The 55,616-nt window shown below is 60.9% G+C and carries 55 protein-coding genes and 1 riboswitch (1 of these 56 running past the window's edge); of the genes, 32 read left to right on the top strand and 23 right to left on the bottom strand.

What is annotated here, in order from left to right:
* The 5 genes from aqpZ to BOP96_RS09765 all read right to left on the bottom strand — a co-directional run.
* A protein-coding gene (aqpZ, locus tag BOP96_RS09785; protein WP_019820470.1) for an aquaporin Z crosses the window boundary here: on the bottom strand, positions 1–502 show its 5' portion. The gene continues 200 nt to the left of window position 1, outside the view; the window shows 502 of its 702 coding nt (coding positions 1–502); its start codon is at positions 500–502; the stop codon falls past the left edge of the window.
* Between the two features lie 175 nt (positions 503–677).
* Positions 678–2,510 carry an ABC transporter ATP-binding protein gene (locus tag BOP96_RS09780; RefSeq protein WP_073452561.1) on the bottom strand — a complete coding sequence of 611 codons (1,833 nt, stop codon included), beginning with the start codon at positions 2,508–2,510 and terminating at the stop codon, positions 678–680.
* Positions 2,511–2,592: 82 nt separating this feature from the next.
* On the bottom strand, positions 2,593–3,156 hold the full coding sequence (locus tag BOP96_RS09775) for a peptidylprolyl isomerase A (RefSeq protein ID WP_014719428.1): 564 nt from the start codon (positions 3,154–3,156) through the stop codon (positions 2,593–2,595).
* A gap of 3 nt (positions 3,157–3,159) precedes the next feature.
* Positions 3,160–3,963, bottom strand: coding sequence for an alpha/beta fold hydrolase (locus BOP96_RS09770; RefSeq protein ID WP_073452559.1), 804 nt, complete (start codon positions 3,961–3,963; stop codon positions 3,160–3,162).
* Between the two features lie 14 nt (positions 3,964–3,977).
* Positions 3,978–4,901 carry a LysR family transcriptional regulator gene (locus tag BOP96_RS09765; protein WP_014719426.1) on the bottom strand — a complete coding sequence of 308 codons (924 nt, stop codon included), beginning with the start codon at positions 4,899–4,901 and terminating at the stop codon, positions 3,978–3,980.
* A 49-nt stretch (positions 4,902–4,950) separates the two neighbouring features.
* Here BOP96_RS09765 and BOP96_RS09760 point away from each other — a divergent pair, with 49 nt between their 5' ends.
* The 3 genes from BOP96_RS09760 to BOP96_RS09750 all read left to right on the top strand — a co-directional run bounded on the left by BOP96_RS09760 (position 4,951) and on the right by BOP96_RS09750 (position 7,088).
* Positions 4,951–5,265: a 3-phosphoglycerate kinase gene (locus tag BOP96_RS09760; RefSeq protein ID WP_014719425.1), complete on the top strand. Its 315-nt coding sequence runs from the start codon at positions 4,951–4,953 to the stop codon at positions 5,263–5,265.
* A 151-nt stretch (positions 5,266–5,416) separates the two neighbouring features.
* Positions 5,417–6,016 (top strand): FMN-dependent NADH-azoreductase, encoded by a 600-nt coding sequence (locus tag BOP96_RS09755; RefSeq protein WP_073452557.1) that lies wholly within the window; start codon positions 5,417–5,419, stop codon positions 6,014–6,016.
* 202 nt (positions 6,017–6,218) lie between these two features.
* Positions 6,219–7,088: a carboxylate/amino acid/amine transporter gene (locus BOP96_RS09750; RefSeq protein WP_014719423.1), complete on the top strand. Its 870-nt coding sequence runs from the start codon at positions 6,219–6,221 to the stop codon at positions 7,086–7,088.
* Here the strand turns inward: BOP96_RS09750 and BOP96_RS09745 are convergent.
* On the bottom strand, positions 7,045–8,073 hold the full coding sequence (locus tag BOP96_RS09745; protein WP_060767369.1) for an NADP-dependent oxidoreductase: 1,029 nt from the start codon (positions 8,071–8,073) through the stop codon (positions 7,045–7,047). The genes BOP96_RS09750 and BOP96_RS09745 overlap by 44 nt on opposite strands.
* A gap of 62 nt (positions 8,074–8,135) precedes the next feature.
* A complete protein-coding gene (locus tag BOP96_RS09740; RefSeq protein WP_014719421.1) occupies positions 8,136–8,924 on the bottom strand; it encodes an SDR family NAD(P)-dependent oxidoreductase in 789 nt (262 codons plus the stop codon).
* Between the two features lie 125 nt (positions 8,925–9,049).
* Here BOP96_RS09740 and BOP96_RS09735 point away from each other — a divergent pair, with 125 nt between their 5' ends.
* Positions 9,050–9,616 (top strand): TetR/AcrR family transcriptional regulator, encoded by a 567-nt coding sequence (locus BOP96_RS09735; RefSeq protein ID WP_014719420.1) that lies wholly within the window; start codon positions 9,050–9,052, stop codon positions 9,614–9,616.
* Positions 9,617–9,632: 16 nt separating this feature from the next.
* Here the strand turns inward: BOP96_RS09735 and BOP96_RS09730 are convergent, their stop codons facing one another.
* A complete protein-coding gene (locus BOP96_RS09730) occupies positions 9,633–10,925 on the bottom strand; it encodes a mechanosensitive ion channel family protein (protein WP_073452555.1) in 1,293 nt (430 codons plus the stop codon).
* A gap of 191 nt (positions 10,926–11,116) precedes the next feature.
* Here BOP96_RS09730 and BOP96_RS09725 point away from each other — a divergent pair, with 191 nt between their 5' ends.
* Positions 11,117–12,463, top strand: a complete 1,347-nt coding sequence (locus BOP96_RS09725; RefSeq protein WP_014719418.1) for a DEAD/DEAH box helicase — start codon at positions 11,117–11,119, stop codon at positions 12,461–12,463.
* A gap of 64 nt (positions 12,464–12,527) precedes the next feature.
* Here the strand turns inward: BOP96_RS09725 and BOP96_RS09720 are convergent, their stop codons facing one another.
* Positions 12,528–12,797 (bottom strand): hypothetical protein, encoded by a 270-nt coding sequence (locus BOP96_RS09720; protein ID WP_014719417.1) that lies wholly within the window; start codon positions 12,795–12,797, stop codon positions 12,528–12,530.
* A gap of 153 nt (positions 12,798–12,950) precedes the next feature.
* Between BOP96_RS09720 and BOP96_RS09715 the strand changes: the two genes are divergently transcribed.
* From BOP96_RS09715 to copD, 5 genes are all read left to right on the top strand, one after another.
* Positions 12,951–13,340: a hypothetical protein gene (locus BOP96_RS09715; RefSeq protein WP_014719416.1), complete on the top strand. Its 390-nt coding sequence runs from the start codon at positions 12,951–12,953 to the stop codon at positions 13,338–13,340.
* Positions 13,341–13,467: 127 nt separating this feature from the next.
* Positions 13,468–15,183 (top strand): copper resistance system multicopper oxidase, encoded by a 1,716-nt coding sequence (locus BOP96_RS09710; protein ID WP_014719415.1) that lies wholly within the window; start codon positions 13,468–13,470, stop codon positions 15,181–15,183.
* Positions 15,184–15,193: 10 nt separating this feature from the next.
* Positions 15,194–16,021, top strand: a complete 828-nt coding sequence (locus BOP96_RS09705; protein ID WP_014719414.1) for a copper resistance protein B — start codon at positions 15,194–15,196, stop codon at positions 16,019–16,021.
* Positions 16,022–16,070: 49 nt separating this feature from the next.
* A complete protein-coding gene (gene copC, locus BOP96_RS09700; protein ID WP_003193103.1) occupies positions 16,071–16,457 on the top strand; it encodes a copper homeostasis periplasmic binding protein CopC in 387 nt (128 codons plus the stop codon).
* Positions 16,454–17,335, top strand: coding sequence for a copper homeostasis membrane protein CopD (copD, locus tag BOP96_RS09695; protein WP_003193101.1), 882 nt, complete (start codon positions 16,454–16,456; stop codon positions 17,333–17,335). Before copC ends, copD begins: the two co-directional genes overlap by 4 nt.
* Here the strand turns inward: copD and BOP96_RS09690 are convergent.
* The 3 genes from BOP96_RS09690 to BOP96_RS09680 form a co-directional block, all read right to left on the bottom strand.
* The gene (locus BOP96_RS09690; protein WP_020302672.1) at positions 17,332–18,198 is read right to left on the bottom strand and encodes a DUF6279 family lipoprotein; all 867 of its coding nucleotides are present in this window, start codon (positions 18,196–18,198) and stop codon (positions 17,332–17,334) included. The two genes, copD and BOP96_RS09690, sit on opposite strands and share 4 nt — an antisense overlap.
* Positions 18,199–18,264: 66 nt before the next feature.
* A complete protein-coding gene (locus BOP96_RS09685) occupies positions 18,265–18,987 on the bottom strand; it encodes a TorF family putative porin (protein ID WP_019820453.1) in 723 nt (240 codons plus the stop codon).
* A 212-nt stretch (positions 18,988–19,199) separates the two neighbouring features.
* Positions 19,200–19,379, bottom strand: a complete 180-nt coding sequence (locus tag BOP96_RS09680) for a hypothetical protein (RefSeq protein ID WP_003193095.1) — start codon at positions 19,377–19,379, stop codon at positions 19,200–19,202.
* 323 nt (positions 19,380–19,702) lie between these two features.
* On the opposite strand from BOP96_RS09680, the gene BOP96_RS09675 reads away from it, so the two are divergent.
* The gene (locus tag BOP96_RS09675; RefSeq protein ID WP_019820451.1) at positions 19,703–20,539 is read left to right on the top strand and encodes a CvfB family protein; all 837 of its coding nucleotides are present in this window, start codon (positions 19,703–19,705) and stop codon (positions 20,537–20,539) included.
* Positions 20,540–20,698: 159 nt separating this feature from the next.
* Positions 20,699–21,097, top strand: coding sequence for a DUF2177 family protein (locus BOP96_RS09670; protein WP_020302673.1), 399 nt, complete (start codon positions 20,699–20,701; stop codon positions 21,095–21,097).
* On the opposite strand, the gene BOP96_RS09665 is transcribed toward BOP96_RS09670, so the two are convergent.
* Positions 21,041–22,219 (bottom strand): MFS transporter, encoded by a 1,179-nt coding sequence (locus BOP96_RS09665; RefSeq protein ID WP_020302674.1) that lies wholly within the window; start codon positions 22,217–22,219, stop codon positions 21,041–21,043. The two genes, BOP96_RS09670 and BOP96_RS09665, sit on opposite strands and share 57 nt — an antisense overlap.
* Positions 22,220–22,323: 104 nt before the next feature.
* On the opposite strand from BOP96_RS09665, the gene ptrR reads away from it, so the two are divergent.
* Complete coding sequence (gene ptrR, locus BOP96_RS09660) at positions 22,324–23,217, top strand: putrescine utilization regulator PtrR (protein ID WP_032903115.1); 894 nt, start codon at positions 22,324–22,326, stop codon at positions 23,215–23,217.
* Positions 23,218–23,359: 142 nt separating this feature from the next.
* Complete coding sequence (locus tag BOP96_RS30440; protein WP_003193089.1) at positions 23,360–23,482, top strand: PA1414 family protein; 123 nt, start codon at positions 23,360–23,362, stop codon at positions 23,480–23,482.
* A gap of 177 nt (positions 23,483–23,659) precedes the next feature.
* Here BOP96_RS30440 and BOP96_RS09655 read toward each other — a convergent pair whose 3' ends face one another.
* Both BOP96_RS09655 and speB read right to left on the bottom strand, forming a co-directional pair.
* Positions 23,660–25,042, bottom strand: a complete 1,383-nt coding sequence (locus tag BOP96_RS09655; RefSeq protein ID WP_014719408.1) for a sodium:solute symporter — start codon at positions 25,040–25,042, stop codon at positions 23,660–23,662.
* Positions 25,043–25,204: 162 nt separating this feature from the next.
* Entirely contained in the window at positions 25,205–26,155 is a 951-nt protein-coding gene (gene speB / locus BOP96_RS09650) for an agmatinase (protein ID WP_014719407.1), read from the bottom strand.
* Between the two features lie 186 nt (positions 26,156–26,341).
* On the opposite strand from speB, the gene BOP96_RS09645 reads away from it, so the two are divergent.
* From BOP96_RS09645 to BOP96_RS09615, 7 genes are all read left to right on the top strand, one after another.
* Positions 26,342–27,235: a LysR family transcriptional regulator gene (locus BOP96_RS09645; protein WP_014719406.1), complete on the top strand. Its 894-nt coding sequence runs from the start codon at positions 26,342–26,344 to the stop codon at positions 27,233–27,235.
* A 7-nt stretch (positions 27,236–27,242) separates the two neighbouring features.
* Complete coding sequence (locus BOP96_RS09640; protein WP_014719405.1) at positions 27,243–27,842, top strand: tRNA-uridine aminocarboxypropyltransferase; 600 nt, start codon at positions 27,243–27,245, stop codon at positions 27,840–27,842.
* A gap of 105 nt (positions 27,843–27,947) precedes the next feature.
* Entirely contained in the window at positions 27,948–28,850 is a 903-nt protein-coding gene (gene cysM / locus BOP96_RS09635; protein WP_003193080.1) for a cysteine synthase CysM, read from the top strand.
* Entirely contained in the window at positions 28,850–30,202 is a 1,353-nt protein-coding gene (gene rlmD / locus BOP96_RS09630) for a 23S rRNA (uracil(1939)-C(5))-methyltransferase RlmD (RefSeq protein WP_019820441.1), read from the top strand. Before cysM ends, rlmD begins: the two co-directional genes overlap by 1 nt.
* A 120-nt stretch (positions 30,203–30,322) precedes the next feature.
* Positions 30,323–32,566, top strand: coding sequence for a GTP diphosphokinase (gene relA / locus BOP96_RS09625; protein ID WP_005790193.1), 2,244 nt, complete (start codon positions 30,323–30,325; stop codon positions 32,564–32,566).
* 154 nt (positions 32,567–32,720) lie between these two features.
* A complete protein-coding gene (gene mazG, locus BOP96_RS09620) occupies positions 32,721–33,554 on the top strand; it encodes a nucleoside triphosphate pyrophosphohydrolase (RefSeq protein ID WP_038451085.1) in 834 nt (277 codons plus the stop codon).
* Positions 33,555–33,579: 25 nt separating this feature from the next.
* Positions 33,580–34,125 (top strand): DUF2058 domain-containing protein, encoded by a 546-nt coding sequence (locus BOP96_RS09615; protein ID WP_014719402.1) that lies wholly within the window; start codon positions 33,580–33,582, stop codon positions 34,123–34,125.
* A 66-nt stretch (positions 34,126–34,191) separates the two neighbouring features.
* Here the strand turns inward: BOP96_RS09615 and BOP96_RS09610 are convergent, their stop codons facing one another.
* The 7 genes from BOP96_RS09610 to purM all read right to left on the bottom strand — a co-directional run bounded on the left by BOP96_RS09610 (position 34,192) and on the right by purM (position 42,620).
* Positions 34,192–36,312 (bottom strand): TonB-dependent receptor, encoded by a 2,121-nt coding sequence (locus BOP96_RS09610; protein ID WP_073452552.1) that lies wholly within the window; start codon positions 36,310–36,312, stop codon positions 34,192–34,194.
* Positions 36,309–37,535: an MFS transporter gene (locus BOP96_RS09605; RefSeq protein ID WP_019820433.1), complete on the bottom strand. Its 1,227-nt coding sequence runs from the start codon at positions 37,533–37,535 to the stop codon at positions 36,309–36,311. Before BOP96_RS09605 ends, BOP96_RS09610 begins: the two co-directional genes overlap by 4 nt.
* Complete coding sequence (locus BOP96_RS09600; RefSeq protein ID WP_073452549.1) at positions 37,525–39,450, bottom strand: IucA/IucC family protein; 1,926 nt, start codon at positions 39,448–39,450, stop codon at positions 37,525–37,527. The genes BOP96_RS09605 and BOP96_RS09600 overlap by 11 nt, the downstream gene beginning before the upstream one ends.
* Before the next feature lie 186 nt (positions 39,451–39,636).
* Positions 39,637–39,825, bottom strand: a complete 189-nt coding sequence (locus BOP96_RS09595) for a hypothetical protein (RefSeq protein ID WP_003193064.1) — start codon at positions 39,823–39,825, stop codon at positions 39,637–39,639.
* Positions 39,826–40,189: 364 nt separating this feature from the next.
* On the bottom strand, positions 40,190–40,903 hold the full coding sequence (locus tag BOP96_RS09590) for a DUF3108 domain-containing protein (protein WP_014719399.1): 714 nt from the start codon (positions 40,901–40,903) through the stop codon (positions 40,190–40,192).
* Between the two features lie 8 nt (positions 40,904–40,911).
* Complete coding sequence (gene purN, locus BOP96_RS09585) at positions 40,912–41,562, bottom strand: phosphoribosylglycinamide formyltransferase (protein ID WP_003193061.1); 651 nt, start codon at positions 41,560–41,562, stop codon at positions 40,912–40,914.
* Complete coding sequence (gene purM, locus BOP96_RS09580; RefSeq protein ID WP_014719398.1) at positions 41,562–42,620, bottom strand: phosphoribosylformylglycinamidine cyclo-ligase; 1,059 nt, start codon at positions 42,618–42,620, stop codon at positions 41,562–41,564. The genes purN and purM overlap by 1 nt, the downstream gene beginning before the upstream one ends.
* 341 nt (positions 42,621–42,961) lie before the next feature.
* Here purM and BOP96_RS09575 point away from each other — a divergent pair, with 341 nt between their 5' ends.
* The 5 genes from BOP96_RS09575 (at position 42,962) to BOP96_RS09555 (ending at position 47,564) form a co-directional block, all read left to right on the top strand.
* Positions 42,962–44,002 carry a DUF2066 domain-containing protein gene (locus BOP96_RS09575; protein ID WP_014719397.1) on the top strand — a complete coding sequence of 347 codons (1,041 nt, stop codon included), beginning with the start codon at positions 42,962–42,964 and terminating at the stop codon, positions 44,000–44,002.
* Between the two features lie 55 nt (positions 44,003–44,057).
* A complete protein-coding gene (locus BOP96_RS09570; RefSeq protein WP_014719396.1) occupies positions 44,058–45,131 on the top strand; it encodes an AI-2E family transporter in 1,074 nt (357 codons plus the stop codon).
* Positions 45,132–45,336: 205 nt separating this feature from the next.
* Positions 45,337–46,041 (top strand): DnaA regulatory inactivator Hda, encoded by a 705-nt coding sequence (gene hda / locus BOP96_RS09565; RefSeq protein WP_014719395.1) that lies wholly within the window; start codon positions 45,337–45,339, stop codon positions 46,039–46,041.
* Positions 46,042–46,250: 209 nt separating this feature from the next.
* Positions 46,251–46,880 (top strand): C40 family peptidase, encoded by a 630-nt coding sequence (locus tag BOP96_RS09560; RefSeq protein WP_003193051.1) that lies wholly within the window; start codon positions 46,251–46,253, stop codon positions 46,878–46,880.
* A gap of 144 nt (positions 46,881–47,024) precedes the next feature.
* Complete coding sequence (locus BOP96_RS09555; RefSeq protein WP_003193049.1) at positions 47,025–47,564, top strand: C40 family peptidase; 540 nt, start codon at positions 47,025–47,027, stop codon at positions 47,562–47,564.
* A 123-nt stretch (positions 47,565–47,687) separates the two neighbouring features.
* Here the strand turns inward: BOP96_RS09555 and BOP96_RS09550 are convergent, their stop codons facing one another.
* Positions 47,688–49,001: a PQQ-dependent sugar dehydrogenase gene (locus tag BOP96_RS09550; RefSeq protein ID WP_073452547.1), complete on the bottom strand. Its 1,314-nt coding sequence runs from the start codon at positions 48,999–49,001 to the stop codon at positions 47,688–47,690.
* A gap of 99 nt (positions 49,002–49,100) precedes the next feature.
* Positions 49,101–49,347, top strand: a riboswitch (cobalamin riboswitch).
* A 79-nt stretch (positions 49,348–49,426) separates the two neighbouring features.
* Between BOP96_RS09550 and cobO the strand changes: the two genes are divergently transcribed.
* The 6 genes from cobO to BOP96_RS09520 are packed head-to-tail and all read left to right on the top strand — an operon-like array spanning position 49,427 to position 55,408.
* Positions 49,427–50,038 (top strand): cob(I)yrinic acid a,c-diamide adenosyltransferase, encoded by a 612-nt coding sequence (gene cobO, locus BOP96_RS09545; RefSeq protein ID WP_005790169.1) that lies wholly within the window; start codon positions 49,427–49,429, stop codon positions 50,036–50,038.
* On the top strand, positions 50,035–51,426 hold the full coding sequence (locus tag BOP96_RS09540; RefSeq protein ID WP_060767400.1) for a cobyrinate a,c-diamide synthase: 1,392 nt from the start codon (positions 50,035–50,037) through the stop codon (positions 51,424–51,426). Before cobO ends, BOP96_RS09540 begins: the two co-directional genes overlap by 4 nt.
* Positions 51,423–52,073, top strand: a complete 651-nt coding sequence (bluB, locus tag BOP96_RS09535; protein ID WP_014719391.1) for a 5,6-dimethylbenzimidazole synthase — start codon at positions 51,423–51,425, stop codon at positions 52,071–52,073. The genes BOP96_RS09540 and bluB overlap by 4 nt, the downstream gene beginning before the upstream one ends.
* Positions 52,070–52,978 (top strand): adenosylcobinamide-phosphate synthase CbiB, encoded by a 909-nt coding sequence (cbiB, locus tag BOP96_RS09530; RefSeq protein WP_014719390.1) that lies wholly within the window; start codon positions 52,070–52,072, stop codon positions 52,976–52,978. Before bluB ends, cbiB begins: the two co-directional genes overlap by 4 nt.
* Positions 52,971–53,960 (top strand): threonine-phosphate decarboxylase CobD, encoded by a 990-nt coding sequence (gene cobD / locus BOP96_RS09525; protein ID WP_032903127.1) that lies wholly within the window; start codon positions 52,971–52,973, stop codon positions 53,958–53,960. The genes cbiB and cobD overlap by 8 nt, the downstream gene beginning before the upstream one ends.
* Positions 53,957–55,408, top strand: a complete 1,452-nt coding sequence (locus tag BOP96_RS09520; protein WP_072433686.1) for a cobyric acid synthase — start codon at positions 53,957–53,959, stop codon at positions 55,406–55,408. Before cobD ends, BOP96_RS09520 begins: the two co-directional genes overlap by 4 nt.
* Positions 55,409–55,616 lie beyond the last annotated feature (208 nt).

Here is a 55,616-nt window from a genome sequence, read left to right as displayed (position 1 = left end):
CAATGGCGATGGGCGCGAAGCCTGCCGGGGCTCGACGGTCGGTGGCGCCAAGGATGATCAGCACGAACATCGCCGTCATCACCAGCTCACAGACAAAGCCTGCCGCCATTGAATAACCTCCGGGTGAATGCTCGCCATAACCATTGCTTGCCAGCCCGGACGCTAGCTCGAACCCAGGCTTGCCGCTGGCGATGAAGTACAGCAGTGCGGCGGCGATGGCGCCACCGATCACTTGCGACACGATGTAGGCCGGCAACTCCCTGGCCGGGAATCTGCCGCCCACCACCAACCCCACCGAGACGGCCGGGTTAAGGTGGCAGCCGCTGATATGCCCGATGGCAAATGCCATGGTCAGCACCGTGAGCCCAAAAGCCAGGGACACACCGAGCAGGCCGATGCCGACGTTGGGGAACGCTGCGGCCAACACCGCACTCCCGCAGCCACCCAACACCAGCCAAAACGTACCCAGTCCTTCCGTTACGGAACGTTTGAACAGTGACATGAACACTTCCTTAGATTGCTCTATCTGATTAACGGTCTGTGTGGCTTCCCTGCCGCCTTAAATCAGGGCCCTCCTGGGGCCTGATTGCAGTACAGCAGGATTGTGTCGCAAGACCAGCCAGATAGAGAAAGCTGTCAGAATTGTTCGGAATTGAGCGGGGCTTTACCCAGCGAAATCAGTCTATGCCGACAAAACCCCCGGTCTGATGCTGCCATAACCGCGAATAAAGCCCGCCGTATGCCAGCAACTCGGAATGGCTGCCGCTCTCGGCGATCTGGCCTTTTTCCAGCACCACCAGGCGGTCCATTCGTACGATGGTCGACAACCGGTGCGCAATCGCAATCACCGTCTTGCCCTGCATCAGGGTTTCCAGGCTCTCCTGGATCGCCGCTTCCACTTCCGAGTCCAGCGCAGAGGTGGCTTCGTCCATGATCAGGATCGGCGCGTCCTTGAGCAGCACGCGTGCGATAGCGATACGCTGGCGTTGCCCGCCGGAGAGTTTCACGCCGCGCTCACCCACATGGGCATCCAGCCCGGTGCGGCCCTCGGAATCCGACAGCAGTGGGATGAACTCATCGGCGCGGGCCTTGTGCACCGCCGCCAAGAGTTCCTCGTCAGTCGCGTCGGGCTTGCCATACAGCAGGTTGTCGCGGATCGAGCGGTGCAGCAACGAGGTGTCTTGGGTGATCATGCCGATTTGTGCGCGCAGGCTTTCCTGGGCGACCTCGGCGATGTCCTGGCCGTCGATGAGAATGCGTCCGCCCTGCAGGTCGTACAGGCGCAGCAGCAGGTTGACCAGCGTCGACTTGCCCGCGCCGGACGGGCCGATCAAGCCGATCTTTTCCCCGGCCTTGATCTCAAGGTTGAGGCCGCCAATGATTCCGCTCTTCTTGCCGTAGTGGAAGTCCACCTGCTCGAAGCGCACCTGGCCGTGGGGCACCGTCAGGCGCGGAGCGTTTTCACGATCGACCACGGCCAGTGGCTGGGCGATGGTCTTCAGGCCGTCCTGCACGATACCGATGTTTTCGAAGATGCCGTTGACCACCCACATGATCCAGCCGGACATGTTGACGATGCGGATCACTAGGCCTGTGGCCAGGGCAATCGCGCCCACGGAAATCAGCGACTGTGTCCACAGCCACAGGGCCAGGCCGGTGGTGGTGACGATCAGCAGGCCGTTCAGAATACAGATTACGGTGTCCATGCCGGTGAGCACCCGGGCGGCCAGTTGGGTTTTTTCGGTCTGCTCGATGATCGCTTGCTTGGCGTATTCCTGTTCATTCCGGGTATGGGCGAACAGCTTCAAGGTGGTGATATTGGTATAGCCGTCAACAATTCGGCCCATCAACTTGGAGCGCGCCTCCGAGGAGACCACCGAGCGTTCTTTCACCCGAGGCACGAAGTAACGCAAGGCCAGGCTGTAGCAAACGATCCAGGTAATCAGCGGAATCATCAGCCGCCAGTCGGCCTCGGCAAACAACACCAGGGCACTGATGGCGTAGATCGACACGTGCCAGATAGCTTCTGCGGTCGCCACCGCCGAGTCACGCAAGGAGTTGCCGGTTTGCATGATCCGCTGGGCGATGCGCCCGGCAAAGTCGTTCTGGAAGAAATTCAGGCTCTGCTTGAGCACGTAGCTGTGGTTCTGCCAGCGAATCAGGCTGGTCATGCCGGGGTTGATGGTCTGGTGCACCAGCAAGTCATGCAGGCCGTTGAAGAGCGGGCGCAACAACAGGGCCACCACGGCCATCCAGATCAGCTCGGCGCTGTGGATCTGGAAGAAATTCGCCGGTGGCGTGCCCTGGGCCAGGTCGATGATGCGGCTCAGGTAGCTGAACAACGCGACTTCGATCAGGGCGCCGACCAGTCCCACCACCAGCAGCGCGGCGAAGCACGGCCACACCTGGCGCAGGTAATAGAGATAGAACGGCAGGACTTTTTCGGGAGGGGCCGCGCTGGGGGCGTCGCGGAAAATATCGATCAGCTGTTCAAAACGACGATAGAGCATTAGGTTTGACGCCCGCCGGGCGGGCTCTCCTTTCAAAGGTGCACGGTGCCATGCGGGCACCGTGCAAAGCTGCCTGCGGACCTCAGTCGATGCGCTTGGCCGACTTGATGATCACAGGATCGATAGGCACGTTCTGCATGCCTTGCTTGGTGGTGGTCTGGGAGTTGACGATGATGTCGACCACGTCCATGCCCTTGACCACTTTGGCGAACACGGCATAACCGGCATCGCGGCCCGGGTCGAGGAAGGCATTGTCAGCCACGTTGATGAAGAATTGGCTGGTGGCCGAGTTCGGGTCATTGGTGCGAGCCATGGACAAGGTGCCACGCACGTTATGCAGGCCATTGCTGGCTTCGTTCTTGATCGGTGCTTCGGTCGGCTTTTGTGACATTTGCTGGGTGAACCCGCCGCCCTGGACCATGAAGCCCGGGATCACGCGGTGAAAGATCGTATTGGTGTAGAAGCCCTTGTCGACATAGGCCAGGAAGTTCTTGGTGCTGATCGGCGCCTTGACCGGGTCCAGTTCGATTTCAATCTGGCCGTTGGTGGTGTCGAGCAAAACATGTGGCGCCTTGGCCGGCTCAGCTGCCATCAGGTTGGCAGCAAACAAGGCGGAACCGGCAAAGAAGGCGATTTTTTTCAGCATGGGTCAGTGATCCTGGGTAGTGGTTTCGACGGTCTTTAGAAAGTCGAGCAAGGTCGCGTTAAAGACCTCGGGTTGATCCAAGGGCGTGGCATGGCGGGAATCTTCGATGACCACCAGCCGCGCATCGGGCAGCAGTTTTACATAGATTTCTTTCTGCGCCACGGGGGTGTAGTCATGGTCGGCGCTGATGACCAGGGTTGGACAGGCAATTCTCGACAGTTGTTCCTGCACGCCCCAGCCCACAATGGCGTCGAAGCTGGCGAGATAAGCACGTTTGTCGTTTCTTGCCCAGCGCTCGGCCATCTTGCGGCGCAGGTCGGCCTGCTCAGGTTTGGGGAACAGCCGATCGCCCAGGGCCTTGCCGATGGTGCCCAGGCTGAGCACACGGGCCAGGGTCCAGCGTTTGGCCCACTGCCAATAGTCATCGGCACTGCGCACCTTGACCTCAGGCGTGCTGTTGACGATGCACAGGCTCTTGACCCGCCGGGGTTCATCCACCGCCAGTTGGAAGGCGATCATGCCGCCCATGGATAAACCCACCACGTGGGCCGCTGGCAGGTCGAGGTGTTCGATCAGGGCGACCAGGTCGAAGGTAAACCCTTTGATGCTGTAGCGCTCCCGGGGTTTGTCCGAGCGACCATGGCCGCGCACGTCAACCACGATCAGGCGGTAGTGCCGGGCGAGTACCGGTACTTGCAGTTCCCAATCCTGGCTGCTGGAGCCCAGGCCGTGAATCAGGATCAGGGGGTTGCCATGGCCGTATTCCTCGTAATGCAGGCTGCAGCCTTCATGGTCGAACCAGGCCATGGATGAACTCCGTTTCAGGCTTGTTGAGGAGCGGCGAAGGGCGCGTCCAGGGGAGCGGTGTCAAAGGTGCGCAGCAATTCCACGAGAATCTGCGTGGCGGGCCCCAAGGGTTTGTCTTTGTTGGAGTACAGGTAAAACGTCGGGTTGCGACTGCCACCTTTTTCCAGGGGAAGCTGCTTGAGCACGCCCTCCTTGAGTTCGCGCTCGATCATGTGCCGGGGCAGCCAGGCAAAGCCCAGGCCGCTGGCGACGAAGGTGGCCGCGGTAGCGAGGCTGCCGACGGTCCAGCGCTGTTCGGCGCCGAGCCAGCCGACGTCGCGCGGTTGTTGGCGGCCGGAGTCACGGATCACCACCTGCATCTGGCTCTCCAGGTCGTGGAAACTCAGCTCACGGTTGAGGCGATGCAGCGAGTGATCGGGGTGGGCCACGGCGACGAACTCCACATCGCTCATTTCCGTGCCCAGGTAGCCCGGGATGATAAAACCGCAAATGGCCAGGTCCGCCATGCCGTCGAGCAGCAACTCTTCGACGCCGGACAGTACTTCTTCGCGCAGGCGCACCCGGCAGCCACGGCTTTGCGGCATAAAGGCGGTTAATGCGCGAACGAGACGTGCGCTGGGGTAGGCGGCGTCCACCACCAAGCGCACTTCGGCTTCCCAGCCCTGTTCCATATGATGAGCGAGGTCTTCCAGCTGGCTGGCGTTTTTCACCAGTTGGCGGGATCGGCGCAGCAGCACCTCACCGGCCTCGGTCAGCACCGCCTTGCGCCCGTCGATACGCAGCAAGGGGACGCCGAGTTGGTCCTGCATGCGCGCCACGGTGTAGCTCACTGAAGATTGCGAACGATGCAGCGCTTCGGCGGCTTGGGCAAAGCCGCCATGGTCGACCACGGCTTGCAAGGTGCGCCATTGATCGAGGGTAACGCGGGGCGCTTTCAAGATGAGCTCCTCTTGTCCTAAGCTGGCGGTCCTTATTGGAGACTGCCGAATGAGAAAATTGTGTTGTGTGTTGCTGGCGCTGCTGCCGATGAGCGCGTTTGCCTATCCTATCGACGTGACGAAAAAGATCGATGGCGTGAGCATTGATTACACCGCCTCCGATGTGGACGGCGACATCAGTTCGATCCAGCTGAACAACTACGGCGCCCAGGACGCGGTGTGCAAGGTCACCTTTACCAACGGCCCGGAATCGCCACGCCGTCGTACCGTGACCGTGCCTGCTGGCAAAAGCACTAACACCACGGTCAAGTTCAACCGCGCCATCATCAAGATGCGTATTGCCCTGGACTGCGCGCCAAAATAAAGCAACAGCGGAGCGTGCTCACAGGAATACTCCGCTTATAAACAAATTTCTAGATGGGTTGTAGCAGTTTTTTGCGCTTTTTTATCGAATAGGCCCTGGTTAACCTTCTCTCCATCGACTTACAGCAATTACCGATGGAGCCTACGAAGCCATGTCCAATGTCCTGATCATCGAAAGCAGTGCGCGCCAGCAGGATTCCATTTCCCGCCAGCTCACCCAACAGTTCATCAGCCAATGGCAAGTCGCCCATCCGGCAGACCGCATCACCGTGCGCGACGTAGCGCTCAATCCGGTACCCCATCTGGATGCCAACCTGCTGGGCGGCTGGATGAAACCGGCGGAGCAGCGTAACGACGACGAACAGGTGTCCCTGGACCGCTCCAACGAGTTAACTGACGAACTGCTGGCCGCCGACGTGTTGGTGCTGGCCGCGCCGATGTACAACTTCGCCATTCCGAGCACCCTTAAAGCCTGGCTGGATCACGTGTTGCGGGCGGGTGTGACCTTTAAATACACCGCCACCGGGCCCCAGGGTCTGTTGACCGGCAAGCGCGCTATCGTGCTCACCGCACGCGGTGGTATCCACACTGGCGCCACCTCGGATCACCAGGAACCGTACCTGCGCCAGGTCATGGCATTTATCGGCATTCATGACGTTACCTTCATTCACGCCGAAGGCGTCAACCTGGGCGGCGACTTCCAGGAGAAGGGCGTCAATCATGCCAAGGCGCAACTGGCCCAGGTCGCCTGAGGCGTTAATCGTCAGATAATCCCGTGCTGCTTATATAGCGCCACGCAAACCCTTCAAGTACGCGTATCGAACCTCCCTTTGCACTTTTGCTCCTGAGTGCTCCCGCCCGACTGCCGCTTTAGCGAGGTCGGGTTTTTTTTGCGCCGAGTTTCTTCAAAAACCAAAAAGCTTTAATGTCGCGCCCATTCGAAACGAGGCGCGCATGGGCTATCTACTGGTTGTCACCCTGATTCAGGCATTTTCCTTCAGCTTGATTGGCGAATACCTCGCCGGTCACGTCGACAGTTACTTTGCGGTGCTGGTGCGCGTGGTGCTGGCCGGGCTGATCTTTATTCCGCTGACGCGCTGGCGCTCGGTGGAGCCCGCGTTCATGCGCGGCATGTTGGTGATCGGTGCATTGCAGTTCGGCGTGACCTACGTATGTCTGTACCTGAGCTTTCGCGTGCTGACGGTGCCGGAAGTGCTGCTGTTCACCATCCTCACGCCGCTGCATGTGACCCTGATCGAGGACGCGCTTAATCGCCGCTTCAATCCCTGGGCGCTGGTGGCGGCCCTGGTGGCGGTGGGCGGTGCGGCGGTGATTCGTTTCGATCAGATCACCCCGCATTTCCTGATGGGGTTCTTGCTGCTGCAATTGGCCAATTTCACCTACGCCGCCGGGCAAGTCATGTACAAGCACCTGGTGGCGCGTTATCCCAGTGACCAGCCGCACTTCCGGCGTTTCGGTTATTTCTACCTGGGCGCCTTGATGGTGGTGTTGCCGGCGTTCCTGCTGTTCGCCAAGGCTGACTTCCTGCCGCAAGCGCCGCTGCAATGGGGCGTGCTGGTGTTCCTCGGAGTGGTCAGTACCGCGCTGGGCATGTACTGGTGGAACAAGGGCGCCTGCCTGGTCAATGGCGGCACCCTGGCGGTGATGAACAACCTGCATGTGCCGGTGGGGTTGCTGCTGAACCTGCTGATCTGGAACCAGCACGAACCGCTGGGTCGTTTGGCCCTGGGCGGTCTGGTGATTCTGGGGGCGGTGTGGATCAGCCGGCTGGGTGTGCGTCGGGCGGTGCCGTCTCCATCGTGATCACCACTTTGCCTTTGGCACGGCCTTGTTCGACGTAGTCCAGGGCCGCGGCTGTGGATTCGAAAGGGAAGGTTCGGTCGATGACCGGCCGGATAATCCCCGACTCGACCAGCGTGGTGATTTCATCCAGTTGCGCGCCACTGGCCCGCATGAAGACAAAGTCATAGCTCACGCCTTGCTTGCGCGCTTTCCTGCGGATACTGCTGCTCAACACACCCATGACCAGGCCCAATAACCAGGGCAGGTTCTGGGCGCGGGCGAAGGCGGGCGTCGGTGGGCCGGAGATGGAGATGAGCTGACCGCCGGGCTTGAGAATCTTCAGTGACTTGGCCAGCGCATCCGGGCCGAGGCTGTTCAGCACCACATCGTAATCCCGCAGCACGGTCTCGAAGGCTTGCTGTTTGTAGTCGACCACCACATCTGCGCCCAACGCTTTGACCCACTCCACATTGGCGGTGCTGGTGGTGGTCGCGACAAAAGCGCCCAAATGCTTGGCCAACTGGATGGCGATACTGCCCACCCCGCCTGAGCCCGCATGAATGAACACTTTCTGGCCTTTCTTCAGCTTCGCGGTTTCCACCAGCACCTGCCACGCCGTGAGCGCGACCAGGGGCAGGGCCGCGGCTTGCTCCATGGTGATGTTGTCGGGTTTGCGCGCCAGTGCGTCTTCGTGCACGGCAATCCGCTCGGCGAAGGTGCCGATACGTTGCTGGGGCGGGCGAGCGTAGACTTCGTCCCCCGGCTTGAAGCGTCGTACCGCCGCGCCGACGCTGAGCACCACGCCGGCCAGGTCATTGCCCAGTGTCAACGGCAACGCATAGGGCAGGATCAGTTTGAATTCGCCCTTGGCGATCTTTGCATCCAGCACATTGACGCTGCTGGCCCGCACCTGAACCAGCACGTCATGCTCACCCACAACAGGCGCGGGGGCCTCGGTGAGGCGGCCGGGCTGTTTGCCGTACCGTTCGATGGAAAATGCCTTCATGGTTCAACGCTCGTTGCTTCGGTGAGAAGGGGCAGGCGCGCAGCACGCCTGCTACCGGTTGTTCAGGCGTTGGCCAGGTAACGCTCGGCAACCTGGGACTGCTTGATCTGTGCCAGCAAGCCTTGCCGCGCAGCCTGCAACGCGTCCCAACGGGCGCCGTCCTGCAACGGCGGAATGGTCACCGGCTCGCGGCGATCAAAACCCACCAACGCCGCGTCCACCAGATCGCCCACTTCCATCACGTCCGTGAGGGTGTTGATGTCAATGCCCGCCCGCTCCCAGATCTCGGTACGCGTGGCGGCGGGCAGCACGGCTTGCACGTACACGCCTTTGGGCGCCAGCTCCAGGCTCATGCCCTGAGACAGGAACAGCACGAACGCCTTGGTCGCGCCGTATACCGTCATGCCGAATTCCGGGGCCAGGCCCACTACCGAGCCAATGTTGATGATAGCGCCGTTGCCCGCTGCCGCCAGGCGCGGGGCGATGGCACTGGCCAGGCGCACCAGTGCAGTGGTGTTGAGGGCGACCAACTGCGCGACGCTGTCGGTGGACTGTTCGATAAAACCGCCAGACTGCGCGGCGCCGGCATTGTTGACCAGGGTGCCAATGTTGGCGTCCTCGCGCAGGCGCGCTTCAACTGCTGCCAGGTCAGCGGTCTGGGTCAGGTCGGCGGGGAGGATATCAATGCTGACGGCATGCTGTTCGCGCAGTCGGGCAGCGAGCGCTTCCAGGCGCGTGATGTCACGGGCGACCAGTACGAGGTCGTGGCCGCGTGCGGCAAAGCGTTCGGCGTAGGCGGCGCCAATGCCGGTCGAAGCGCCAGTGATCAGAACGGTGTTGGAAGTACTCATGGTGTGATGCTCTGTGAGTGCGAGGAGGTTTTATGATGTCGATCATAATCAAAGCTGTCAACGGTTTTGATTATGATCGACATCATAGTAATATGCCTATCTCGCACGCTGTCAGGACCACAGACATGAAGATCACCAAGGCGCAGTCACAGAGCAATCGGGCCCATATCGTCGCGACAGCTTCCGAGTTGTTTCGCGAGCGGGGTTTCGATGGGGTGGGCGTGGCCGAGTTGATGGCTGCGGCCGGTTTTACCCAAGGCGGCTTTTACAAGCACTTCGGTTCCAAGGCGGACTTGATGGCGGAAGCAGCCGCTAACAGCCTGGCGCAGTCACTGGCCGACAGCGCGGAGAGGGAGGTGGAGCAGTTTTTCGAGGTTTACCTGTCCAGGCAGCACCGCGACCATCGCGGCGGCGGATGCACATTGGCGGCGTTGTGTGCCGATGCCGCCCGTCAGTCGGACACGCTGAAGGCGACCTTTGCCGAGGGTTTGGAAAATACCCTGCAGGCCCTGGAGGCAAAGTACAACGCGGCTCATGACGGGCCAAAAGAAGACGTGCGGGCGAAAATGCTCGACAGCATGGCCCATGCCATCGGCGCAATCATGTTGTCGCGGGCGTGCCCGGATGATTCCGCCCTGGCCGATGAAGTGCTTGAGGTGTGCCGCAAGGAGATTACGGCATCACTGCCGTAATCCCGCGTGCATCACCTCATGCCGTTTCGGCCACGTGTACCTGAGTGGCCCCGGCCAATGCAGGCAGCACGCCGGCCCGCAGGTCGTTGCCGCTCGGCTGTTGATACAGGCTCAGCCCGAACTCCGGCAACACTGCCAATAGATAATCGAAGATATCGCCCTGGATCCGCTCGTAATCGCCCCACGCCGTGGTGCGGGTAAAGCAGTAGATCTCCAGCGGCACGCCCTGGGCGGTGGTTTGCATCTGGCGCACCATGCAGGTCATGTTCGGCTGGATGTCCGGGTGGCTTTGCAGGTACGCCAGGGCGTAGGCGCGGAAGGTGCCGAGGTTGGTCATGCGCCGACGGTTGGCCGACAGTTGCGCGCTGTGGCCCTGGGCCTCGTTCCAGGCCTTGAGTTCGGCCTGTTTGCGGCTGATGTAGCCGCTGAGCAAGTGCACCTGGGTCATGCGCACTTCTTCCTCATCGTTCAGGAAGCGTACGCCGCTGGCGTCGATGTACAGGCTGCGCTTGATACGGCGCCCACCGGAGGCCTGCATGCCACGCCAGTTCTTGAACGACTCGGACATCAGGCGCCAGGTGGGGATGGAGACGATGGTCTTGTCGAAGTTCTGCACCTTCACCGTGTGCAGCGTGATATCCACCACATCGCCATCGGCCCCGACCTGGGGCATTTCGATCCAGTCACCGACGCGCAGCATGTCGTTGCTGGTCAATTGCACACTGGCGACGAACGACAGCAGGGTGTCCTTGTACACCAACAGAATCACCGCCGACATCGCACCCAGGCCTGAGAGCAGCAACAGTGGCGAGCGGTCGATCAGGGTGGCGACGATGATGATCGCGCCGAACACGAACAGCACCATTTTCGCCAATTGCACATAGCCCTTGATCGAGCGGGTGCGTGCGTGTTCGGTGCGTGCGTAGATATCCAGCAGCGCGTTGAGCAGGGCACTCATGGCCAAAACCATGAACAGAATGCTGATCGCCAGGGCGACGTTGCCGATGAACAGGATGGCGGTCTTGCTCAGGTCCGGCACCAGGTACAGACCGAACTGGACCACCAGCGACGGCGTCATTTGCGCCAGGCGATGGAAGACTTTGTTATGCCGCAGGTCGTTCAGCCAGTGCAGGGCCGGCTGCCGGCCGAGCAATTTGACCGCGTGCAGGATGAGGTAACGGGCGACCCGTCCCACCACCAATGCCACCACCAGCAACACCAGCAAGCCGAGGCTGGAATGCAGGACCGGGTGTTCATCTAGGGCGCCCCAAAGGTCTTGGACGTTGAGCCAGAGCTGTTTGATATCCATGCGTGAACCGATTCTTCTGTAAGACAACACGGGGCGATTAGAGCATTTAAGTGCAACAAAGTTGACGCTCTGGACAAAATCGCTGACAAAAAAGCAGCTGATTAGCCCCGTTCGCGTAAAGAAACTCGGTTTGGGCGCCCGAAACCGGTAACCTATGCAGCTGATATTTGTATTTCTTCGAGGTAGCACCCGTGTTTTCCCAATTCGCCCTGCACGAACGCCTGCTTAAAGCCGTGGCCGAGCTTAAATTTGTCGAGCCTACGCCTGTGCAAGCAGCGGCCATCCCGCTCGCGCTGCAAGGGCGTGACCTGCGGGTGACGGCGCAAACCGGCAGCGGCAAGACCGCCGCTTTCGTCCTGCCGGTACTTAACCGCCTGATCGGCCCGGCCAAGGTGCGCGTCAGCATCAAGACCCTGATCCTGCTGCCGACCCGCGAGCTGGCCCAGCAAACCCTGAAGGAAGTCGAACGCTTTTCGCAGTTCACCTTCATCAAGTCCGGCATCATCACCGGTGGCGAAGACTTCAAGGTCCAGGCCGCGATGCTGCGCAAGGTGCCGGACATCCTGATCGGCACCCCAGGGCGCATGATCGAGCAACTCAACGCTGGCAACCTTGATCTCAAGGAAGTCGAAGTGCTGGTGCTCGACGAAGCCGACCGCATGCTCGACATGGGCTTTGCCGATGATGTGCAACGTCTGGTCGGCGAGTGCGTCAACCGCCAGCAGACCATGCTGTTCTCCGCCACCACCGGTGGTTCGACCCTGCGCGACATGGTCGCCAAGGTGCTGAACAACCCTGAGCACTTGCAGGTCAACAACGTCAGCGACCTGAACGCCACCACGCGTCAGCAGATCGTTACCGCTGACCATAACGTGCATAAAGAACAGATCCTGAACTGGTTGCTGGCCAACGAGACCTACCAGAAGGCCATCGTGTTCACCAACACCCGTGCCGCCGCCGACCGTATCTACGGGCGCCTGGTTGCGCAGGAATACAAGGCGTTCGTACTGCACGGCGAGAAAGACCAGAAGGACCGCAAGCTGGCCATCGACCGTCTCAAGGCGGGCGGCGTGAAGATCCTGGTGGCCACCGACGTTGCCGCGCGCGGCCTCGACGTGGACGGCCTGGACCTGGTGATCAACTTCGACATGCCCCGCAGCGGCGACGAATACGTGCACCGCATCGGCCGTACCGGACGGGCCGGCAACGATGGCCTGGCCATCTCGCTGATCTGCCACGGCGACTGGAACCTGATGTCGAGCATCGAACGCTACCTGAAGCAGTCGTTCGAGCGCCGCACCATCAAGGAAGTCAAAGGCACGTACACCGGGCCGAAGAAGGTCAAGGCGTCGGGCAAGGCCGTTGGCGTGAAGAAGAAAAAGACCGACGCCAAGGGCGACAAGAAAAAAACCGCCGCCAAGTCACCGACCAAGCGCAAGATCGCCAACCGGCCGAAGACCGACAACCTGTCGCTCGTCAGCAAGGACGGCATGGCCCCGCTCAAGCGCCGCAAGCCAGAAGCTCCGGCTGCCGAATAAGCAGGCGGGCCTAAAAAAACCGGACGATGTCCGGTTTTTTTTCGCCATCAGCGTCGCGCTGTGCTCAACGCTTCCCCGCAGCTTCTCTGAGCTCCTTGAGCCGCGCATCGATCAACTGGCACTTGTCGGGAAACTCGGCGCTTTCGGTATCCAGGTCCATCTTCTGTAACTGGTCATTCATCTCCTTGGCCTTGGTCGGGTTCTGCTCGGTGAGCTTGGTCACTTCCTTGGCCAGTTCCTCCCGCTTGGTCGTGGCCTCCTCGGGCGTGCAGCCCCAGGCGGGCAGGGCGCTTATCAGCGTGGCGGCGAGAGTCAGCTTCATCAAGGTTTTCATGGTCGGACTTCCTTGGCAGTGATGTGCAGTTGAGGTGGCAAACCTCTGCAAAGTTCAGAGAAATGACGCCCGTCCGTTTGGTTGAACGGCCCGTGCCGGAACGTGTCACTCCCTAAGACGGGCTAACTCCATCGGCCTGCAGGAGGAATCAGGATGACGACTTACAATTGGGATCTGATCGAACGTCTGCTGCATGAAGTGCAGAACGGCGAGGGCAGCTTTGCCCCGCGCAAATACGCCGAACAGGAAGCGGCCGAGAAGGCGACGGCCGGCGAGGACACTGGCAACCTGGACGCGCTGAAGAAGACCGCTGCCGACTACGAGGCGCTGCTGTTCAAGCGTGGCTTTATTGAGTCGCGGCCTGAGGAAGAGGGCGGCAATGGCGAGAACTTCATCCTGACGGCGCTGGGGGCGCAATTGCTGGCGCTGATCGACAGTTCGATTCCGGGCAATGATCATCCGCGTCAGGTGTTGGATGAACAAGCGGATGCGCTTGATCCGGCAACGTTCGCGGAAGTGGCCTCAAAAGCCCAGATCGCCTGATCCTCTTATGCCCCCGGCGCCCCTGAGGGTGCCGGGTGAACCTGTCGAATCGGTAATCTGCCGCTAAGGTTGCTGACAGCCGGCGACTCCTAATCTGCTGCCATTCAACTCACGGACTTGAATCGGCATGCACTCCACAACCTCCAGACGCACATTCGTCAAAGGCCTGGCCGCAGGCGGCCTGTTGGGCGGGCTCGGGCTTTGGCGCCCCCCTGTGTGGGCACTGATCAGCCCCGGCCAGCCCACGGTGCTCGCCGGCAGCGAGTTTGACCTGTTTATTGACCAGACCCCGGTCAACCTGACAGGCCAACCGCGCACCGCGTTGACCGTCAACGGCAGCCTGCCCGGCCCGCTGTTACGCTGGCGGGAGGGCGACACCGTGACCCTGCGCGTGAAAAACCGCCTTGGCGAGCCCACTTCGATCCACTGGCACGGCATCCTGTTGCCATCGACCATGGACGGCGTGCCCGGCCTGAGCTTCAAGGGCATCGAACCGGGCGGCCTTTACGTTTACCAGTTCAAGGTCAAGCAGCACGGCACCTACTGGTACCACAGCCATTCCGGGCTTCAGGAGCAGCAGGGCGTGTACGGTCCGCTGGTTATCGATCCCAAGGAACCCGAGCCTTATAGCTACCAGCGCGATTACGTGGTGATGCTGTCGGACTGGACCGACGAAGACCCCGTCGCCCTGATGAAAACCCTCAAGAAGCAGTCCGATTACTACAACCTGCACAAACCCACCCTGGGCGATTTTATCCGGGATGTGGGCAAGCAGGGCTGGTCGGCCACGGCTGCCGACCGGCTGATGTGGGCGCAAATGAAGATGAACCCCACCGACCTTGCGGACGTCAGCGGCGAGACCTACACCTACTTGCTCAACGGCCAGCCGCCTGGACAGAACTGGACCGGAGTGTTCAAGGCGGGGGAAACGATTCGCCTGCGTTTTATCAATGGCTCGGCGATGACCTATTTTGATGTGCGCATTCCAGGGTTGAAAATGACCGTCATCGCCGCGGATGGTCAGCCGGTAAAGCCGGTAAGTGTCGACGAGTTCCGTATCGCCGTGGCGGAAACCTACGACGTGCTGGTCGAGCCTGTGGCAGAGGCTTACACCCTGTTTGCTCAGTCCATGGACCGCACAGGCTATGCCCGTGGCACCCTCGCCCGGCAGATGGGAGCGACCGCCTCAGTTCCACTGCTTGATCCGCGCCCGTGGCTGACCATGGAGGACATGGGCATGGGCGGCATGGACCACGGTGCCATGGCCGATATGCCGGGCATGGAAGGCATGGATCACAGTGCCATGGGCGCGATGGCCATGCAGAAACACCCCGCCAGCGAGCAGAACAACGCGCTGGTAGACATGCAGGCGATGAACCCGGTGCCCAAGCTGGACGACCCTGGAATCGGCCTGCGCCACAATGGCCGCCGGGTGCTCACCTATGCCGACCTGCGCAGTACCTTCGAAGACCCCGATGGCCGCGACCCCTCCCGCACCGTCGAATTGCATCTCACCGGGCATATGGAAAAGTTCGCCTGGTCGTTCAATGGCGTGAAGTTTTCCGATGCCGAGCCCTTGCAACTGACTTATGGCGAGCGCGTGCGGGTGGTGCTGGTCAACGACACCATGATGGCCCACCCGATTCACCTGCATGGCTTATGGAGCGACCTGGAGGACGAAAACGGCCAGTTCCTGGTGCGCAAACACACCATCGACATGCCACCGGGCTCCCGTCGCAGTTACCGCGTCACCGCCGATGCCTTGGGGCGCTGGGCCTATCACTGCCACCTGCTGTACCACATGGAAATGGGCATGTTCCGCGAGGTGCGCGTGCATGAATAAGGAAGCGAGCATGAACCGTTGCGTCTCGTCCCTTTGCATCGCTTTCGCCACGCTGGGGTTCGCCCCATGGGCGTTGGCGGCCGAGGATGAACTTCAGGGCATGAGCCCGGCGACGCCAGCGCTGGCGCAAAGCCGTACGCCGATTCCGGCGCTGACCGACGCAGACCGTGCAGCGGTCTACAACGCGCCGGGAGGGCATCAGGTGCACGACAGCGGCGTCAACTCGATGCTACTCGTCAACCAGTTGGAATGGCAGGGCGGCGACGGCAACGCGCAGACTTGGGACATCAAGGGTTGGGTCGGCGGTGACATCGACCGGTTGTGGCTACGCAGTGAAGGCGAACGCAGCGCCGGCCGCACTGAAAGCGCCGAAGCCCAAGCGTTATGGGGGCACGCAATCAGCCCGTGGTGGGATGTGGTCGGCGGCGTGCGCCAGGACTTCAAGCCCGGTGCTAGCCAGAGCTGGGCGGCCTTTGGCCTACAAGGCATGGCGCTCTACAACTTCGAGGCCGAAGCCACGTTGTTTGTCGGCGAATCGGGGCATACCGCCGCACGCCTTGAGGGTGACTACGACATTCTGCTCACCAATCGCCTGATCCTGCAGCCGACCGCCGAACTCAACTTCTATGCGCAGAACGATCCGCAACGCGGCGTTGGTTCGGGCTTGGCGGAAAGTGAACTGGGCCTGCGCTTGCGCTACGAAGTTCGCCGCGAGTTTGCGCCATATGTCGGTCTCAGCTGGAACCGCACTTATGGCCAGACCGCGCAATACGCACGGGACGAAGACGAAGACATCAATCAACTGCGCTGGGTCGTCGGCGTGCGCTTGTGGTTCTGACGGGTTTCCCTTTTTATTATTCGCCGCCTGGCGCGGCCTGGAGTCTTGCATGTCTATGTTGAAAACCACGCTGCTGGGTGCTGCGCTGTGGGTAGGTTTAAGTCTTAGCCTGCCCGCTTCGGCCCACCCCAAGCTGCTGTCATCCATTCCGGCGGCAGGCGCACAGGGCGCCGCTCCCGCAGTGATTGAATTGCATTTCTCAGAAAACCTGCTGACCCAGTTTTCCGGGGCCAAGTTGATCATGACCGACATGCCGGGCATGCCCAATTCGCCGATGCCGGTGAAGGCCAGCGTGTCGGCGAGCAGCGACCCCAAGGTGATGTTGATCAAGCCGGTCTCCGCACTTACCACCGGCAGCTATCGGGTGGATTGGCGTGCCGTGTCGTCCGATACACATCCGATCACCGGTAATGTGGTGTTCAGCGTGCAGCCATGAGTGAGCTGATCTCCATCGCATTGCGCTTCGCGCTCTATCTCGACCTGATGATGCTATTTGGATTGGGACTGTTCGGCCTTTATGGTCTGCACGCTGAGCAACGTAGATGGCTCAATCTAAGGGCATGGATGGGATTGACGGGCGGCTTGGGGCTGGCGTTTTCGGTGGCGTCGCTATTGGTCATGACCCAATCCATGAGCGGCGCCACTGATTGGCAGGCGCTATGGCCGCATGTGCAGATGATGCTGTGGCAGACCGACTTGGGGCTGACGTGGTGGGTGCGTATCGCGGCGCTGGTCCTGGCGGCACTGAGCACTCATCTGGCGCTGGCCACGCTGTCGGCTGGCGTGGCGTTGGCCACCCTGGTGTGGACAGGGCACGGCGTAATGCACGAAGGCGTGCAAGGTGTGTGGCATATCGTCAGCGACAGTGCACACCTGTTGGCAGCGGCGGGTTGGGTGGGGGCGTTGGCGGCATTCGGTTTGTTGTTGATGCCTGCGCCGTTGCCACAGGATGATCGAGTGCAGGTTCTGGCCAGCGCATTGGCAGGCTTTGAGCGCATTGGCGCGGGATTTGTCTTGGTGCTGATCGGCACTGGCGTTGCCAATTATCTGTTTGTTGTCGGGCCGAATCTGGGGGGCATCAACGGCGGAGTCTACGCGGTGCTGCTATGCCTGAAGCTGGGGTTGTTCGGCGTGATGCTGGCCTTGGCGGCGCTCAATCGCTTTCACCTGACGCCGCTTCTGCAACAATCTATCGCGGCGGGCGATTATAACGTGGCGATCCGTGCGTTACGGCGCAGCATGGCCCTGGAGTTTGGCGCTGTGGTGCTCATCCTTGGCCTGGTGGCCTGGCTGGGCACCTTGGCGCCTGACTAAGACTGTGCGCTTTTCAGGCATTTAAGCGCCTGGAAGTCGCTGCGGACCTTGTCGATTTTTTGGGTGAGTTTCAGGCGCTGCGCTGGGGAGCTTTGGGCCATCACGTCCACGAGCAAGCCGCGCGCGGCGGCTTCGGTCTGTGCGTAGGCGGCGCGGTATTGCGGGGTCCACAGGCTTTCGCGATCCACCAGCAGTTGCTGGATTTTCTGCGGGAAATCGGCATTGTGGCGTTGTTGCAGCGCCTCGATAAATTGCGCCTGCCAATGGGCGCGGTTGCCGATCCACGCTTGGTTTTGCGCGCCCAACTCGGCCGACCAGGCCGTGACGCGGTTTTGCTGGCCTGGGCTCAACGGGCCGATCCAGGCGTCCAGGCGCTTGCTCATACGCTCGGCGCGTTCCTTGATTTGTTGAGCCAGTGGTGGCTTGAGGTATTCGTCCTGGCGCTTGCGCAGGTCCTTGGCCAGAGCATCGCTCATGTCTTTGACCTGCTGATCGTCCAGGCCTTGCAGCAATTGCACAGCTGAGGGCGTGATTTCCCGAGCAATCTCGGCAATTGCCTGTTTGGCTTCGACAGTACGGGTTTGCAATGCGGCGTCGGTGACCTGGTTACTGTCGACCATCTGCTGCAGGCGGTCGAGCCAGTCCAGGTAGCCAGGCAATTGCGTGGTGCAGTGCCAGGCCAGGTGTTCCTTGAGGGTGTCGTTGAACCAGCTCTTTTGCCCGGCATTCATGTCCAGGTAGTCGTTGAGGGTCCAGGGGATGATCACGTCGAGGTTACGGTAGGCCAGGCCCACGCGATTGCAGCCGGCGAGCACCAGGCTCAGGGTCAGCAGTACCATCAGGAGTTTGAGCCGGCGCAACATGGGCAGGTCCTTGCATGGAGGGCGTTAATGCATGTGAACCTGCGCGGGGTGCGACAGTTCAGCCCATCAATAAAACGACCGCGCGGCCTTCAAGGTCAACAGCCCATCACATTGCGAGTTGTGTCCGGAGTAGGCCGAGCAGTCACTGCCGCTGAGGCTGGAGCCGCTGTAGATCAGGTCCAGGTCAATGCCTTTCCAGGCCCGGGAAAACTGCACCGACCAATCGCTGAAACTGCTGATGGCGCCGTTCTCTACCGAGACCGGTGTGCCCAGTTGATGGGTGGTGTACTTCATGCTGACGCCGATGCCGAAAGGCTGGGTACCGCCCAGGTCGGCAAACAGGGTACTGTCCTGGCGGTCGGGGTCGTTGCTGAAGGACACGCCAAAGCGGTTGCCCAACAGGTTCAGCCCGCCGTAGAACTCCTGGCTGTCGAGGGGGCTGACCTTGGGGTAGCTGTAGTGGATCAAGCCGACTTCGTAGCCCAGGGTCTGGTCGAACGGACGCTTGAAGCCCATGTAGGAGTCGACTTCAAGGTTATTGGCCGACGACAGGCCCATGTTTGGGGAAAACTGGCCGAAATACAGGCCGCTGTCGTGGGTAAGGTCCAGGCCACCGTGGAACGAGTCGCTGCCAGGGGCGGTCGGCTTGACCAGGCCCTGGGCCATGGTGCGGCTGGGGGTGGTGCCTAATTTCAGGTCGAAGTCACCCAGTTCACGCTGGAAGATATGCGCTTGGGCCAAAGGGCTGGCGACCAGGAGGCTGACCACGAAAATACAGCGTTTAAGCATGCTTCACTCCATGAAAAGCGAGGAGCAGTAACGGAAAGATTCAGGCGGATGCCCGTGCTAGACGTGTGCAAGGATACCGGCGAATGCCTGGCGTTGAGGCCCGTTCGTCGATTAGCTGCGTATTGAAGGTGTGAGGAGGGGGTTGCAACTCTAGTCCTAGCGCCTTGAAGGCAAGACGCTTAGGGACCAGATGCAGTGCGAGGGTATGACTATTACTTCTTGCCCAGGCTGATCTGCTTGGACGGGCCGAAAGTCTGGCCGCTCACGCCCTTGGCAATTTGCTGGATTTCGCCGCCGGACTTGAGGAACGCAGCAATCTGGCTATTGATCGATTCGCTGGTTTCAACGGCGGGAGCTGGCTTTGCTTTGCTGTTGGATGCTTTTACACGCATGGCGGCCACTAACCTGTAGAAAATTAACTTGGCCAGGCATCGTACAGGAAATACTTGACAATTGCTTGGCAAATATCCCTCAGGATTAATATCCAGCGCTGGAAATAGCCGAAGTTCAACGCCGAAATAAAGCGCTAACTTACTGTTTTAGCTGGAAACCACAGGCCGGGTGGCCCGCTGATGGCCTGCTCAAAGTGAACCGAACGATCAGACGAGTGGGGCGCTGCCATTGGAACGCCATGCCAGCCCGCGATTTTTCAGGCGCGCGCGCGTGCAGGGCCCAACTCGGGTAGAATGCCGCCCACGCAATGAGGGTATTGGAAATGGCTTTAGTCGGGCGCTACAACAGCTTGCAAGTGGTCAAGCACACTAACTTTGGTTTGTACCTCGATGGTGCGCAAGATGGGGAAATCCTCTTGCCTAATCGGTATATCCCTAAAGATATTCCCAGTGAAGATGAAGACTGGCTCAACGTTTTCATTTATCTGGACAGCGATGACAAACTTATCGCCACCACCGAAAAACCCAAAGTTCAAGTCGGTGAATTCGCCAGTTTGAAAGTTGTGGAAGTCAACAGCATTGGCGTATTCCTTGATTGGGGTTTGCCCAAGGATCTGCTGCTGCCGTATTCGGAAGAAAAACGCCAGCTGACCGCAGGTGAGTATTGCGTGGTGCACGTCTACCTCGACAAGCACACCAAGCGCATCACCGCCACCGCTCGCCTTGACCGTTACCTGGACAAGACGCCAGCCAACTACCAGGTGGGCCAGGAAGTCGACCTGCTGGTTGCCGAAGCCACCGACATGGGCTTCAAGGCGATCATCAACAACAAGCACTGGGGCCTGATCCACAAGAACGAAGTGTTCAAGTTCCTGCGTCCGGGCAAGGAAGAGAAGGGTTTCATCAAAGAGATCCGCGCCGATGGCAACATCAGCCTGAGCCTGCAACCGGTGGGCCAGGAAGCGGCCTCCAGCCTGAACTCGAAGATCCTCGCCAAGTTGCGCGACAACAACGGCACCCTGCCGGTCAGCGACAAAAGCGACCCGGCGGTGATCAGCAACTTGTTCGGCGTGAGCAAGGGCAACTTCAAGAAGGCCATTGGTGCGCTCTACAAGCAGGGCCAGATCGTGATTCACGCCGATCGCATTGAACTAAGCTGAGTACGCTTCGCTCTCCTGTAGGAGCGAGCTTGTTGTGGCGAGGGAGCTTGCTCCCGCTCGACTGCGTAGCAGTCGCAAGCTTTTTTGGGGGCGCTTCGCACCCCAACGCAAGCAAGCTTGCTCGCCACAACAAGCTTGCCTTCACAGTAGGGCTTGCTCATGTCCAGAAAGTTGTTGTATGCCTACCTCGGCACCTTGCTCGCCTTCCTGGTCCTCGACGGCCTCTGGCTTGGCGTGCTCATGGGCTCCACCTATAAATCCCTGCTCGGCACGCTGATGCTTGATCAGCCACGCCTGTTGCCTGCGATATTGTTCTATCTCCTGTATGTCCTCGGTTGCGTGGTGTTGGTGATCTTGCCCAGCGCCAGTTGGCAGCGCGCTGCGCGTTTGGGCGCCTTGCTTGGCTTGGTGGCCTATGGCACCTATGACCTGAGCAACTGGGCCACGCTTCAAGGCTGGTCCGCCGGGTTGGCGCTGATGGACATGGCGTGGGGCACGTGCCTAACCGCCATTTGCTGCACCGCTGGCCACTTGTGTGCAAATCGGCTGCGGCGGTAGAGGGCGGTTGATCAGTACTGAACCGGCTAATAACAACCCGGTACCGGCAGCGACCAACGCCGGTTGCAGGCCGCCACTGAGGTGGCTGCTGACCGACGCCAATAGTGGCCCGCTCAATTGGCCGACGGCGAAGCTGGCGGTCAGCAGCCCCGTGCTGCGTTGGTAGCCATGGGGTGCGACCTCCCTTAATCGCGCCATCACCAACTGCATGCAGGCCAAAAATGGCGCACCGCACAGCAACACGCCCAGCGCCAAGCCCCAGCCATTGCCAAGCAGGCAGGCAAATACCCCGGCCGCTTGCAGCCATAAAGTCGCCATCAGCCAGCGACGGGTGGTGTTCGGGTGCTTGCGGCGCAGGCTGGCCACCCCCACTCCCAGCGCGGCCGCCAGGCCAAAGCAGGGCCAGAACAGATCGGCCTGCCAGGCCCCGTTGAATTGAGCGCTGGCCATCTGCGACAGAAAAGTCGCCGGGATGATGTAGCCCAGGCCGTACAGGAAATAAATCCAGCACAGGTGCGCGATGCTGCCGTTGCTCCCCGCGCTGGAGACCTGGGTAACAGTGACGGCCGGCTTGGGTAAAAACGGCAGGATCGCCAGCAGCATCACCAGCGCTACCGTCCCGTAGAGCAACCACAGCGTGGCAGAGCGTTGCCCTAATAGGTTGGAAACCAACGCCAGCAGCCCCGTCAGCACAATCCCCAACCCCGGCCCGGCAAACACCAACGCACCCAGGCGCGGGCGGCCGGCGGCAGTCGCCAGTGGCTGGCTCAGGCTGGTAATCATCACCAGGGCCCAGGCACTGGCGACCCCGGTGCCAAAGCGCAGCAACAAGTGCGGCCAGAACCCGTTAGCCCAGTAGGACGCCAGGGTCAGCAATACGCACAGCCACAACCCGCCGTAGAGGCGCCCGCGCACATGCTGATGGCTACGGGCAAAGATCGAGTCCACCGCGCCGACGAAATAACCCAGGTAATTGGCGGCAGCGAGCAGGCCGGCGCCGGTCAGGTCGATCTGGCCTTCACTGAGCAAATGCGGCATTTGCGGAGTCAGGGCGAAGCGGCCAATGCCCATGGCCATCATCAGGGCGACGGAGCTGGCGAGTAAACGAATCAGCGGGGACATGTTCAGGTTTCCTGCAAAGAAGCGAATGCCTTGCAGGCTAAGACGGATTGACTTTCTGTAAAATTGAATAATAGTGAGTAACTTGTTCAGTTTTGGAGAAAGTAATGGAGTTCAGTCAATTGCGCATTTTCCAGGCTGTGGCGGAAGAGGGCTCCATTACCCGTGCCGCCGAGCGCCTGCACCGCGTGCCGTCCAACCTGTCGACCCGGCTTAAACAAATGGAAGAGCAATTGGGTGTCGACCTGTTCGTGCGCGAGCGCCAGCGTTTGCAGCTTTCTCCGGCGGGCAAGGTACTGCTGGACTACAGCACTCGCCTGCTGGCGCTGCATGATGAAGCCCACGGCGCCGTACAAGGCGGGCAACCGGCCGGTGATTTCGTATTGGGCAGCATGTACAGCACCGCCGCAGTTCATTTGCCGAAGCTGCTGGCGCGCTATCACAAGACTTACCCCATGGTGAACCTTCAGGTGCAGTCGGCACCCAGTGGGGAGTTGCTGGAAGGGCTGATTACCGGGCGCCTGGACGCAGCCTTCGTCGACGGCCCGTTGACCATCACCACCCTGGATGGCGTACCGCTGTGCGAAGAGCGCCTGGTGCTGATTTGCGAGGCCGATCATCCGCCGGTGCGTGGCCCCCAGGATGTGGCGGGCCGTGCGGTGTTCACGTTCCGGCGCAGTTGCGCCTACCGCACGCGCCTGGAAACCTGGTTTTCCCATGAGCGAGTGGCGATGGGGCGGGCGATCGAGATCGAGTCCTACCAAGGCATGCTCGCTTGCGTGATCGCAGGTTCCGGCGTGGCGTTGATGTCTGAATCCATGCTCGCAAGCCTTCCCGGCAAGGACAGCGTGTCCGTTCATCCGCTGACCGGGCCTTTTGCCACTGCGACCACCTGGCTGATGTGGCGAAAGGGTATGCTCGGCGCTAACCTCAATGCATGGATCGACCTGCAGCAAGACGGCAACCCACTGTGCGTGCAAGACACTCGCGCGATTGCTTGAACGATCCGTCAGGATTCGGATCAATTCAGTAATAGTTCGTTGTGGTTTCCTTCAAGCATTACCTAGGACTTAGGGCTACTATCACTGTAGGAAACGGCGACAGAACTCACGCCGGCCAGCACTACCCTCAAAGGGGGCAATCATGAAAGAGAAAATCCAAAACTGGCTCCACGACCTTGGCGTTGCGTTGGGCTTGATCGAGCCTCCGCTGCAACCGGTGCCGATTCGCACGGATGACGAGCAACGTCGGCCCCGTCGCCGCTAAAAAATGTGGGAGCGGGCTTGCTCGCGAAAGCGGTGTATCAGCCAACGGAAAGGTTGAATGACACACCGCTTTCGCGAGCAAGCCCGCTCCCACAGTTGTATTGCGCTAGGCGAAAAAAACGGGCGCGACCTCCGACGTCGCGCCCGCTGAAGAAAATATCCTCATCCCTGTTATAGCTCAAACCACCGCAGCCGCCACCTTGGCCGGCCGACGCGACAGCAAACTCACCAGTACAAAGCTCACCAGCGCCACTGCCAGGCTGTAGTAGATCGGCGTGTTTGCATCCAGCCCATCCTTGAACATAAACACCAGCGCGGTCACAAAGCCCAGGCTCATGGACGTGATTGCGCCCGAGGTGGTCGCGCGCTTCCAGAAGATCGCGCCGATCAAGGGTACCAACATACCGCCCACCAACAGGTTATAGGCCAGCGTCAGCGCGCTGATCACATCGTTCACCACCAATGCGATACCCAGCACGGCAATGCCGGTCAACAGGGTGAACAGCCGGTTGATGCGCAGGCTCGACGCCTTGCCGCCGCGCAGGCGGGGCAGCAGGTCTTCGGTCAACACAGTGGAGGCGGCGAGCAGGCCGGCGCTGGCGGTAGACATCATGGCGGCCAGCGCGGCGGCGATGACCAGGCCGCGAATGCCGTCTGGCAGCGAAGCTTTGACGATCGCGGCGAAGGCATTGTTGACGTTGTCCAGGTCCGGGATCAGCACATGGGCAGCCATGCCGATCAGCGCACAGGCCAGGCCGTACAGGATGCAATAGAAGCCGGCGAAAGTGCCTGCGTACTGGGCGACCTTTTCGTCACGGGCGGTGAAGACCCGTTGCCAGATATCCTGGCCGATCAGGATGCCAAAGAAGTAGATCATGAAGTAGGTGATGATCGTGTCCCAGCCGATAGCGGTGAAGCTGAAGTTCGACGCCGGCAGTTTGGCCACCAGTTCATCCCAGCCACCGACGCGGTACAGGCAGATCGGCAACAGGATGAACATCAGGCCGACGGTCTTGATCACGAATTGCACAATATCAGTGAGGGTCAGCGACCACATGCCACCGATGGTCGAATACACCACCACCACGCCGCCGCCCACCAGTACCGACATCCAGAACGGCAGGTCAAACAGCACTTGCAGCACGGTGCCAATGGCCAGGATCGAGGTCACGCCGATCATCAGCGCGTAGGCCAGCATGATCACCGCGCTGGCCTGGCGGGCCATGGGGTTGTAGCGTTTTTCCAGGACCTGGGTGACGGTGAAGATTTTCAGCTTCAACAGCGGCTTAGCCAGGAACAGGTTCAGGGCAATGATGCCCGCGCCGAGCGCGGCGCACAGCCAGAAACCCGAAATACCATGCACATACCCCAGGCGCACGGTACCGACGGTGGAGGCACCGCCCAGCACCGTAGCGGCCATGGTGCCCATGTACAGTGACGGGCCGAGGTTACGGCCGGCGACCAGGTAGTCTTCGTGGGTTTTGGCGCGACGCATGCCGTAGTAGCCGAGCACCAGCATGCCGGCGGCGTAGATGAGTACGACGAATAAATCCAAAGCCATGACGGCGGTTCTCCGATTATATTTTTTATGGGCGATCAGGCGGCAGCTGGCTCGGTAAACACGCGAGCGAAAGTCAGGTACATCGTTGTCGGGGATCTGTGCGATCCCCTTGGTTGTGAGTGTGAAGACGCGGTTTTTATTGTTCTCAGCGCATTCGCCTTATCAGCGATGCGCGACGCCAGGCAGTACGCAGAGCATCTCGTACAGCAAGTTGGCGCCCAGCAACGAGGTATTGCCGGTGGTGTCGTAAGGCGGCGAAACTTCTACCAGGTCGCAACCAATCAGATCGAGGCCCTGGCAGCCACGGATGATTTCGATGGCCTGGATGGTGGTCAGCCCGCCGATTTCAGGGGTGCCGGTGCCGGGCGCCCAGGCGGGGTCGATGCCGTCGATGTCAAAGCTCAGATACACCGGGCCGCCGCCGACTTTTTCCCGCACTTCGGCCATCAGCGGCGCGAGGGAGTGATGCCAGCATTCTTCGGCCTGGACCACACGGAAGCCTTGCTTGCGGCTCCAGTTGAAGTCTTCGGCGGTATACCCCTGGGCGCGCAGGCCGATCTGCACCACGCGGTCGCAATCGAGCAAGCCCTCTTCCACGGCGCGGCGGAAGGTGGTGCCGTGGGCAATTTTCTCGCCGAACATATGGTCGTTGACGTCGGCGTGGGCGTCGATGTGCACCAGCCCGACCTTGCCATGTTTTTTGTGGATCGCCCGCAGGATCGGCAGGGTGATGGTGTGGTCGCCACCCAGGGTCAGGGGGATGACGTTGTGCTCGAGGATCTCGTCGTAGGCTTCTTCGATGATGCGCACCGCGTCGAGCAGGTTAAAGGTATTGATCGCCACGTCACCGATATCGGCCACCGACAATGAGTCGAAGGGGGCAGCGCCGGTGGCCATGTTATAGGGGCGGATCATCACCGACTCGGCACGGATTTCCCGTGGGCCGAAGCGCGTACCGGCGCGCAGCGAGGTGCCGATATCCAGAGGCACGCCGACGAAGGCGGCGTCCAGGCCCTTGGCGGTTTGCAGGTGGGGAAGACGCATCATGGTGGCGATGCCGGCGAAGCGCGGCATTTCGTTGCCGCCCAGTGGTTGGTGGAAAATCTTGTCCACGGGATTGCCTCATCGTTGTTTTGTTTATTGATGGCCGATTCTGCGAAAAGCCTGGCTTAGGAAGAATCGGCAGAGGCAAATACTTAGTTCAGATTTTTCTAAACTAAAGCCTGGGGTAAACTCCATTCAAATGTGGGAGCAGGCAAGCCAGCGCCCACAATTTAGTGTGCCCCCCCTGGAGCCCCCATGGCCAACGCCTTGCCCGACCTGAAACTCCTGCGCATCTTCGTCAGCGTCGTGCGCCACCAAGGGTTTGCCAACGCCCAGCACGAGCTCAACCTGTCGACGTCGGCCATCAGCACCTACATGAGCCAACTCGAGTCAGCCTTGGGCCTGGTGCTGTGCCATCGTGGCCGTGGCGGCTTCAGCCTGACCAGCAAGGGCGAGCTGTTTCATCAGGAAACCCTGCGCCTGTTGGGCGAACTCGAAGGTTTCGAGCAATACGCCGCTGCGTTGAAAGGCGAATTGCGCGGCACCCTCAAGCTCGGGGTGCTCGACTCCACCGTCAGCGACAAGGCCTTGCCGTTCGCCGAAGTGATTGGCGCCTACAGCCTGGAGCACCCGGCGGTGCATTTACACCTGTCGGTGATGAGCCCCTACGAATTGCAACTGGGGGTCCAGGACAATCGCCTGGACCTGGCCATCGGTGCGTTCTCCAACCGCATGAGCGGGCTGGTCTACATGCCGCTGTACCGCGAACAGCACTGGTTGTATTGCAGCAACCGGCACCCATTGTTCAACGAGCGGCGCATCCCGGAACAAGTGATCACCCAGCAACGCATGGTCGGGCGAGGTTACTGGAGCCAGGCCGAGCTGGCGCGCCACGGCTTCAAGCACAGCGCTGCCACGGTGGAAAGTATGGAGGCGCAACTGATTCTGGTGCTGTCGGGCGCTTATATTGGCTACCTGCCCGAACACTACGCCCAGGCCTGGGCTGACAAGGGCGACCTGCGCGTTTTGCTGCCGGCCACCTTCGGCTACCAGGCGCCGTTTTCGCTGATCATGCGCCGTGGCCGCAGCCGCGAGCCCCTGATCCAGACCTTCCGCGATTTGCTCAAGACCCAGCTCAACCAGGCCTGAACACACCATGTCCCGACCCCATTGCCCGCGCTGCCTGCGCCCGACCACGCACTGCCTGTGTGCGCTGATCCCCCACCTCGACAGCCGCACCCGCGTGTTGGTGTTGCAGCACCCGAGCGAGGTCGGCCATGCGCTCAATACTGCGCGGCTGGCGGCGTTGGGCCTGAACAACGCGCAGTTGGTGGTGGGGGAGGTGTTTGATGACCTGGCGACGCTATTGAACCCGCCTGGCTATCGGGCACGCCTGTTGTTTCCGGCGGATGAAGCCGAGCCGCTGCACGCCTACGCACCTGACGATCAGCCACTGCTGTTGGTGGTTCCCGATGGCACCTGGCGCAAGGCGCGCAAACTGCTGCACCTCAACCCCTTGCTGGCGGCGTTGCCCCGGGTGACATTGGCCGAAGGCGGCGTTTCCCGCTATCGCTTGCGCAAGGCGCCGGGGCCTGGCGCCTTGTCGACGGTCGAAGCGATCACGCAAGCGTTGCAGGTATTGGAAGCGCCGACGTCGTTTGAGCCACTGCTCAAACCCTTTGAAGCGCTGATCGAAGGGCAGATTGCTGCGATGGGCGATGAAGTATTCCAGCGCAACCATGGCGACCCGACATAAACCCGGCTTATGCCTTTAAGCCATAAGCACCACACTTTGCGTGATATGGCCCGCCGGCCTTTCCCGGTATGATGTGCGCCCCGCAGTCTGGATTGCGAATACGCCATGACCTTGCAGTACCCAACAATCGCCGATTGTGTCGGCAACACGCCCCTGGTCCGCTTGCAACGCATGGCGGGTGAAACCAGCAATACCCTGTTGCTCAAACTCGAGGGCAACAACCCGGCCGGCTCCGTCAAAGACCGCCCGGCACTGTCGATGATCGCCCGCGCCGAGTTGCGTGGGCAGATCAAACCCGGCGACACCCTGATCGAAGCCACCTCCGGTAACACCGGGATCGCCCTGGCCATGGCCGCAGCGATCAAGGGTTACAAGATGGTGCTGATCATGCCCGACAACGGCAGTGCCGAGCGCAAGGCGGCGATGACCGCCTATGGTGCCCAACTGATCCTGGTGACTCAGGAAGAAGGCATGGAAGGCGCCCGCGATCTTGCCGAGCGCATGGCCGCCGAAGGCCGTGGCGTGGTGCTCGATCAGTTCGCCAACGGCGACAACCCCGAGGCGCACTACACCAGCACCGGCCCGGAGATCTGGCGCCAGACCCAGGGCACCATCACCCACTTCGTCAGCTCCATGGGCACCACCGGTACCATCATGGGCAACTCGCGCTACCTCAAGGAGCAGAACCCAGCGATTCAGATCGTCGGCCTGCAACCGATGGAAGGCGCGGCCATCCCGGGTATTCGTCGTTGGCCCGAAGAATATTTGCCGAAGATCTACAACGCCACGCGGGTAGACCGCATCATCGACATGGCCCAGCGCGAAGCCGAAGACACCACGCGCCGCCTGGCTCGTGAAGAAGGCATCTTCTGCGGCGTGTCCTCCGGTGGCGCCGTGGCCGGTATGTTGCGCTTGTCCAAAGAAGTGGAAAACGCGGTGATCGTCGCGATCATCTGTGACCGAGGCGACCGTTACCTGTCGACCGGCATTTTCGACGAACCCAACTGATGGCCAAGCACGAGAGAGGCTTGCGCTTCCAGCCAACGGGCGGCAGCCGGGCCCCGCAGATCCCGGTGGGCAAGAAACAACGCCTGACCATCGAGCGCCTGGCCAATGATGGCCGAGGCATCGTGTTCTTTGAAGGCCGCACCTGGTTTGTGACTGGTGCGTTGGCCGGCGAAGAGGTGGAAGCACGGGTGTTGGGCGCCCATGGCAAAGTGGTCGAGGCGCGCACCGAGCGGGTGTTCCAGGCGAGTGAGCTGCGGCGCCCTGCGCCCTGCGCTCATGTTGGCCGCTGTGGCGGCTGCAGCGTGCAGCATCTGCCTCATGACCAGCAACTTGCCCTGAAACAGCGCATGCTCGCCGAGCAACTGTCGCGGGTGGCAGGTGTCGAACCGCAAGAGTGGGCCGCGCCGTTGAGCGGGCCGGAGTTCGGTTATCGGCGCCGCGCCCGCGTAGCCGTGCGTTGGGACGCCAAGGCGAAGCAACTCGAAGTGGGTTTTCGCGCCGTGGCCAGTCAGGACATCGTCGCTATCGATGATTGCCCGGTGCTGGTACAGGCCTTGCAACCGATCATGCAGCGTTTGCCAGCGATGCTGCGTCGCTTGAGCAAACCGCAGGCGTTGGGGCATGTCGAGTTGTTCAGCGGTTCGTCCATCGCCGTGTTGCTGCGGCATATGGCGCCGTTGTCCGAGGCTGACCTGCAGATCCTCAAGGAATTCTGCACCTTCCATGACGCCCAATTGTGGCTGCACGGGGAAGGGCAGCCGGAGTCCGTCGAGCCGGGTCAGGCCCTGGGCTTCCGTTTGGAGGCGTGGGATCTGGAGCTGGCGTACCGTCCGGGCGACTTTGTGCAGGTCAACGCCGGGGTCAACCAGGCGATGGTCGCCCAAGCCCTGCAATGGCTCGCGCCACAAGCCGACGAACGGGTACTGGACCTGTTTTGCGGCCTGGGCAATTTCGCCCTGCCACTGGCTCGCCACGTACGCGAAGTGGTGGCGGTGGAGGGCGTACAGGCCATGGTGGACCGTGCGGCCCTCAATGCCGTCAGCAACCATTTGCATAACGCACAGTTTTTTCAGGCCGATTTGTCCCAGCCTTTGACCGACGCAGAATGGGCCAAACAGGGCTTTTCTGCGGTACTCTTGGACCCACCCCGCGATGGTGCCCTGGAGGTTGTGCGCAAACTCGCCGCCTTGGGGGCCAAGCGCCTGGTGTATGTGTCCTGCAACCCAGCCACGCTGGCGCGGGACACGGTTGAGTTGGTCAAGCAAGGCTACCGGCTAAAGCGTGCCGGGATCCTCGACATGTTTCCGCAGACCGCGCATGTCGAGGCCATGGCGTTATTTGAAGCGGGCTAGGATGCCCGTTTAATCCGACTGGCCTGCGTTCTCCAGGGCCTGAACACTGCCACGGAGCTCGCAGTAAAGTCGGCGATGATTTTGGCGCATCGAAGGTGCGTCGTAGGGAAGGTAAGCAAGATGGTACAGGTGAGAGCACACCAGCCGATCAACACCGACGGCAGTATCAATCTCGAGGCATGGCTGGATCATGCCGTCAGTGTCGACCCGGCACTGGACCGTGAAGCCTTGAAAGCAGCCTGCGAGTTCGCTCGTGAGTCTGAACAGCAAGACAATGCGGCCAAGAACCTGTGGGCCGAAGGCACTTCAAGTTTTCGCACTGGCCTGGAAATCGCCGAGATCCTGGCCGATCTCAAGCTGGACCAGGATTCGCTGATCGCCGCCGTGCTCTATCGCGGCGTACGCGAAGGGCATATTCCGTTGGCCACCGTTGGCCAGCGTTTCGGTTCGGTGGTGGCCAAGCTGATCGACGGCGTGCTGCGCATGGCGGCCATTAGCGCCAGCCTCAGCCCGCGGCAGTCGATGGTGCTGGGCACCCAGGGCCAGGTAGAGAACCTGCGCAAAATGCTGGTAGCGATGGTCGACGACGTACGCGTCGCCCTGATCAAGCTGGCCGAGCGTACCTGCGCGATCCGTGCGGTGAAGACCGCCGATGACGAAAAGCGCAACCGTGTGGCCCGCGAAGTCTTCGACATCTACGCGCCACTGGCCCATCGCCTGGGCATCGGCCATATCAAGTGGGAGCTGGAGGATTTGTCCTTCCGCTACCTGGAACCCGACCAATACAAACAGATCGCCACGTTGCTGCACGAGCGGCGCCTGGACCGCGAGCGCTTTATCAGCGACGTGATGGGCCAGTTGCGTTCGGAGCTGCAGGCCACCGGCGTGGACGCGGACATCAGCGGCCGCGCCAAGCACATCTATTCCATCTGGCGCAAAATGCAGCGCAAGGGCCTGGCCTTCAGCCAGATCTACGACGTGCGTGCGGTGCGCGTGCTGGTGCCGGAAATGCGCGACTGCTACACCGCGCTGGGTATCGTCCACACCCTGTGGCGCCACATCCCCAAGGAATTTGACGACTATATCGCCAACCCCAAGGAAAACGGCTACCGCTCGCTGCACACCGCCGTGATCGGCCCTGAAGGCAAGGTGCTGGAAGTGCAGATCCGCACCCACGCCATGCACGAAGAGGCCGAGCTGGGGGTGTGCGCGCACTGGCGCTACAAGGGCACCGACGTCAAGGCCGGGTCCAACCAGTACGAAGAGAAGATCTCCTGGCTGCGCCAAGTGCTGGAATGGCACGAAGAACTCGGCGACATCGGCGGCCTGGCCGAGCAACTGCGGGTGGATATCGAGCCGGACCGGGTCTATATCTTCACGCCTGACGGCCACGCCATCGACTTGCCCAAGGGCGCCACGCCGCTGGACTTTGCCTACCGCGTGCACACCGAAATCGGGCATAACTGCCGCGGCGCCAAGATCAACGGGCGCATCGTGCCGCTCAACTACAGCCTGCAAACCGGTGAACAGGTCGAGATCATCACCAGCAAGCACGGTACGCCGAGCCGCGACTGGCTGAACCCGAACCTGGGTTACATCACCACTTCGCGGGCGCGGGCGAAGATCGTCCACTGGTTCAAGCTACAGGCCCGTGACCAGAACGTCGCCGCCGGCAAGACCTTGCTTGAACGCGAACTGGCGCGCCTGGGCCTGCCTCAGGTGGACTTCGACAAGCTGGCCGAAAAGGCCAACATGAAGATCGCCGAAGACATGTTTGCCGCCCTCGGCGCGGGCGACCTGCGCCTGGCGCAACTGGTCAACCTGGCCCAGCAACTGGTCGAGCCTGAGCGCGGCAACGAACAGCTGGAGCTGATCCCGCGCAAAGCCACTGGCTACAAGCCGGGCAAGCGTGGCGATATCCAGATCCAGGGCGTGGGCAACCTGATGACGCAAATGGCCGGCTGCTGCCAGCCGTTGCCGGGCGACGCCATCGTCGGCTACATCACCCAGGGCCGTGGCGTGAGCATTCACCGCCAGGACTGCGCCTCGGTGCTGCAGTTGGGCGGGCGCGAACCGGAGCGGATCATCCAGGTCAGCTGGGGGCCGGTGCCGGTGCTCACGTATCCGGTGGACATTATCATCCGTGCCTACGACCGTTCCGGCTTGCTGCGTGACGTCTCGCAAGTGCTGCTCAACGAGCGGATCAACGTGCTGGCGGTCAACACCCGTTCGAACAAGGAAGACAACACTGCGTTGATGTCCCTGACCATCGAGATTCCGGGGTTAGACGCACTGGGACGGTTGCTGGGGCGCATTTCCCAGTTGCCGAACATCATCGAAACCCGGCGCAACCGCACCCCATGAATAGCTGGATGGGCGCGAACTGAATTGTGTTAGCTGCTTCATGTGGGAGCTGGCTTGCCTGCGATAGCATCACCTCGGTTTAACTGAAGCACCGAGTCGCGAGCATCGCAGGCAAGCCAGCTCCCACATTGGATTTTCAGCGGAAAGAGATACGATGTATTCACTCGAAGACCTGCTGCACCTGATGAGCCGCCTGCGCGACCCGCAATACGGCTGCCCGTGGGACATCAAGCAAACCTACGCGACCATCGTCCCGCACACGCTGGAGGAGGCCTATGAAGTGGCCGACGCCATCGAGCGCGGCGATTTCGATCACCTGCAAGGTGAGTTGGGCGACCTGCTGTTCCAAGTGGTGTATTACAGCCAACTGGCGTGGGAAGAAGGGCGCTTCGAATTTGCCGGCGTGATCGACGGCATCACCCGTAAGTTGATTCGCCGGCATCCTCACGTGTTCCCAACCGGCGACCTGTACGCACCGCTGGATATCCCGCAGTTGAGCGAAGAACAGGTCAAGGAACGCTGGGAGCAGATCAAAGCTGAGGAGCGCGCAGAAAAGTCCGACGCTCCCGAGCAACTCTCCCTGCTCGATGATGTGCCCACCGCCTTACCGTCGTTATCCCGTGCGGCCAAATTGCAAAAGCGCGCCAGCCAGGTCGGTTTCGACTGGCCGTCCGCGTTGCCGGTGGTGGATAACGTGCGCGAAGAGTTGGACGAAGTGCTCGAAGCCATGGCCGATAACGACTCGGCAGCCATCGCCGATGAAGTCGGCGACCTGCTGTTTGCCGCGGTCAACCTGGCCCGTCACCTCAAGGTCGACCCGGAAACCGCCTTGCGCGGTGCCAATGCCAAGTTCGAACGACGTTTCCGATTTATCGAACAGGCATTGCGCGATACACACCAACCCATAGAAGATTGCACCCTCGAAGAGTTGGACGCCCTCTGGGGCGAAGCCAAACGCCAGGAAAAGAATGTGTCCAGCTGCGGTTGAGCAGTTGCCTAAGTGAGTAAGCACCATGAGCCTTTCCCTTCGCGACCAGTTGCTCAAAGCAGGTCTGGTCAACCAAAAGCAGGCCAAGCAGGTCGGCAAAGAGAAACAGAAACAGCAGCGCCTGGTCCACAAGGGCCAGGCCGAAGTCGATGATACCCAGGCGCGCCTGGCCGCTGAGGCACACGCCGAGAAGGTCAAGCGTGACCAGGAGCTGAACCGTCAGCAGCAGGAAAAAGCCGAGGCCAAGGCGCGTACCGCCCAGGTCAAGCAACTGATCGAGACCTCGCGCCTGCCCAAGCTGACCACCGAGGACTACTACAACTTCGTGGATGACAAGAAGGTCAAGCGCCTGTCGGTCAACACGCTGATGCGCAACAAGCTGAGCAACGGCTCCCTGGCGATCGTGCACCACGGTGGCGGCTACGAGGTGATCCCGCGCGAAGCGGCGCTCAAAATCCAGGAGCGCGCTCCGGAGCGTATCGTGCAGCTCAACATCCTCACCGAAAGCCAGGTGCCGGATGAAGACGATCCGTACGCCGCTTACCAGATCCCTGATGATCTGATGTGGTAAGCCGCTGGAAATGACAAACCCCGCCAAAAGGCGGGGTTTGTGTTTTAAGCGTGCAGCACCAGCCGGTTACCAATCCACTGCGTAACTCAGGCTGAAGGTACGACCCTCGGCATTCGGGTACGGTGCGCGGGCGTTGGCCTGGGCGAACATGTTCTGGTAGTTGCGGTTGGTGAGGTTGTACACCGCACCTTCGAGGCGGCCTACCGGTAGCCTTACCGAGCCCAGCAGGTCGACCAGGGTGTAGCCCTGGATATCGCGGCCGTTGTTGTCTTTGGCCGCCGCGTCATAATTGGCCAGGCGCATACCCTGCAAGCGCAGGCTGTAGTCGTCACGCTCATAGCCGACAAAGGCTGTGGTCTTGGCGGGGGAGATGCGGGTGGCAGGCAGGTCGATCCACTTGCCGTTCTGCTGGGTCTCGCCTTTGGCGTAAGCGTAAGTACCGCCGACGGACCATCGGTCGCTGATGTTATAGGTCAGGCCGGTTTCGACGCCACGCACGCGTTCTTTCTGATTGATCAGGCGCAGCACACGATCATTGGCATCATAGAACTGCGTGACATCCGAGGTGTTTTCGTACGCGGTGACACTGGCCTGCCACTTGTCCCAGTCGCCACGCCAGCCCAGCTCGTAACTATCGACTTTCAAGGCCTGGGCATTGAGGTCCTGGATATCGTATTTGCTGTTCACGTCACGCAGGAAGCGCTGGATATCCGGTAGGGAAAAGCCCTGGCTGAAGTTGACGAACACATCCTGGTTGTCGGTCAGGTGGTACACCGCACCGAGGTTATACAGCGTGTCATCGTATTTGAGCGTGCCACCGGGCAGTGTCGCGCGGTTGCCGGTCTGGACGATTTCGCCATACGCGATGCTGTCGGAGACTTTACTCTCAATCCATTCGCGACGTACGCCACCGCGCAAGGTCCAGTTGTCGATGTCGTAGGAGAGCTGGCCAAAGATGGCTTTGGTGGTGGTCTCGATATCTGGACCCAGTTCGAACGTGGTACCGGTTTTCGTGTAGGTCAGGCCATTGACCCGGTATTGGTCGCCACGCTGGCGTGAGGTTTCATGGTCGTAGTCCGCGCCCCATACCAGGTTGCCCGTTGCCGGGCCGATGTCCGGCATCTGGGTCTCGATCGCCGCACGCAGGCCGTAGACGTCCTGCACGCTGTTGTTATCTGACACGCCTGCCCGGCCTCGGGACAGGTCTGGAAAGAACAGGGCGTCGGCCCGCCGCCAGTAGCTTTCGATCTGCAGGCCCTGGCCGTAGAAATCCTTGTCGGCGTAGTTGAGGTTGACCGCCTGGTTGTGGGTGTAGGGTTGGTCGCCCAGGTCCAGGCCTTTTACGGCGACTGCGTTGCTGGTGATGCGGGGGTTCTTGGTGTAGCGGGTGTCTTGTTCGTCCTTGTAGTCTTGCAGCGACAGGCTGATCTTCTTGTCGTCATCAAGCTCATAGCCGAAGCGACCTTGCAGGTCGTAGGTATCGGTGTCCATGTTGCTGCCCTGGGACGTGTCCTGGGGAATGCGCTTGCCATTACCGTCGAACTGATCGTTGCGCTGCACGGTGTTGCCCGAGAGGTACCAGTCCACCGGGCCCTTGCGCCCGGTGGCGCTTTGGAACGCCTGGTAAGCGAACCCCTTGTGGCTGAGGTTGTTACCGGCGGTCATGCCGATCTTGCTGCTGAACGCCAGGTCTTCACCTTGGTTGCGTTTGGTGATGATGTTGATGATGCCGCCCGATGCGCCTGCGCCGTAGACACTGCTGGCACCGGAGATCACTTCGATACGCTCGATGCTTTCCGGTGCCACGCTGTTGAGCTGGCGGAAGTTATCGCGCGTGGCGTTTTGTGAAACCCCATCGATCAGGATCAGGGTATTACGCCCGCGAAGCGTCTGGCCGAAGTTGCTCATGCCGCCGCTGGAAGGGGCAATGCCAGGCACCAGTTGGCCGAGGATATCGGCGACCCGACGTCCTGCCCCGGTCTGCTGGCGGATTTGCGCTTCATTGATCACCTGCACTGAGCCTGGAATCTGCGCAATGCTGGTTTCGCTGCGCGTGGCCGATACGACTGTTGCCTGTAATTGCAGGCTGGTCGGGGCTGCCTGTGTCTGTTCTGTCTGATCGGCCCAGGCGGGCGCACTCATCGAGCCGAGAAGCGGCAGCAGAACGGCCAATTGCGATTTATTCATGGGTTTGTCTCAGAGTTATTAGAAGTATTGACAGAAAAATCGGGTGTCTCAGGCGCTCGCGTATATGAACGGATCGCGCGGATACTCACGGCGGCCAATGCATAGGTCAGTGCGACCAGCCAGAAGCTGTGCGCCAGGCCCACCCACCCCATGCCGATACCGCCTATCAAGGCGCCGCACAGCGCACCTGCTTTGGCGGCGCTGTTACCCATGCCCAGGGCAAAACCCTGCTGGCTGGACGCGACGGTATTGGCGATCAGCGTGTAGGCCACGGGCAGCAAAGCTCCCTGCCACACGCCCCACAGCAACCGGCTGGCGATGAACCCCAACCATTCACTGGCCAGCGCCGTGCAGGCCAGCGTGAGGGCGCAGGCCCAGGTGACCCATTCGATGATGCGCAGCGTATGTGCTGGCTGATGTCGATCGAACAGGCGGCCCCATAACGGCGCAGACAGTGCTAGGGTCAAGGCGCTGGCGCCATAGCTGGCGCCGATCAGCCACGCGGGCGCCTGCAAAACCTCGGCAACATATAAAGCGTAAAACGGTTGCGGCATCATCCTGGCTGCCTGGATCAATACGATGATTCCCAACATCGCGCCAAGCCAGCCTTTGGGCAGTGCGACAGGCTTCGATGGGCGGGCAGGTCTGGATCGTGGTGAGTCGCTGGGCAAGAACGCGCTGATTATCGCGCACAATAGGCAGACGGCGGTGGCGCTGTAGCACAGCAATGCGAAACCGGATATGTCCATGAGCCAGCCGCCCAATACCGGCCCGGCCAGGGAGCCTACGGCAGTGGCTGATTGCAGCCTGGCAAGAATGTGACCCCGTCCGCCGTCGCCGCAGCAGGCCAGTGCGTAGGCTTGGGCAGCTGCAATGAAGCCGGCCAACGCACCTTGCACCACGCGGATGACCACCAGCCACCACGGATCAGGCGTTATCGCAGCCAGCGCCTGACACACCGCCAGTGCCAGCAACGCGCGGATGATCATGGGCTTATGGCCGGTACGGTCGCCCAGCTTCCCCCACATGGGCGTGAGGATCATCGCTGCCATCATCGGCCCGGCATACACCAGCGAAGACAGCAGGCCGGTGTACTGAGCATTGGCAACGCCCAACAGCGTCTGGATTTGCAGCGGCCAGAACGGTCCGCTCATTTCCATCGCCCCCATCGACACCAACTGAATCACCACCAGCAGCCGCAGCGCTGTGTTGTTAGTCGGCATTGGCGGCCGCGCTCAACGGGTTGGGCAGGCGCCCGACGATATCGGCATGACTCTCCAGCAGACGCATGCGCATGAACGACTTGGCCGGCCACGCGTGCTCCAGCAGTGCTTCGCGCTCGGTGGCCCAGCGCTGCGGATCAACCTGCGAGCGCAGGTCGTCAAAACACTGGCTGACCTGAGCCGACAGTTCATTCCAGAGCAGCGCCTGGGGGATGTCGAAGTGGCGCGCGGCAAGCAGGATGAGCTCGCCCAGATGGCACATGAATACGGTGTGCAGCAGCTTGTCCCTTACGAAACCTGCGTCGTCGTACAGCGTCATCTTCGGGTCGTGCAGTTCAATGTCCAGGCCGTGGGCGTGCAAGGTTTTGCGGTCGATACGGATATCGCCGAAATCGCGTAACAGCAGGCGGCTCAATTGCCCGCCTGCGGCCATGACCATAAAGGAGTTCTGCTGATGGGCCTCGAATGCAACGCCGTAGCGCAAATACATGCCCAGCAGCGCCGGCACACTGATCGCCGCGTACTCATGGAAGAAGGCGAGCATGGCCGCCGCGTCATCCTTGCCTTGGCTCAGGCGCACCCATTGGCGCAGCAGCGGCTGGCCGTGTTGATCAATGGCAAACAGGCTGCCCACCGGCACGGCCATTTCCCCGGGCTGGAGCTGGCTATGGGGATTGTCGCGATAGAGCACCGCCAGGTGGCGGGAGTGCTCGTCATTGGCCGGCTGTGGCTTGAAATGCACACCAATACGCTCGGGAACGATGCTGAGGATTTTCCCAATCGCAGGCTCGCGCTCCAGGATGGCCAGCAGCAAATGGCTGATCCGTGGGCCCATGCGCGCCGAGCGCGGTGAGACGGTGCGCTGCACGCTGGTCAGTCGCAGCGACACGGGCAGTTTGACCATAGGCGCATCGCAACGCCCTTCAGGCAATACGGTTCTGAATGACATGGTGGGGTGGGCGGTAAACGCGACGATATCGGTCAGCACCAGCAGTTTGTCGCCGATTTCGTTGGCGAACAGTTGGGGCAGTTCCTGGCGTGCCTGCCAAGGGTGGGCGGGCAATGGCAGATAATCGCCTGCCTGAAGGCCCTGTGCTTGCAGGACTGCGGTCAATTGCTGTGCCGCTTGCGGGAAGTGCTCGCTCCACCACTGCCAGTAATCGGCGGTACCGGCCAACTTTTCGACATGGGCAAATTGGCGATGCAGCGCGCACAGCAATACCGGAAAGCGTGCTTCGAATTCCGGCGAGTAGTCGATGACTTGCTCGGTATTCAGGCCTAGCTTGGTCTTGTAGTTGGGGTGCCATGGGTGACCCAGTGTTCCCCATTGTTCAAGCACGGAAGTCGGGTTGATAACGCTCGGGCTGTTCTTGAGATGACTGAGGAGATTGTCTTGATACACCGGGTCCATGGACGCATGCAGCTTGAGCGTCCATTGCTCATGGAAGGCTAGGCACAAGGTGTCGTTGATGAAGCTGTCGTCGATCTCGACGTTGAGGCGGTTGAGCACTTCCCGGTCAGCAGGCGACTCAAGGCTGGCGTTAAGTAACGTCAACAATTGTGAGGGAAATTGGATTTTCTGTTCGGGCTGGCCTTCGCGCAACAGGATGACTTCGCCGCGCAGGTCCCAGCTTGCCATGCGGCCAGGACGCAAATGTTCGAAACGTAGTCGGGCTTGGCAAGGTAGTGTCAGCGAGCAATGCCCCTGTTCGTCATAAAGGAGGGTGCTGGGGGCCAGCAGGCTTTCACGAAACAAAGCTTGGATCAGGCGTTGGAAGCTACGTTCGGCGGCGGGTGCCAGCGTATTGATCAGGGCTTGGAGGCTGACGTGGCTGGCCTGAAATTGCGCAGTGGCAAGTGCTTCGCTCCAGCGTTCCAGTAACGCGTTTTCTGGCTTGCTGCTATTTCCATGCATCTAATTGATTCCCTGATTCGTGAGCCTGAATGAAAAGCGAACGAATGATATCGAGAATCATTATTTGTGTGTGTTTTTGTTACATTAATTTATGGCGATTATTGACAAAAAAACCGCGCTCCAAAGGCGCGGTTTCTCGTAAACGGCCCGGCTGCGTGGGCCGGGCGTCCACATGATTTCAGAGCTTCAGGAGCTTTTTGCCTGGCGTTGCAGTTCGAGAGTTTCGAGCTCGTTTTTATAGTTGTGGGCGTCGCTCTCGTTGTGAAACATGCCGACCAATACGTCTTGCTGATGGACATCCCAGATGTGAATCCCGTGGCCTACTGCTTCATGGGACATATGTTCATCGTCGCGTTCAGTTACTTTTACAGTCATCTGCTTGCTCCAATCTCTGGTTGATCTGCGGCAAGTCGTCGCAGGCCTCTGTTATATGATTTGTTAGCTTGCTAAGTAAACTGATTTTGCGCGCAATAATTCATTGCGGGGAACGCAACAATGCTGCAGGCCTTGTAAACTAAGGCATTGCGTCGCCAGCGCAGCGGCTTTATGACAAAAGTTTCATGTTCAGGTCGGCTAGGTTGACCTCGGCACCGCTATCGCAGGCAAGCCAGCTCCCACCTTGGAATGCATTCCACTGTGGGAGCTGGCTTGCATGCGATAGCGGGAGTGGCGTCCCCTAAAAATCCCAGGCAAAAAAAAGCCCCGCATTCAGCGAGGCTCTTTTCCGGTGCATCAGCAATCAGCTGCCTTTGACAGCCTTACCGTCAACGGTGCCATCCTGCAGCATGATGTTGTATTCCTTGCCGTCAGTCTCGACCTGACGCAGGGCAACCAGGATGCCGCCCTGGTCCTTGGCAAACCACATCTGGGTGATGCGCTTGCTCTGCGACGGGTCGCGCACGCGCTCGACCTTGATCGCGTCGATCGAACCGACCTTGGTCTGGACCTTTTCCGAGCCGATCACGCGGAAGTCGTAGGTATCGGTATCAGTACCCTCAACCACGCGGTAGCTCATGCTCTTCTTGCCGGCGGCAACATCGCGTTGCAGAGCAAGCTGGTAGGTGGACTTGTCGAGCATGCCGCTTTCGAGAGTGACATTGACCGGGTCTTTGTTTTCAAAGCCGGTGACTTTTTTAGCGCTCTGGTCGAAGTCCAGGTTGATCTTCTTCGCCTTGCCCAGGCCGCCGCGTTCGAAGCTGTAGCTCTTGGGTTGCAGGGTGTCCTTGTCGAACAGGATCACGCTGGTTTCGGTCAAGCTGGCAATCATCATCGAGGCCTTGAAATTCAAGGTCCAGGTACCGTCGCCATTCTTGCTCAGGCTGCGTTCAGCCGAACCGCTCATGGGCAGTTGTTTCCAGTCGGCGGTGTAGCTGACGGAGAAGGGGTGAAGGTCTGCCGCTTGTACGGCAGGCAAAGCGAACAGCGCAAAAGCGAAAAGCAGGGCGCGACGCATAAAATCTCCTAGGTTCGAATCAAGTGGCCGCTGGCCGCGAGTAACTGGCCGTCCAATAATGCACCCTGGTCGCCAAGAATCAACCGTCCTTCGGCAAACCAGCGAACAGCCAGCGGGTAAATCCTGTGTTCCTGGGTATGAACCCGTTGCGCAAGCGTCTGCGCCGAGTCGCCTGACTCTACCGGAACCACTGCCTGTACGACCAGAGGCCCGCCATCGAGTTCCTCGGTCACAAAGTGCACGCTGCAGCCATGCTCACTGTCGCCGGCGTCGAGGGCGCGCTGGTGGGTGTGCATGCCTTTGTACTTGGGCAGCAGGGAAGGGTGGATATTGAGCAGGCGTCCTTCGTAGTGCCGGACGAAATCTGCGCTGAGGATGCGCATGAAACCGGCAAGGACCACGAGTTTGGGGTTGAAGGCGTCGATCAGTTCGATCAAGGCGCTGTCGAAGGCCTCGCGACCGTCGAACGCCTTGTGATCCAGGGAGCGAGTATCGATGCCCGCGTCACGGGCGCGTTGCAGACCGTAGGCGTCGCTGCGGTTGGAAATCACCGCAGCGATGCGCACCGGGCTGTCGCCGGTGCGCGTGCTGTCGATCAGGGCCTGCAAGTTACTGCCGGTGCCGGAAAGCAGCACCACGACATCACAGGTCTGGGGCATCAGTGAGCCTTGAGGTTCTTCAGTTCAACCTGGGCTGCGCCTTCGGCGGCAGTGGCGATCTGGCCAATGACCCAAGGTTGCTCGCCGGCTTCACGCAGCACGTTCAGTGCGGTTTCAACGTGTTCCTGCGCAACGCAGATCACCATGCCCACGCCGCAGTTGAGCACGCGGTGCATTTCGGTTTCGTTGACGTTGCCTTTTTCCTGCAGCCAATCGAAGACAGCCGGGCGCTGCCAGCTGGCCACGTCGACAATCGCCTGGGCGCCTTTTGGCAGTACGCGCGGGATGTTGTCCAGCAGGCCGCCACCGGTAATGTGGGCCATGGCCTTGACGGCGCCGGTGTCCTTGATCAGCTTGAGCAGTGGCTTGACGTAGATGCGGGTCGGCGCCATCAGCAGGTCGGTCAGTGGCTTGCCGTCGAGCTGGATGTTCTCGATGTCGGCGCCGGACACTTCGATGATCTTGCGGATCAGCGAGTAGCCGTTGGAGTGCGGGCCGGACGATGGCAGGGCGAGCAGGGCGTCACCAGCAGCTACTTTGGAGCCGTCGATGATCTCGGCTTTTTCCACCACACCGACACAGAAGCCGGCCAGGTCGTAGTCTTCGCCTTCGTACATGCCTGGCATTTCAGCGGTTTCACCGCCGACCAGGGAGCAACCCGACAGTTCGCAGCCAGCACCGATGCCGGTTACGACCTGGGTCGCGGTCTCGACATTGAGCTTGCCGGTGGCGTAGTAGTCGAGGAAGAACAACGGCTCGGCGCCGCACACCACCAGGTCGTTGACGCACATGGCGACCAGATCGATGCCGATGCTGTCGTGCTTGTTCAGGTTCAGGGCCAGACGCAGCTTGGTGCCCACGCCGTCGGTGCCGGACACCAGTACAGGCTGCTTGTAGCCGGCCGGGATTTCGCAGAGGGCGCCAAAACCGCCCAGGCCACCCATGACTTCAGGGCGCGCAGTGCGCTTGGCGACGCTCTTGATGCGTTCGACCAATGCTTCACCGGCGTCGATGTCTACACCGGCGTCCTTGTAGCTCAGGGAGGGTTGCTTGCTCATGATCCAGGCCTTTAGGGGGGATTTCTGGGTAACGACCGGGCGGGCGGGGGCTTTTGGAAAGTGCCCTGCCGTTGACGGTCTGCGAAGGCGCGCGATTTTATCAGGCTTGAGGGGCAGCGGCCATCCTCGGGCCGACGGGCAGGGCATATGAGTTCAAAAAAATGCAAATCGGGCCGGTAATCGTGCGTATTAAGGTATAGCCTTGAGCTCGCTAGCGTTATGACAGTATGAAAACTTACCGGGACCTTGTGAATGTTTTACCGGTCGCTGTGTCACAGCCTTGCCAAACCGAGATCACGCGGTCTGTTCCAACCGCTAAATTTGTCGTTCGGGAATCTTCCATGCGTCTGTGTAAATTCTTCTTTGTAGGCTGCTTGTCGTTGGTCAGCCTGGCGAGTCATGCCGAAACCCTCAATGGCCTCTATCAAGTACTTGAACCAGTCAGCAGCCAGTCGCCCCAAGAGCGCGACCAAGCCACCCAGCGTGCTGTGCAGACCCTCGTGATCCGCCTGACCGGCGACGCCAAGGCCGCCGATGGCCCTGGCCTGGCGGCGATCCGCAAAGACCCGCAACAAATCATCAGCCAGTACGGCTACGACGCCGGCCCGCCAGAAAGCCTGCAAGTGGACTTCGACCCGGTCAGCACCGACCGCGCCTTGCGGGATGCGGGCCTGTCGATCTGGGGCAGCAACCGGCCATCGATCCTGGGTTGGTGGCTGAACGATTCAACTGAAGGCAGCAGCCTGGTCGGCGATGGCCAGGCCGTTGCCCAGGCCCTGCGCCGGGCCGCGCAACACCGGGGTCTGCCGCTGCGCTTGCCGCTGGGAGACCTGGATGAACAGGTAGTCGCCACCGCGCCGAACCTTGAAAGCCCGGACGCCACGCCTTTGCGCGCAGCCTCCGAGCGTTACGGTGCCGATGCGTTGCTGGCAGTGCATGCGCGTCAGGAGGGTAGCCAGTGGCAGGCAAAATGGCGCTTGTGGCTGGGCGACAAGGCTGAGGAGGGTACCGCTCAAGGCGCTGACACTGCCGCGCTTGCCGACGCGGTATTGCTGGCGGTCAGCCAAAAGCTGGCGCCGCGCTTTGCGGTCAAGCCAGGGGTGAGCAGTGAGCAACTGCTTGAAGTGCAAGGCATGAACCTGGAGCGCTACGCCGCCCTGGGCCGTTTGCTGGAGCCCTTTGGCGGCCAGCCGCAGTTAGTGGATGGCACCCGGATCGTGTATCGCGTCAATGGCAGCGCCGAACAACTGCGCACCCAACTGAGCCTGGCCAAGCTGCAGGAAATTCCTGCTGGCGAAGCCCCGGCCCAGCCAGCCGTGATCGATGGCACGCAACCGGCTGTTGCACCTGAGCCCCAGGCGCAACTGCGTTTTCGTTGGTAAATAGTGTTCCTCCTTCTATATAGAAGAAGGGCGTAAAAAACAGATGGAGTGGTTTATGGCGGATACGCGTCGTTGGGTGTGGCTTGGCGGGATTGTCCTGCTGTGCGGTTTTGTGTTCTTGCTGCATTCGATCCTGACGCCGTTCCTGGTGGCGCTACTGCTCGCCTATCTGTTCGATCCCGTAGTGGATCGCCTGGAAAAAGTCGGCATGTCGCGCACCTGGGGCGTGATCACGGTGTTTGCGCTGTTCACGTTGATCATCACGGCGCTGGTGTTGATATTGGTGCCGATGTTGGCCAAGCAGCTGTTTCGCCTCTATGAGCTGGCGCCGCAGATGCTCGACTGGTTGCAGCACACGGCAATGCCGTGGGCCCAGTCCAAGTTCGGGCTGGCCGATGGCTTCTGGAAGTTCGACAAGGTCAAGGCAGCTATCAGCGAGCATATGGACAAGACCACCGATATCGTCACGGTGGTGCTCAGCCAGGCGACTGCGTCGAGCCTGGCGCTGATCGGCTGGTTGACCAACCTGGTGCTGATCCCGGTGGTGGCGTTCTACCTGCTGCGAGACTGGGACATCATGATGGCCAAGATCCGCAGTCTGCTGCCTCGTGACCGCGAAGAGCGTGTTGTTTCCCTGGCAGCGGAGTGTCATGAGGTATTGGGTGCGTTCGTGCGTGGCCAGTTGCTGGTGATGCTGGCCCTGGGGGTGATTTACGCTGCTGGCCTGATGGCGATCGGCCTGGAGCTGGGGCTGTTGATCGGCTTGATCGCGGGCTTGGCTGCCATCGTGCCGTACATGGGCTTTGTGATCGGCATCGGTGCGGCGCTGGTGGCCGGGCTGTTCCAGTTCGGCGGCGACCTGTACCCGATGCTGGGGATTGTCGCAGTGTTCATGGTGGGCCAGGCCTTGGAAGGCATGGTGCTGACGCCACTGCTGGTGGGCGATCGGATCGGCCTGCACCCGGTGGCAGTGATCTTTGCGATTTTGGCGGGTGGCGAGCTGTTCGGCTTTACCGGCATCCTGTTGGCGCTGCCGGTGGCGGCGGTGATCATGGTGCTGGTGCGCCATGTGCACGACCTGTACAAGGATTCGGACGTGTATACCGGGGTGGATGAGCCCGAGTTGTAATCGCGGTGTCACAAACCCGGCCCTGGCCGGGTTTGTTGTTTCTGGCGCCGGGGTGCGTCAAACAAACTGCGTAAAACCCCCGGGTTAACGCAAACCTTTGATTTTGCTTGTGGTCTGCTGCATTGTGCGCCCGGCGTCACGGGTATAAACTTTGCAAACTTTACATAGAGGCCACTAACGGTTCGATGGGAGCCGTTCAGTCAGCATGAAACCGATTCAGCTGCCCCTAGGTGTGCGTCTGCGTGATGACGCTACCTTTATCAATTACTACCCAGGCGCCAATGCCGCTGCACTCGGCTATGTGGAGCGGCTTTGCGAAGCCGACGCCGGGTGGACTGAAAGCCTGATCTATCTGTGGGGCAAGCATGGCGTGGGGCGTACCCACCTGCTGCAGGCCGCATGCCTGCGTTTCGAGCAGACGGGCGAGCCGGCGGTCTACCTGCCCTTGGCCGAATTGATGGACCGCGGGATCGGCATCTTCGATAACCTTGAGCAATATGAACTGGTGTGTCTCGACGACCTGCAGGCAGTGGCCGGCAAGCCGGAGTGGGAAGAGGCGCTGTTTCATCTGTTCAACCGCCTGCGCGACAGCGGCCGGCGCTTGCTGATCGCTGCGTCCACCTCGCCGCGTGAACTGCCGGTAAAGCTGGCTGACCTCAAGTCGCGCCTGACCCTGGCGTTGATCTTCCAGATGCGCCCATTATCCGATGAGGACAAGCTGCGTGCGCTGCAACTGCGCGCTTCCCGTCGTGGCCTGCACCTGACCGACGAAGTCGGGCACTTTATCCTCACCCGTGGCACCCGCAGCATGAGCGCGCTGTTCGATTTGCTTGAGCAACTCGACCAGGCTTCCTTGCAGGCACAAAGAAAATTGACGATCCCTTTCCTGAAAGAAACCTTGGGCTGGTAAGGTCTTGATTTTCCGTGTAACGGCATTTTCAAGGCGTCAGAAAACCTGCGTTTGAGCCCGAAGGGCTACGCAACTGAAGCGAGAAATGGAATCACGGCTTAGATGGCATAGTCGAAACGATAAGTCACATAGATCGCGATTGAATTTGCAAATCGATGTGATAGAGGGCATAGTCTCGGCTTCTTTACACATCAGCCACGGTCGTGCCCATGCTAAATCGCTTCGCACCCCTCGTGCCTCTCGCACTCGTTACCCTGTTGTTTGGTTGCGCCTCCCACCCTCAGCAGGTGGCAGAACAGCAAAAACCACAGGTTCAAAATCAGGCAAAGTTCGTTGCTGCACAGTCTGCTTCTGTTTATGAAGAAGAGGTGGCAACCGAAAAAGAACTCGCCGAGTTCTCTGACAGCAAGCCTTACCAACTGCCTCTTCTGGCCGACAGCATCCTTGAGCGCGGCATGTCCTTGATCGGTACCCGTTACCGTTTCGGCGGCACCTCGGAAGCCGGTTTTGATTGCAGTGGGTTCATTGGCTACCTGTTTCGTGAAGAAGCTGGCATGAATCTGCCGCGCTCTACGCGCGAGATGATCAACGTGAATGCACCGTTGGTCGCGCGAAACAACCTCAAGCCCGGTGATCTGCTTTTCTTTAGTACCAGTGGTCGCGGTCGTGTCAGCCACGCCGGTATCTACCTGGGCGATAACCAGTTTATTCACTCCAGCAGCCGCCGCAGTGGTGGTGTTCGGGTCGATAACCTCGGTGACAGCTACTGGAGCAAAACCTTCATCGAAGCCAAGCGTGCACTCGCCATGGCTCCGACTACGGTTACCGCTAGTAAGTAAAGTTAAAGTGATACTTGAAGTTTGACGTGTAAGCGCTAGAATCCCTGGACATTGTTGTCATCCGTTCGCGCGAGCTTTGCTTGCGCGTTCTGGTTTTCAACGTTCGGCAGCGAAAGCCGCATCCAGACCAGGATTGTTCTGCACATGTCGACCTCGGCCCGCCTGATGCTTATTGTTTGCGCCGCGCTGCTCAGCGCCTGCGCCAGTCGTACACCGCCGCCCGCGCCCGTCGCGGTCAAGCCTAAGCCGGTGTTCAACTATGCCACCCAAAATTTCTCGCCTGCTGCCGAAGACGTGCTCTTTCGTGCGCTGGGCCTGGTCGGCACGCCATATCGCTGGGGCGGCAACACACCGGACTCGGGGTTCGATTGCAGTGGCTTGATCGGCTTTGTATTTCGCGACGCTGCCGGCATCTCATTGCCGCGCACCACCCGTGAATTGATCGTGATGCGTGCCCAGGACGTCAGCGAACAAAACCTGCAAACCGGCGATCTGCTGTTCTTCGCCACCGGTGGCGGTTCGCGGGTCAGCCATGCGGGCATCTATGTGGGCGAAGGGCGCTTCGTGCATGCACCGCAGACCGGCGGTACGGTGAAGCTGGATACGCTATCCAAAGCGTATTGGCAGAATGCCTACCTGAGTGCCAAGCGCGTGTTGCCAGGGAATCTGGCGCGTAACCCCTGAATCAATAAAACTCCAAAATGTGGGAGCGGGCTTGCCCGCGAATGCAGTGTGTCAGTCAACGGCTTAGTTGGCTGGGCCACCGTAATCGCGGGCAAGCCCGCTCCCACATGGGTATGTGGTTATTTACTTAACAGCCGACACCCGCCAAACCTTATTGCCCACATCATCGGCCACCAGCAAATCCCCCTGCTGATCTATCACCACGCCGACCGGCCGGCCCATGGCTTTCTCATCGCTATCAAGAAACCCCGTCAGCACATCCACCGGTTGCCCTTTCGGCTGGCCCCCTTCGAAGGGGACGAAAATCACCTTATAGCCACTGTGCGGCTTGCGGTTCCAGGAGCCATGCTGGCCGATAAATGCGCCATTACTGAAGGGGGCCGGCAGTTTGCTGCCCTCGGCGAAGGTCAACCCCAGCGAGGCACTATGGGGGCCTACCGCATAGTCGGGAGCGATGGCCTTGGCGACCATGTCCAGGTTCTGCGGGGTCACACGCACATCTACATGCTGGCCGTAATAACTGAAAGGCCAGCCGTAGAAGCCGCCATCCTTGACCGAGGTGATGTAATCCGGCACCAGGTCACTGCCGATTTCATCGCGCTCGTTGACTGCCGTCCACAGCTTGCCGCTCTGGGGTTCCCAGGCCATGCCGTTGGGGTTGCGCAGGCCGGAGGCAAAAATGCGGTGTTGGCCGCTGGCGCGGTCGACTTCCCAAATGGCGGCGCGACCCTGTTCGGCTTCCAGGCCGTTTTCGCCGACGTTGCTGTTGGAGCCGACGCTCACGTACAGCTTGCTGCCGTCCTGGCTGGCCACCACATTTTTGGTCCAGTGGTGGTTCAAAGGGCCACCGGGTAAATCCACCACCTTGGTGCCTGGGGAGGTGATCGCGGTTTCACCTGGCTGATAGGGGAAGCGCAGCAACTTATCCGAATCGGCCACGTACAGGTCGTTGCCCACCAAGGCCATGCCAAACGGCGAGTTGAGGTTCTCCAGGAACACCGTACGAGTTTCTGCCACACCGTCATGGTCGGCATCGCGCAGCAAGGTAATGCGGTTCGGGCTCGGCACGCCGGCGCCAGCGCGGTCCATGACTTTTTCCATCACCCAGCCGCGCACGCCTTTGGCATCGTCCGGCTTGGGCGGTGCATTGGTCTCGGCGACCAGCACGTCGCCGTTGGGCAGCACGTAGAGCCAGCGCGGGTGGTCCAGGCCTTCGGCGAATGCGGCCACTTGGGTGCCGGCGGCGGCGACGGGCTTGGCGCCTTTGGGCCAGCCGATGGCCGGGGCGATATTGACGGTGGGGATCAACGTCTTGTTCGGCTCCGGCAGCCGGGGCGAGGGCCCGGTGCCGTCGGCGACCTGCAGGGTCGAGCTTTCGCCGCACGCAGCGAGGCTACCGGCGAACATGATCAGTAGGGCAAGTCGGGTTTTAGGCATGGTTTTCTCCTTGATACCTGTAGGGGTAGAGAAGCACGAACGGCGGATGGTTCAAGTACAAGGCCAGCTTTAATTGACGCTCCACCCCCAACCCACTAACCTTCGCGGCTTGTTCCAGGTGCTCTGTGGCGTACGCGTCGACGGAGTGAAACAGGGAAGCCGGTGAGCGAGCGCACTTGTACACAGTGCTGCCGCGATTCCGGCGCTGCCCCCGCAACGGTAAATGAGTCAAGACGGTGCTGTTTGCCACTGTGTCGCGTGCGATATGGGAAGGCGCGCCCTCGGCTGCTTGCTATCAAAAGCGCCACTCATGAGCCCGGAGACCGGCCTGGATCATCCAACAGCATCACGGTGGGCGATGCTTGGCTGTCTGTTGTTTCTTTTTCCTGCCCGCCGTTTTTGTCCAGCCCCAACGGAGAGCTGCCATGACTGATTCCCCCGACCGCGACGAACGCCACCTGGCGCGCATGCTGCGCAAAAAAGCCGTGATTGACGAGCGCATCGCCAATTCGCCCAACGAGTGCGGCCTGCTGCTGGTGCTGACTGGCAACGGCAAAGGCAAGAGCAGTTCGGCGTTCGGCATGTTGGCCCGGGCCATGGGCCATGGCATGCAGTGCGGTGTGGTGCAGTTCATCAAGGGGCGTAACAGCACCGGCGAAGAATTGTTTTTTCGCCGCTTCCCCGAGCAGGTGCGCTTTCACGTGATGGGCGAAGGTTTCACCTGGGAAACCCAGGATCGCCAGCGCGATATCGCCGCTGCCGAAGCGGCTTGGGCAGTGTCCCGGGCCATGTTGAATGACCCTTCCATCGGCTTGGTGGTGCTGGATGAACTGAACATCGCCCTCAAGCACGGTTATCTTGACCTGGACCAGGTACTCAGCGACCTGCAAGCCCGCCCGCCCATGCAGCATGTGGTGGTCACCGGCCGTGGCGCCAAGCCTGAGCTCATCGAAATGGGCGACACCGTCACCGAAATGGGCATGCTCAAGCACGCGTTCCAGGCCGGTATCAAGGCACAGAAAGGCGTCGAACTTTGAATCAGCCCCGTCATTGCCCGGCCGTACTGATCGCCGCTCCGGCGTCCGGCCAGGGCAAAACCACGGTCACCGCCGCGTTGGCGCGTTTGCACCGCAACCTGGGGCGCAAGGTGCGCGTGTTCAAATGCGGGCCGGACTTTCTCGACCCGATGATCCACGAGCGTGCCAGTGGCGCGCCGGTGTACCAGTTGGACATGTGGATGGTGGGCGAGCAGGAAAGCCGCCGCCTGCTCTGGGAGGCCGCGGGGGAGGCCGACCTGATCCTCATCGAAGGCGTGATGGGCCTGTTCGACGGCACGCCTTCCAGCGCTGACTTGGCGCGGCACTTCGGTGTACCGGTGCTGGGCGTGATCGATGGCACGGCTATGGCCCAGACGTTCGGCGCCCTGGCCCTGGGGCTGGCGCGCTATCAGCCCGACCTGCCATTCGCCGGCGTGCTGGCCAATCGCGTCGGCACCCTGCGCCATGCGCAATTGCTTGAAGGCAGCCTCACTGAGGGCTTGCGTTGGTACGGTGCATTGTCCCGCGAGACCGGCATCGAACTGCCCAGCCGCCACCTGGGCCTGGTGCAAGCCAGCGAACTGAATGACCTTGATATACGCCTGGATGCCGCCGCCCAGGCGTTGGGCAGCAGTTGCGAAGTGGCCCTGCCGCCGCCGGTGACCTTTGCCGCGCCGCACGTGATCGAAACCGAACCCTTGCTGGCCGGTGTGCGGATTGCCGTGGCCCGTGACGAAGCCTTTGCTTTTACTTACGGCGCCAGCCTGGATCTGTTGCGGGCAATGGGCGCGGAGCTGAAGTTCTTCTCACCGATCCATGATCGCCAATTGCCTGAAGCGGACAGCCTCTATTTGCCCGGCGGGTATCCGGAACTGCACCACCAGGCATTGTCGGCCAATACCTCGATGCTGGACGCCATTCGTGCTCATCACGCCGCTGGCAAACCGCTGCTCGCCGAATGCGGTGGCATGCTCTATCTGCTCGACTCGTTGACCGATGTGGAGGGTGAGCGCGCCGAACTGGTTGGCTTGTTGCAAGGTGATGCGGTGATGCAGAAGAAACTCGCGGCCCTGGCGCTGCAAAGCGTCGAGCTGCCGGAGGGGACCTTGCGTGGGCATACCTATCACCATTCCCTGACTAGTACCGAATGGGCGCCGATTGCCCGTGGCCTGAGCCCTAACGGCGGGCGCGGTGCCGAAGCGGTTTACCGACAGGGTCGTTTGACCGCCTCCTATGTGCACTTTTATTTTCCGTCGAATCCTGGCGCGGTGGCCGCGTTGTTTGCGCCCGACCTTGAGACCGCTATCGCAGGCAAGCCAGCTCCCACAGTTGACCCAGTTGCAAACCAATCCAATGTGGGAGCGGGCTTGCTCGCGAAGAGGCCATGACTGACAACGCATTCCCCCAAGCCGACCGCGAAGCCGTCTACCGCGCCATCGCCGAACGCCGCGACATGCGCCACTTCCGCGGTGGCAGCGTCGCGCCTGAACTGCTGCAGCGCCTGCTCCACGCTGCGCACCAGGCGCCCAGCGTCGGCCTGATGCAGCCGTGGCGTTTTATCCGCATCAGCGATCGCTCGTTGCGCAGCCAGATTCAACAGTTGGTAGAAGAAGAGCGCGTACGCACCGCCGAAGCATTGGGCGAGCGCTCCGATGCGTTCATGAAGCTCAAGGTCGAAGGCATCAACGATTGTGCCGAGGTATTGGTCGCCGCCTTGATGGACGATCGCGAGCGCCACATCTTCGGGCGCCGCACCCTGCCGGAAATGGACATGGCCTCGCTCTCCTGCGCCATCCAGAACCTGTGGCTGGCGGCGCGCGTGGAAGGGTTGGGCATGGGCTGGGTTTCGCTGTTCGACCCCCAGGCCCTGGCCGAGTTGCTGGGTTTGCCACCCGGCGCAAAACCCCTTGCAGTGTTGTGCCTGGGGCCGGTGGCCGAGTTTTACCCGGCACCGATGTTGCAGCTTGAAGGCTGGGCCGATCCGCGACCGCTGAGTGACATGCTGTATGAAAACACGTGGGGAGTGAGTCAATGAGTGTGGCCTTGCTGTGTGTGGCTGCGGTGGCGCTGGATGCGCTGCTCGGTGAGCCCAGGCGCTGGCATCCGCTGGTGGCGTTTGGCAATTTCGCCGGGCGCATCGAGCAACGTTTCAATACTGGCGGGCGTGGCTGGCGCAGCCATGGTGTGACCGCGTGGTTTATTGCGGTGGTGCCGCTGACCCTGCTGGCCACGGCGTTGTCGTGGGCGCCTTATATCGGCTGGCTGCTGGAGATCCTGGCGTTGTACTGCGCCCTGGGCATGCGCAGCCTGGGCGAGCACGTGATACCAGTGGCCCAGGCCCTGCGCCGTGATGACCTGGACGAGGCGCGTACACGTGTGAGTTACCTGGTCAGCCGTCAGACCAGTGAACTGGACCGTACTGAAGTGGCCCGCGCAGCCACCGAATCGGTGCTGGAGAACGGCAGCGATGCGGTATTCGCCGCGTTGTTCTGGTTTGTGGTGGCCGGTGTGCCGGGCGTGGTGCTCTATCGTCTGAGCAACACCCTGGACGCCATGTGGGGCTATCGCAATGAGCGCTTTGAGCGCTTCGGTTGGGCAGCCGCCAGGATCGATGATGTGCTCAACTATATTCCTGCGCGCTTGGTGGCTTTAACCTACGCGTTATTGGGTAAAACCCGCCTGGCGCTCAAATGCTGGCGCACTCAGGGCCCGACTTGGGACAGCCCCAACGCCGGCCCGGTGATGGCGGCAGGGGCCGGTGCCTTGGGTGTGGAGCTCGGCGGCGCGGCGATTTATCACGGCGAGGTGCATCAGCGCCCGCCATTGGGCGAAGGCCCGCCGGCCGACGCCGATTCCATTGATCGCGGCTGGCAACTGGTGCAGCGCGGCGTATGGCTGTGGCTGCTGGTCCTGTGCGTGGGGGCGCAAATCTATGCTTGAACATGGTGGTCGGCTGCGTAAGGCCGCGATTGAGTACGGCATTGCCGAAGCGGATTGGCTCGACCTGTCCAGCGGCCTGGCGCCCTGGCCGTGGCCGATTCCCGAGATTCCCTTGCGTGCCTGGGCGCGTTTGCCGGAAACCGACGACGGATTGGAAAAGGCTGCCAGCGAGTACTACGGCGCCGGCCCATTGTTGCCGGTGCCGGGCTCTCAGGCCGCGATCCAACTGCTGCCGCGCTTGCGTCGTTCCGGCAAGGTCGGCGTGCTTTCGCCCTGTTACGCCGAACACGCCGAAGCCTGGCGCCGCGCCGGTTATGTGGTGCGCGAAGTGCAGGAGCAGGAAGTCGACTTCTTTCTCGACAGCCTCGACGTGCTGGTCGTGGTCAACCCCAACAACCCCACGGGCTTGAGCCTGAGCCCGCAACGCCTGCTGGACTGGCATGCGCGGTTGGCCCAGCGCGGTGGCTGGCTGGTGGTGGACGAGGCGTTCATTGACGTGACCCCGGACTTGAGCCTGGCCAGCCATGCCGATCAGGTCGGCTTGATCGTACTGCGCTCATTCGGCAAGTTCTTCGGCTTGGCCGGCGTGCGCCTGGGCTTTGTGCTGGCCGAGCGCAAGTTGCTCAAGCTGTTGGCCGAACAGGTCGGGCCCTGGGCCGTCAGTGGGCCGACGCGGGTGTTGGGCCAAGTGTGCCTGCGCGACACCGACGGGCATGCGCGCCAGCGCAGTCGTTGCATCGCAGCCGGCCAGCGTCTGTTCGAGTTGCTTGAGCGCCGTGGGCTTCAACCGCACGGCGGCTGCGCATTGTTCCAGTGGTTGATTACTCCCCACGCTGAACGGCTGTACGAATTCATGGCCCAACGCGGCATCCTGCTGCGCCTGTTCGTGCACAACAGCAGCGTGCGCTTGGGCCTGCCCGACACCGACGCCGACTGGCTGCGCCTTGATGAAGCCCTGGCCGCCTACAAGGACGCCACATGACCACGTTGATGGTGCAGGGCACCACCTCCGACGCCGGTAAAAGCACCCTGGTGACTGCGCTGTGTCGCTGGCTGGTACGCCAAGGCGTCGCGGTGGCACCGTTCAAACCGCAGAACATGGCGCTCAACAGCGCGGTGACCGCCGAAGGCGGCGAGATCGGCCGCGCCCAGGCGGTGCAGGCCCAGGCTGCCAACCTGGCGCCCCATACCGACATGAACCCGGTATTGCTCAAGCCCAACAGCGACACCGGCTCCCAAGTGATCATCCATGGCCGTGCGGTCACCAGCATGAATGCCGTGGCCTATCACGACTACAAAGCCATTGCGATGCAAGCGGTGCTGGCCTCCCACGCGCGTTTGAGCCAGGCCTACCCGGTGGTGATGGTCGAAGGTGCGGGCTCCCCGGCCGAAATCAACCTGCGCGCCAATGACATCGCCAACATGGGCTTCGCCGAGGCGGTGGACTGCCCGGTGCTGTTGATCGCGGACATCAACCGCGGCGGCGTGTTTGCCCATCTGGTCGGCACCCTGGAGCTGCTGTCGCCCAGTGAACAGGCGCGGGTCAAGGGCTTCATCATCAACCGTTTTCGCGGCGATATCGCGTTGCTGCAACCAGGGCTGGACTGGCTCGAAGCGCGCACCGGCAAACCGGTCGTCGGCGTGCTGCCCTACGTGATGGACCTGCACCTGGAGGCGGAAGACGGCATCGACCAGCGCCAGATCGACAAGGCCGCCCAGGTGCTCAAGGTGGTGGTGCCGGTGCTGCCGCGCATCAGCAACCATACCGACTTCGACCCGCTGCGCTTGCACCCCCAGGTGGACTTGCAGTTCGTCGGGCCGGGCCAGGCGATACCTGCCGCTGACCTGATCATCCTGCCGGGCTCGAAAAGCGTGCGCAGTGACTTGGCCTATCTGCGTGCCAATGGCTGGGACACCGCCGTGGCGCGGCATCTGCGTTATGGCGGCAAGGTACTGGGGATCTGCGGCGGCTTGCAGATGCTCGGCGAGCAGGTCCATGACCCGCTGGGTCTGGAAGGGCTCGCGGGCTCCAGTGCCGGCCTTGGGTTGCTGGCGTTCAGCACCACCCTGGAACAAGAGAAACAACTGCGCAATGTGCGTGGGCGTCTGGTATTGGAAGATGCCGACGTCAGCGGTTATGAAATCCATGCGGGGGTGACCTGCGGCGCTGCCTTGGCAAGCGCTGCGGTCCTGCTGGACGATGGCCGCAGCGATGGCGCGCAGAGCCCTGATGGGCAAATTCTAGGCACCTACCTGCACGGCCTATTCGAGACCCCGGCTGCGTGCAGCGCGTTGCTGCGTTGGGCCGGGTTGCAGGATGTGCAAGAGGTGGATTATCACGGCTTGCGCGAGCGCGATATCGAGCGGTTGGCGGACTTGGTGGAGCACCACTTGGACACCGATTTGTTGCGCAAGCTATGTGGGATCTGACGGTGCTCACACGACCCAACTGTGGGAGCGGGCTTGCCTGCGATAGCCATGTGTATCTACACAACGCTGTAGTGCTCAACGGTAACCACGATGCGAAGCGAGCCGCCCTTGATCTTGACCTGCTTTTGATCTTGATCTTAGGCGCCCCGTTAAACCACGCTGGCCGGAATTCGACAGTGATTTGGGGGGTAAACCGGCAGGGATGCCG

This window comes from Pseudomonas sp. FSL W5-0203, from assembly GCF_001896155.1.
Lineage (GTDB): Bacteria > Pseudomonadota > Gammaproteobacteria > Pseudomonadales > Pseudomonadaceae > Aquipseudomonas > Aquipseudomonas paracarnis.
Note: the sequence above shows the minus strand (reverse complement) of the source record. Positions and strands in the feature narration are given on the sequence as shown.

What these genes read in the sequence shown, in the direction of transcription:
- BOP96_RS09675 (WP_019820451.1), top strand. Translation starts at nt 19,703, where the DNA reads ATGGCTTTAGTCGGGCGCTACAACAGCTTGCAAGTGGTCAAGCACACT.
- BOP96_RS09615 (WP_014719402.1), top strand. Translation starts at nt 33,580, where the DNA reads ATGAGCCTTTCCCTTCGCGACCAGTTGCTCAAAGCAGGTCTGGTCAAC.
- BOP96_RS09735 (WP_014719420.1), top strand. Translation starts at nt 9,050, where the DNA reads ATGAAGATCACCAAGGCGCAGTCACAGAGCAATCGGGCCCATATCGTC.
- cbiB (WP_014719390.1), top strand. Translation starts at nt 52,070, where the DNA reads ATGAGTGTGGCCTTGCTGTGTGTGGCTGCGGTGGCGCTGGATGCGCTG.
- copC (WP_003193103.1), top strand. Translation starts at nt 16,071, where the DNA reads ATGTCTATGTTGAAAACCACGCTGCTGGGTGCTGCGCTGTGGGTAGGT.
- ptrR (WP_032903115.1), top strand. Translation starts at nt 22,324, where the DNA reads ATGGAGTTCAGTCAATTGCGCATTTTCCAGGCTGTGGCGGAAGAGGGC.
- BOP96_RS09775 (WP_014719428.1), bottom strand. Translation starts at nt 3,156, where the DNA reads ATGCTGAAAAAAATCGCCTTCTTTGCCGGTTCCGCCTTGTTTGCTGCC.
- BOP96_RS09780 (WP_073452561.1), bottom strand. Translation starts at nt 2,510, where the DNA reads ATGCTCTATCGTCGTTTTGAACAGCTGATCGATATTTTCCGCGACGCC.
- BOP96_RS09575 (WP_014719397.1), top strand. Translation starts at nt 42,962, where the DNA reads ATGCGTCTGTGTAAATTCTTCTTTGTAGGCTGCTTGTCGTTGGTCAGC.
- BOP96_RS30440 (WP_003193089.1), top strand. Translation starts at nt 23,360, where the DNA reads ATGAAAGAGAAAATCCAAAACTGGCTCCACGACCTTGGCGTTGCGTTG.
- hda (WP_014719395.1), top strand. Translation starts at nt 45,337, where the DNA reads ATGAAACCGATTCAGCTGCCCCTAGGTGTGCGTCTGCGTGATGACGCT.
- BOP96_RS09670 (WP_020302673.1), top strand. Translation starts at nt 20,699, where the DNA reads ATGTCCAGAAAGTTGTTGTATGCCTACCTCGGCACCTTGCTCGCCTTC.
- BOP96_RS09595 (WP_003193064.1), bottom strand. Translation starts at nt 39,825, where the DNA reads ATGACTGTAAAAGTAACTGAACGCGACGATGAACATATGTCCCATGAA.
- BOP96_RS09550 (WP_073452547.1), bottom strand. Translation starts at nt 49,001, where the DNA reads ATGCCTAAAACCCGACTTGCCCTACTGATCATGTTCGCCGGTAGCCTC.
- BOP96_RS09740 (WP_014719421.1), bottom strand. Translation starts at nt 8,924, where the DNA reads ATGAGTACTTCCAACACCGTTCTGATCACTGGCGCTTCGACCGGCATT.
- copD (WP_003193101.1), top strand. Translation starts at nt 16,454, where the DNA reads ATGAGTGAGCTGATCTCCATCGCATTGCGCTTCGCGCTCTATCTCGAC.
- BOP96_RS09610 (WP_073452552.1), bottom strand. Translation starts at nt 36,312, where the DNA reads ATGAATAAATCGCAATTGGCCGTTCTGCTGCCGCTTCTCGGCTCGATG.
- BOP96_RS09690 (WP_020302672.1), bottom strand. Translation starts at nt 18,198, where the DNA reads ATGTTGCGCCGGCTCAAACTCCTGATGGTACTGCTGACCCTGAGCCTG.
- purN (WP_003193061.1), bottom strand. Translation starts at nt 41,562, where the DNA reads ATGCCCCAGACCTGTGATGTCGTGGTGCTGCTTTCCGGCACCGGCAGT.
- BOP96_RS09705 (WP_014719414.1), top strand. Translation starts at nt 15,194, where the DNA reads ATGAACCGTTGCGTCTCGTCCCTTTGCATCGCTTTCGCCACGCTGGGG.
- BOP96_RS09590 (WP_014719399.1), bottom strand. Translation starts at nt 40,903, where the DNA reads ATGCGTCGCGCCCTGCTTTTCGCTTTTGCGCTGTTCGCTTTGCCTGCC.
- BOP96_RS09770 (WP_073452559.1), bottom strand. Translation starts at nt 3,963, where the DNA reads ATGGCCTGGTTCGACCATGAAGGCTGCAGCCTGCATTACGAGGAATAC.
- BOP96_RS09760 (WP_014719425.1), top strand. Translation starts at nt 4,951, where the DNA reads ATGAGAAAATTGTGTTGTGTGTTGCTGGCGCTGCTGCCGATGAGCGCG.
- BOP96_RS09645 (WP_014719406.1), top strand. Translation starts at nt 26,342, where the DNA reads ATGGCCAACGCCTTGCCCGACCTGAAACTCCTGCGCATCTTCGTCAGC.
- BOP96_RS09640 (WP_014719405.1), top strand. Translation starts at nt 27,243, where the DNA reads ATGTCCCGACCCCATTGCCCGCGCTGCCTGCGCCCGACCACGCACTGC.
- BOP96_RS09730 (WP_073452555.1), bottom strand. Translation starts at nt 10,925, where the DNA reads ATGGATATCAAACAGCTCTGGCTCAACGTCCAAGACCTTTGGGGCGCC.
- relA (WP_005790193.1), top strand. Translation starts at nt 30,323, where the DNA reads ATGGTACAGGTGAGAGCACACCAGCCGATCAACACCGACGGCAGTATC.
- BOP96_RS09560 (WP_003193051.1), top strand. Translation starts at nt 46,251, where the DNA reads ATGCTAAATCGCTTCGCACCCCTCGTGCCTCTCGCACTCGTTACCCTG.
- BOP96_RS09720 (WP_014719417.1), bottom strand. Translation starts at nt 12,797, where the DNA reads ATGAAAACCTTGATGAAGCTGACTCTCGCCGCCACGCTGATAAGCGCC.
- BOP96_RS09655 (WP_014719408.1), bottom strand. Translation starts at nt 25,042, where the DNA reads ATGGCTTTGGATTTATTCGTCGTACTCATCTACGCCGCCGGCATGCTG.
- BOP96_RS09745 (WP_060767369.1), bottom strand. Translation starts at nt 8,073, where the DNA reads ATGAAGGCATTTTCCATCGAACGGTACGGCAAACAGCCCGGCCGCCTC.
- BOP96_RS09685 (WP_019820453.1), bottom strand. Translation starts at nt 18,987, where the DNA reads ATGCTTAAACGCTGTATTTTCGTGGTCAGCCTCCTGGTCGCCAGCCCT.
- BOP96_RS09520 (WP_072433686.1), top strand. Translation starts at nt 53,957, where the DNA reads ATGACCACGTTGATGGTGCAGGGCACCACCTCCGACGCCGGTAAAAGC.
- BOP96_RS09755 (WP_073452557.1), top strand. Translation starts at nt 5,417, where the DNA reads ATGTCCAATGTCCTGATCATCGAAAGCAGTGCGCGCCAGCAGGATTCC.
- rlmD (WP_019820441.1), top strand. Translation starts at nt 28,850, where the DNA reads ATGGCCAAGCACGAGAGAGGCTTGCGCTTCCAGCCAACGGGCGGCAGC.
- cobD (WP_032903127.1), top strand. Translation starts at nt 52,971, where the DNA reads ATGCTTGAACATGGTGGTCGGCTGCGTAAGGCCGCGATTGAGTACGGC.
- BOP96_RS09680 (WP_003193095.1), bottom strand. Translation starts at nt 19,379, where the DNA reads ATGCGTGTAAAAGCATCCAACAGCAAAGCAAAGCCAGCTCCCGCCGTT.
- BOP96_RS09555 (WP_003193049.1), top strand. Translation starts at nt 47,025, where the DNA reads ATGTCGACCTCGGCCCGCCTGATGCTTATTGTTTGCGCCGCGCTGCTC.
- BOP96_RS09665 (WP_020302674.1), bottom strand. Translation starts at nt 22,219, where the DNA reads ATGTCCCCGCTGATTCGTTTACTCGCCAGCTCCGTCGCCCTGATGATG.
- cysM (WP_003193080.1), top strand. Translation starts at nt 27,948, where the DNA reads ATGACCTTGCAGTACCCAACAATCGCCGATTGTGTCGGCAACACGCCC.
- BOP96_RS09600 (WP_073452549.1), bottom strand. Translation starts at nt 39,450, where the DNA reads ATGCATGGAAATAGCAGCAAGCCAGAAAACGCGTTACTGGAACGCTGG.
- BOP96_RS09570 (WP_014719396.1), top strand. Translation starts at nt 44,058, where the DNA reads ATGGCGGATACGCGTCGTTGGGTGTGGCTTGGCGGGATTGTCCTGCTG.
- mazG (WP_038451085.1), top strand. Translation starts at nt 32,721, where the DNA reads ATGTATTCACTCGAAGACCTGCTGCACCTGATGAGCCGCCTGCGCGAC.
- cobO (WP_005790169.1), top strand. Translation starts at nt 49,427, where the DNA reads ATGACTGATTCCCCCGACCGCGACGAACGCCACCTGGCGCGCATGCTG.
- BOP96_RS09715 (WP_014719416.1), top strand. Translation starts at nt 12,951, where the DNA reads ATGACGACTTACAATTGGGATCTGATCGAACGTCTGCTGCATGAAGTG.
- BOP96_RS09605 (WP_019820433.1), bottom strand. Translation starts at nt 37,535, where the DNA reads ATGCCGACTAACAACACAGCGCTGCGGCTGCTGGTGGTGATTCAGTTG.
- BOP96_RS09710 (WP_014719415.1), top strand. Translation starts at nt 13,468, where the DNA reads ATGCACTCCACAACCTCCAGACGCACATTCGTCAAAGGCCTGGCCGCA.
- BOP96_RS09750 (WP_014719423.1), top strand. Translation starts at nt 6,219, where the DNA reads ATGGGCTATCTACTGGTTGTCACCCTGATTCAGGCATTTTCCTTCAGC.
- bluB (WP_014719391.1), top strand. Translation starts at nt 51,423, where the DNA reads ATGACTGACAACGCATTCCCCCAAGCCGACCGCGAAGCCGTCTACCGC.
- purM (WP_014719398.1), bottom strand. Translation starts at nt 42,620, where the DNA reads ATGAGCAAGCAACCCTCCCTGAGCTACAAGGACGCCGGTGTAGACATC.